The organism is Massilia sp. IC2-278 (assembly GCF_020708045.1).
GTDB lineage: Bacteria > Pseudomonadota > Gammaproteobacteria > Burkholderiales > Burkholderiaceae_D > Telluria.
This window is the reverse complement of record NZ_JAJFES010000008.1, coordinates 1-56318: the sequence shown is the minus strand read 5'-3', so window position 1 is coordinate 56318 and position 56318 is coordinate 1. Positions and strand designations below refer to the sequence as shown.

General features: G+C 63.2%; 53 protein-coding genes, 2 tRNA genes and 1 pseudogene (1 of these 56 running past the window's edge). 21 read left to right on the top strand and 35 right to left on the bottom strand.

Translation table 11 applies throughout. The annotated features are described in order from the left end of the window. Together LK540_RS15940 and LK540_RS15935 are read left to right on the top strand one after the other, a co-directional pair. Positions 1–432, top strand: partial view of an AMP-binding protein gene (locus LK540_RS15940; RefSeq protein WP_229438288.1) — the 3' end only. It extends 2316 nt beyond the left edge of the window; 432 of the gene's 2748 nt are visible here — the last part of the coding sequence; the start codon falls outside the window, past its left edge; its stop codon occupies positions 430–432. 20 nt (positions 433–452) lie between these two features. Further along, positions 453–1868, top strand: a complete 1416-nt coding sequence (locus LK540_RS15935; RefSeq protein ID WP_229438287.1) for an MBOAT family protein — start codon at positions 453–455, stop codon at positions 1866–1868. Here LK540_RS15935 and LK540_RS15930 read toward each other — a convergent pair whose 3' ends face one another. The 3 genes from LK540_RS15930 to LK540_RS15920 form a co-directional block, all read right to left on the bottom strand. Beyond that, a complete protein-coding gene (locus tag LK540_RS15930; RefSeq protein ID WP_229438286.1) occupies positions 1869–2642 on the bottom strand; it encodes a sulfite exporter TauE/SafE family protein in 774 nt (257 codons plus the stop codon). 303 nt (positions 2643–2945) lie between these two features. Further along, positions 2946–3584, bottom strand: a complete 639-nt coding sequence (locus LK540_RS15925; RefSeq protein ID WP_229438285.1) for a peroxiredoxin — start codon at positions 3582–3584, stop codon at positions 2946–2948. A gap of 101 nt (positions 3585–3685) precedes the next feature. Further along, on the bottom strand, positions 3686–4072 hold the full coding sequence (locus LK540_RS15920; RefSeq protein ID WP_229438284.1) for a diacylglycerol kinase: 387 nt from the start codon (positions 4070–4072) through the stop codon (positions 3686–3688). Between the two features lie 123 nt (positions 4073–4195). On the opposite strand from LK540_RS15920, the gene LK540_RS15915 reads away from it, so the two are divergent. After that, on the top strand, positions 4196–4981 hold the full coding sequence (locus LK540_RS15915; protein WP_229438283.1) for an IclR family transcriptional regulator: 786 nt from the start codon (positions 4196–4198) through the stop codon (positions 4979–4981). A 30-nt stretch (positions 4982–5011) separates the two neighbouring features. On the opposite strand, the gene LK540_RS15910 is transcribed toward LK540_RS15915, so the two are convergent. The 3 genes from LK540_RS15910 to LK540_RS15900 form a co-directional block, all read right to left on the bottom strand. Continuing rightward, positions 5012–6199, bottom strand: coding sequence for a serine hydrolase (locus LK540_RS15910; protein ID WP_229438282.1), 1188 nt, complete (start codon positions 6197–6199; stop codon positions 5012–5014). 346 nt (positions 6200–6545) lie between these two features. Further along, positions 6546–7241 carry a nitroreductase gene (locus LK540_RS15905; RefSeq protein ID WP_229438281.1) on the bottom strand — a complete coding sequence of 232 codons (696 nt, stop codon included), beginning with the start codon at positions 7239–7241 and terminating at the stop codon, positions 6546–6548. Then, a complete protein-coding gene (locus LK540_RS15900) occupies positions 7238–8143 on the bottom strand; it encodes a DMT family transporter (RefSeq protein WP_229438280.1) in 906 nt (301 codons plus the stop codon). Before LK540_RS15900 ends, LK540_RS15905 begins: the two co-directional genes overlap by 4 nt. A 28-nt stretch (positions 8144–8171) precedes the next feature. Here LK540_RS15900 and LK540_RS15895 point away from each other — a divergent pair, with 28 nt between their 5' ends. Next, on the top strand, positions 8172–8342 hold the full coding sequence (locus LK540_RS15895) for a hypothetical protein (protein WP_229438279.1): 171 nt from the start codon (positions 8172–8174) through the stop codon (positions 8340–8342). Between the two features lie 149 nt (positions 8343–8491). Then, complete coding sequence (phaP, locus tag LK540_RS15890) at positions 8492–9076, top strand: TIGR01841 family phasin (protein ID WP_229438278.1); 585 nt, start codon at positions 8492–8494, stop codon at positions 9074–9076. Between the two features lie 336 nt (positions 9077–9412). Here the strand turns inward: phaP and LK540_RS15885 are convergent, their stop codons facing one another. The 6 genes from LK540_RS15885 to LK540_RS15860 form a co-directional block, all read right to left on the bottom strand. Next, positions 9413–10135: an ABC transporter ATP-binding protein gene (locus tag LK540_RS15885; RefSeq protein ID WP_229438277.1), complete on the bottom strand. Its 723-nt coding sequence runs from the start codon at positions 10133–10135 to the stop codon at positions 9413–9415. Continuing rightward, entirely contained in the window at positions 10135–10902 is a 768-nt protein-coding gene (locus LK540_RS15880; protein WP_229438276.1) for an ABC transporter ATP-binding protein, read from the bottom strand. The genes LK540_RS15885 and LK540_RS15880 overlap by 1 nt, the downstream gene beginning before the upstream one ends. After that, positions 10899–12110, bottom strand: coding sequence for an ABC transporter ATP-binding protein (locus LK540_RS15875; protein WP_229438275.1), 1212 nt, complete (start codon positions 12108–12110; stop codon positions 10899–10901). Before LK540_RS15875 ends, LK540_RS15880 begins: the two co-directional genes overlap by 4 nt. 9 nt (positions 12111–12119) lie before the next feature. Continuing rightward, a complete protein-coding gene (locus tag LK540_RS15870; RefSeq protein WP_229438274.1) occupies positions 12120–13055 on the bottom strand; it encodes a branched-chain amino acid ABC transporter permease in 936 nt (311 codons plus the stop codon). A gap of 223 nt (positions 13056–13278) precedes the next feature. Next, a complete protein-coding gene (ispH, locus tag LK540_RS15865) occupies positions 13279–14226 on the bottom strand; it encodes a 4-hydroxy-3-methylbut-2-enyl diphosphate reductase (RefSeq protein ID WP_229438273.1) in 948 nt (315 codons plus the stop codon). Positions 14227–14237: 11 nt separating this feature from the next. Beyond that, positions 14238–14693: a peptidylprolyl isomerase gene (locus LK540_RS15860; protein ID WP_229438272.1), complete on the bottom strand. Its 456-nt coding sequence runs from the start codon at positions 14691–14693 to the stop codon at positions 14238–14240. Positions 14694–14954: 261 nt separating this feature from the next. Here LK540_RS15860 and LK540_RS15855 point away from each other — a divergent pair, with 261 nt between their 5' ends. From LK540_RS15855 to radC, 3 genes are all read left to right on the top strand, one after another. Then, positions 14955–15443 (top strand): RDD family protein, encoded by a 489-nt coding sequence (locus LK540_RS15855; protein ID WP_229438271.1) that lies wholly within the window; start codon positions 14955–14957, stop codon positions 15441–15443. 105 nt (positions 15444–15548) lie between these two features. Then, positions 15549–16016 carry an RDD family protein gene (locus LK540_RS15850; RefSeq protein ID WP_229438270.1) on the top strand — a complete coding sequence of 156 codons (468 nt, stop codon included), beginning with the start codon at positions 15549–15551 and terminating at the stop codon, positions 16014–16016. Positions 16017–16163: 147 nt separating this feature from the next. Further along, on the top strand, positions 16164–16835 hold the full coding sequence (gene radC, locus LK540_RS15845) for a DNA repair protein RadC (RefSeq protein WP_229438269.1): 672 nt from the start codon (positions 16164–16166) through the stop codon (positions 16833–16835). Between the two features lie 35 nt (positions 16836–16870). Here radC and LK540_RS15840 read toward each other — a convergent pair whose 3' ends face one another. Then, complete coding sequence (locus tag LK540_RS15840) at positions 16871–17257, bottom strand: hypothetical protein (protein WP_229438268.1); 387 nt, start codon at positions 17255–17257, stop codon at positions 16871–16873. A gap of 348 nt (positions 17258–17605) precedes the next feature. On the opposite strand from LK540_RS15840, the gene rpmB reads away from it, so the two are divergent. Together rpmB and rpmG are read left to right on the top strand one after the other, a co-directional pair. After that, complete coding sequence (gene rpmB / locus LK540_RS15835; protein ID WP_005665737.1) at positions 17606–17842, top strand: 50S ribosomal protein L28; 237 nt, start codon at positions 17606–17608, stop codon at positions 17840–17842. A gap of 10 nt (positions 17843–17852) precedes the next feature. Then, positions 17853–18023, top strand: coding sequence for a 50S ribosomal protein L33 (rpmG, locus tag LK540_RS15830; protein ID WP_182991897.1), 171 nt, complete (start codon positions 17853–17855; stop codon positions 18021–18023). Positions 18024–18165: 142 nt separating this feature from the next. Here rpmG and pepA read toward each other — a convergent pair whose 3' ends face one another. The 6 genes from pepA to LK540_RS15800 all read right to left on the bottom strand — a co-directional run bounded on the left by pepA (position 18166) and on the right by LK540_RS15800 (position 24427). Further along, a complete protein-coding gene (gene pepA, locus LK540_RS15825) occupies positions 18166–19038 on the bottom strand; it encodes a flocculation-associated PEP-CTERM protein PepA (protein ID WP_229438267.1) in 873 nt (290 codons plus the stop codon). Positions 19039–19272: 234 nt separating this feature from the next. Continuing rightward, positions 19273–20481 carry a fatty acid desaturase gene (locus tag LK540_RS15820; RefSeq protein WP_229438266.1) on the bottom strand — a complete coding sequence of 403 codons (1209 nt, stop codon included), beginning with the start codon at positions 20479–20481 and terminating at the stop codon, positions 19273–19275. Positions 20482–20669: 188 nt separating this feature from the next. After that, entirely contained in the window at positions 20670–21950 is a 1281-nt protein-coding gene (locus LK540_RS15815; RefSeq protein WP_229438408.1) for a mechanosensitive ion channel family protein, read from the bottom strand. A gap of 17 nt (positions 21951–21967) precedes the next feature. Next, positions 21968–23272: an RsmB/NOP family class I SAM-dependent RNA methyltransferase gene (locus LK540_RS15810; RefSeq protein ID WP_229438265.1), complete on the bottom strand. Its 1305-nt coding sequence runs from the start codon at positions 23270–23272 to the stop codon at positions 21968–21970. Positions 23273–23302: 30 nt separating this feature from the next. Further along, entirely contained in the window at positions 23303–23914 is a 612-nt protein-coding gene (gene purN / locus LK540_RS15805; RefSeq protein WP_229438264.1) for a phosphoribosylglycinamide formyltransferase, read from the bottom strand. Positions 23915–23986: 72 nt separating this feature from the next. After that, complete coding sequence (locus LK540_RS15800) at positions 23987–24427, bottom strand: barstar family protein (RefSeq protein ID WP_229438263.1); 441 nt, start codon at positions 24425–24427, stop codon at positions 23987–23989. Between the two features lie 378 nt (positions 24428–24805). Here LK540_RS15800 and LK540_RS15795 point away from each other — a divergent pair, with 378 nt between their 5' ends. From LK540_RS15795 to LK540_RS15780, 4 genes are all read left to right on the top strand, one after another. After that, positions 24806–25321 carry a glycine zipper 2TM domain-containing protein gene (locus LK540_RS15795; RefSeq protein ID WP_229438262.1) on the top strand — a complete coding sequence of 172 codons (516 nt, stop codon included), beginning with the start codon at positions 24806–24808 and terminating at the stop codon, positions 25319–25321. Positions 25322–25455: 134 nt separating this feature from the next. Continuing rightward, positions 25456–26250 (top strand): spermidine synthase, encoded by a 795-nt coding sequence (locus LK540_RS15790; RefSeq protein ID WP_229438261.1) that lies wholly within the window; start codon positions 25456–25458, stop codon positions 26248–26250. 23 nt (positions 26251–26273) lie between these two features. Then, a complete protein-coding gene (locus LK540_RS15785; protein ID WP_229438260.1) occupies positions 26274–28097 on the top strand; it encodes a GspE/PulE family protein in 1824 nt (607 codons plus the stop codon). Between the two features lie 54 nt (positions 28098–28151). Beyond that, a tRNA-Lys gene (locus LK540_RS15780) sits at positions 28152–28227 on the top strand. A 70-nt stretch (positions 28228–28297) separates the two neighbouring features. Here the strand turns inward: LK540_RS15780 and LK540_RS15775 are convergent. The 4 genes and pseudogenes from LK540_RS15775 to LK540_RS15760 all read right to left on the bottom strand — a co-directional run bounded on the left by LK540_RS15775 (position 28298) and on the right by LK540_RS15760 (position 34603). Further along, on the bottom strand, positions 28298–30313 hold the full coding sequence (locus LK540_RS15775) for a DUF2235 domain-containing protein (protein WP_229438259.1): 2016 nt from the start codon (positions 30311–30313) through the stop codon (positions 28298–28300). Continuing rightward, positions 30294–30863 (bottom strand): DUF3304 domain-containing protein, encoded by a 570-nt coding sequence (locus LK540_RS15770; RefSeq protein ID WP_229438258.1) that lies wholly within the window; start codon positions 30861–30863, stop codon positions 30294–30296. Before LK540_RS15770 ends, LK540_RS15775 begins: the two co-directional genes overlap by 20 nt. Continuing rightward, on the bottom strand, positions 30860–31789 hold the full coding sequence (locus LK540_RS15765) for a DUF4123 domain-containing protein (protein ID WP_229438257.1): 930 nt from the start codon (positions 31787–31789) through the stop codon (positions 30860–30862). Before LK540_RS15765 ends, LK540_RS15770 begins: the two co-directional genes overlap by 4 nt. Then, positions 31741–34603, bottom strand: a pseudogene (locus LK540_RS15760) (type VI secretion system Vgr family protein). Before LK540_RS15760 ends, LK540_RS15765 begins: the two are co-directional and overlap by 49 nt. 380 nt (positions 34604–34983) lie before the next feature. Here LK540_RS15760 and LK540_RS15755 point away from each other — a divergent pair. From LK540_RS15755 to LK540_RS15735, 5 genes are all read left to right on the top strand, one after another. After that, complete coding sequence (locus tag LK540_RS15755; protein ID WP_229438256.1) at positions 34984–35616, top strand: PEP-CTERM sorting domain-containing protein; 633 nt, start codon at positions 34984–34986, stop codon at positions 35614–35616. A gap of 155 nt (positions 35617–35771) precedes the next feature. Continuing rightward, entirely contained in the window at positions 35772–36287 is a 516-nt protein-coding gene (locus LK540_RS15750; RefSeq protein ID WP_229438255.1) for a hypothetical protein, read from the top strand. Positions 36288–36474: 187 nt separating this feature from the next. After that, positions 36475–36550, top strand: a tRNA-Lys gene (locus LK540_RS15745). 94 nt (positions 36551–36644) lie between these two features. Continuing rightward, positions 36645–37241: a YigZ family protein gene (locus LK540_RS15740; RefSeq protein WP_229438254.1), complete on the top strand. Its 597-nt coding sequence runs from the start codon at positions 36645–36647 to the stop codon at positions 37239–37241. A gap of 147 nt (positions 37242–37388) precedes the next feature. Then, positions 37389–38564: an MFS transporter gene (locus LK540_RS15735; protein ID WP_229438253.1), complete on the top strand. Its 1176-nt coding sequence runs from the start codon at positions 37389–37391 to the stop codon at positions 38562–38564. A 163-nt stretch (positions 38565–38727) separates the two neighbouring features. Here the strand turns inward: LK540_RS15735 and LK540_RS15730 are convergent, their stop codons facing one another. From LK540_RS15730 to LK540_RS15685, 10 genes are all read right to left on the bottom strand, one after another. Continuing rightward, on the bottom strand, positions 38728–39489 hold the full coding sequence (locus LK540_RS15730; protein WP_229438252.1) for a slipin family protein: 762 nt from the start codon (positions 39487–39489) through the stop codon (positions 38728–38730). A 43-nt stretch (positions 39490–39532) separates the two neighbouring features. Then, a complete protein-coding gene (locus LK540_RS15725) occupies positions 39533–41131 on the bottom strand; it encodes a nodulation protein NfeD (protein WP_229438251.1) in 1599 nt (532 codons plus the stop codon). Positions 41132–41224: 93 nt separating this feature from the next. After that, positions 41225–42064: an HDOD domain-containing protein gene (locus LK540_RS15720; protein WP_229438250.1), complete on the bottom strand. Its 840-nt coding sequence runs from the start codon at positions 42062–42064 to the stop codon at positions 41225–41227. A gap of 212 nt (positions 42065–42276) precedes the next feature. After that, positions 42277–43467, bottom strand: coding sequence for a BON domain-containing protein (locus LK540_RS15715; RefSeq protein ID WP_229438249.1), 1191 nt, complete (start codon positions 43465–43467; stop codon positions 42277–42279). Between the two features lie 136 nt (positions 43468–43603). Next, a complete protein-coding gene (locus tag LK540_RS15710; protein WP_229438248.1) occupies positions 43604–44299 on the bottom strand; it encodes a hypothetical protein in 696 nt (231 codons plus the stop codon). Between the two features lie 114 nt (positions 44300–44413). Continuing rightward, positions 44414–46042 (bottom strand): methyl-accepting chemotaxis protein, encoded by a 1629-nt coding sequence (locus LK540_RS15705; protein WP_229438247.1) that lies wholly within the window; start codon positions 46040–46042, stop codon positions 44414–44416. 168 nt (positions 46043–46210) lie between these two features. Further along, entirely contained in the window at positions 46211–47947 is a 1737-nt protein-coding gene (locus LK540_RS15700; protein ID WP_229438246.1) for a hypothetical protein, read from the bottom strand. 340 nt (positions 47948–48287) lie between these two features. Next, on the bottom strand, positions 48288–49757 hold the full coding sequence (locus LK540_RS15695; protein ID WP_229438245.1) for an efflux transporter outer membrane subunit: 1470 nt from the start codon (positions 49755–49757) through the stop codon (positions 48288–48290). A gap of 26 nt (positions 49758–49783) precedes the next feature. After that, complete coding sequence (locus LK540_RS15690; RefSeq protein WP_229438244.1) at positions 49784–51388, bottom strand: DHA2 family efflux MFS transporter permease subunit; 1605 nt, start codon at positions 51386–51388, stop codon at positions 49784–49786. Between the two features lie 30 nt (positions 51389–51418). Then, positions 51419–52594, bottom strand: a complete 1176-nt coding sequence (locus LK540_RS15685) for an HlyD family secretion protein (protein WP_229438243.1) — start codon at positions 52592–52594, stop codon at positions 51419–51421. A 113-nt stretch (positions 52595–52707) separates the two neighbouring features. On the opposite strand from LK540_RS15685, the gene LK540_RS15680 reads away from it, so the two are divergent. Together LK540_RS15680 and LK540_RS15675 are read left to right on the top strand one after the other, a co-directional pair. Continuing rightward, positions 52708–53382: a TetR/AcrR family transcriptional regulator gene (locus LK540_RS15680; protein WP_229438242.1), complete on the top strand. Its 675-nt coding sequence runs from the start codon at positions 52708–52710 to the stop codon at positions 53380–53382. Positions 53383–53527: 145 nt separating this feature from the next. Continuing rightward, complete coding sequence (locus LK540_RS15675) at positions 53528–53713, top strand: hypothetical protein (protein WP_229438241.1); 186 nt, start codon at positions 53528–53530, stop codon at positions 53711–53713. Positions 53714–53896: 183 nt separating this feature from the next. Here LK540_RS15675 and LK540_RS15670 read toward each other — a convergent pair whose 3' ends face one another. Together LK540_RS15670 and LK540_RS15665 are read right to left on the bottom strand one after the other, a co-directional pair. Then, the gene (locus LK540_RS15670; RefSeq protein WP_229438240.1) at positions 53897–55252 is read right to left on the bottom strand and encodes an ATP-binding protein; all 1356 of its coding nucleotides are present in this window, start codon (positions 55250–55252) and stop codon (positions 53897–53899) included. Beyond that, the gene (locus LK540_RS15665) at positions 55249–56010 is read right to left on the bottom strand and encodes a response regulator (RefSeq protein ID WP_229438239.1); all 762 of its coding nucleotides are present in this window, start codon (positions 56008–56010) and stop codon (positions 55249–55251) included. The genes LK540_RS15670 and LK540_RS15665 overlap by 4 nt, the downstream gene beginning before the upstream one ends. Positions 56011–56318 lie beyond the last annotated feature (308 nt).

Genomic DNA, 56318 nt, shown 5'->3' with positions numbered 1-56318 from the left:
GACCCGACCGACCGCATCCCCGACTCCTACCGCCAGGGGCTGGACAGCATCGTCACCAAGCTCGAAGGCGCCGGCATCGCGCCGGTCCTGCTGACCGTGGCGCGTGGCTTCCGGCCTGAGGACGGCGCGGCCGGCCGCAAGCTGGCCACCAGCGCCCTGTACTACAACCATTGCCTCGACTACGAGGGGCTGAACAAGGCGGGCAACCTGTTCAACGGCGTGATCGCCGAGGTTGCCCGCAGCCGCAAGGTGCCGCTGGTCGACCTGGGCCAGGCCATGCCGGGCGGGCCGAAGTATTTCGTCGACGCCGCCCACTTCACCGCCGCCGGCGAAGAAGCGGCCTCGCAGCTGATCTACCAGGCCCTGGTGAACGACACGCAACTGGTCCGCCCCGCCGGCGTCGTTGCCCACAACTCCGCTGCATCACACTGAACCCGGAAACGAACTTCACGATGGACATTACCGGCTTCGGCTACCTGGTCTTTCTCACGGCGGTGCTCGCCGTACACCGCCTGCTGCAGGGGCGGCACGGCGCGCAAAAGCTGCTGCTGACGGCGGCCAGCTATTATTTTTATGCCACCATCGACTGGCGCTTCTGCGGCCTGCTGCTGGCCCTGACCGCCATCAACTACGTGGCCGGCAACGCCGTGGCCCACAACACCGACCGCGGCGCCCAGAAGCGCGCGATCACCGGCGCCGTCGTGCTCAGCCTCAGCCTGCTGGGCTATTTCAAGTACCTGAACTTCTTCGGGACCATGGTCAACTCCCTGTCCGACTGGCTCGGCATGGGCAGCCTGGTGCCCTTCGTGCAGATCCTGCTGCCGGTCGGCATCTCCTTCCTGACCTTCCAGGCGCTCACCTACCCGGTGGCGCTGTACGCGGGCCGCATCGCGCGCCCGAGCAGCCTGCTCGATTTTTCGCTGTTCATGGCCTTCTTCCCGCGCCTGCTGTCGGGCCCCATCGTCACCGCCGAATACTTCCTGCCGCAACTGGCGACGCCGCGCGTGGCGACCCAGGCCCAGCAATTCGAAGGGCTGGCGCTGATCATGCGCGGCATCGTCAAGAAGGTGCTGATCGCCGATACCCTGGGCGCCTGCCTGGTCGACCCCGCCTTTGCGCGGCCGGGCGACTTTTCCACGGGCTTCCTGTGGCTGGCCCTGTTCGGCTACAGCTTCCAGGTCTACCTCGACCTGAGCGGCTACACCGACATGGCGCGCGGCGCCGCGGCCCTGTTCGGCTACCGCCTGCCGGTGAACTTCAACCGGCCCTACCTGGCCACCAGCATCGCGAATTTCTGGCAGCGCTGGCACATCACCATGTCTTCGTTCTTCCGCAACTACCTGTACGAGCCGCTCTCGAAGTGGCACGTGGTGCCCACCTACGTCAACCTGCTGATCGTGTTCGTGGCCATCGGGCTGTGGCATGGCGCCGGCTGGAAGTTCGTGGTGTACGGCCTGCTGCACGGCTCGATGGTGGCGATCGGCCACCACCGCGACATGGCGCGCGCCCGGCGCGGCGCCCCGCTGGTCTACCGCGGCCGGCGCCTGGCGCTGCAGGTCGCCTTCATCTTCGTGGTGGTGGTGCTGACGCGCCTGCTGTTCCGCAGCACCGACCTGGACGCGGCCGGCGACTACATGCTGCGCCTGGTGCAGCCGGCCGCGGGCCAGTTCCCGCTGTCGGTGGCCGGTTTCCTGGCCCTGGCCGCCGCCGCCGGCCTGCACTTCACGCCGGTGCACTGGCGCGACCGCTTCATGGCCTATGTGACGGCGCAGCCGGCCTGGCTGTTCGGCGTGGGCCTGGTCGCCACCCTGTACATGGTGGCCGCCATGACGCGCGGCCAGGGCGGCTTCATTTATTTCCAGTTCTGATCAGTAGACCAGCTTGGCCGCGACGCCGGTCAGCGTGACCGCCAGCAGCGCGCGCAGGAAACGTTCCGACACCTTGCGCGCCAGCATGGAACCAAGGGTGATGCCGGGCAGCGAGCCGACCAGCAGGGTCAGCAGCAGCATCCAGTCGATCGAGCCCAGCCACCAGTGGCCGGCCGCGGCAATCGCCGTCAGCGGCACGGCGTAGGCGATGTCGGTGCCGGCCACCTCGGCCGGCGTCAGCTTCGGATACAGCAGCACCAGCAGCGTCGCGCCGATGGCGCCGGCGCCGATCGAGGACACCGTGACCAGCACGCCGAGGATGGCGCCGGAGACGACGGTGGCGACGGTCAGGCTCCTGCCTTGCAGCTGGCGTTCGGGGTGGGCCGTCATCCAGGCGATCATGCGCCGGCGCAGCAGCAGCGCCACCACCGTCAGCATCACCGAGCCGGCGATCGAGTAGCGGATCACCTGGCCGATGTGGGCGTCGAGCGCGCCGAAGTGGCGCAGCGCCAGCGTCGACACCAGCGCCGCCGGCAGCGCACCCAGGCACAGGCGGCGCACGATGGTCCAGTCGACAGTGTTGTTGAAGCGGTGGGTGATGGTGCCGGCGCCCTTCGTGATCGAGGCAAAGGCCAGGTCGGTGCCCACGGCAACGGTGGGCGAGACGCCGAACAGCAGCGTGAGCAGCGGCGTCATCAGCGAACCGCCGCCGACGCCCGTCATGCCCACCAGCAGGCCGACCGCGAAGCCGGCGGTGATATAGGTGATTAACATGCATGGTCCCTCAGGTGAATCCAAGAGTAAGCCGGGTCAGCCGTGGGACAAACGACAGCTTCCTTATTTGCTTATGCGGAGGCTGAGTTTAGGGGCAAGGCAGGACGTTGAATTTGTAGGGTGGGCACCTGTGCCCACGCTGTCTCATCGAATTATTCCATGCGGCCCAACCGGGACGCCGTGTACGTTCCCCTACCGGGATGCATATCGACACATTACTGGAGCACCGCGTGGACTCGGGAGTCCACCCTACTCCCTCCGACCAGTGTTTGGGTTAATCGGAGGGCGCGGACGCTGACGAAATTACTTGTTCGGCTGCGGCGTCAACCGCAGGTACGGCTTCGGCGACGTAAAGCCCTTCGGATATTTTTCCGCCAGCACAGCCGGATCTTGCACCGTCAGCGGAATGATTACGTCGTCGCCGTCCTTCCAGTTGCCCGGCGTGGCCACGGTGTAGCCGTCGGTCAGCTGCAGGGCGTCGATCACACGCAGGACTTCGTCGAAGTTGCGGCCGGTGCTCATCGGGTAGGTGATGGTCAGGCGCACTTTCTTGTTCGGGTCGATGACGAACAGCGAGCGCACGGTGGCAGTGGCCGATTGTTCTGGGTGGATCATGTCATACAGCGCGGAGACCGATTTGTCGGCATCGGCGATGATCGGGAAACCGACCACGGTCTGCTGGGTTTCCTCGATGTCCTTGATCCAGCTCTTGTGCTGTTCAGCAGCGTCAACCGACAGCGCGATGGCCTTCACGTTGCGCTTGTCGAACTCCGGCTTCAGCTTGGCGGTCAGGCCCAATTCGGTGGTGCAGACCGGGGTGAAGTCGGCAGGGTGCGAGAACAGCACCACCCAGGAGTCGCCTGCCCACTCGTGGAAGCGGATGCGGCCGATGCTGGAATCTTGTTCAAAGTCAGGTGCGGTGTCGCCGAGGCGTAAGCTCATGTTCATCTCCGTGTCAGGACAGTGTTGAGACGGCGCCACCATGACGCCGCCGAAAGACATCGTGCCTATTGTGGAGCATTTTATATAAGCTTGTCGAGTTATCACCCAAACCGGTTATAAAGAATCGTCGCCCAGGTGATCGCCGCCAGGACCACCGTCAGGCCGACGGCTGCGCTGCCGAAGTCCTTGGCGTTCTTCGACAAGGGATGGCGCTCGAGGGAGATGCGGTCGACCACGGCTTCGAAGGCTGAGTTGATGAGTTCGACTATCAGCACCAGCAGCAGCACGCCGATCAGCACCAGCTTCTGGAAGCCCGACACCGGCAGCACGAAGGCGAAGATCACGCCGAGTACGAACACCAGCACTTCCTGGCGGAAGGCGTGCTCGATGCGCCAGGCCGTCATCAAGCCCTGGATCGAATAGTTGGAGGCGTTGACGATGCGCCTGAAGCCGCTCTTGCTCTTGAATTCGCTGACTGGCTCTTCCATTTTATTTCCGGCTAAACATGCAGAACTGTCATTATGCATTAGACGCTGGACACTAGCGAATCCATCGCTGTTTTTCGCATTATGGTATAAAGTGGAACGATACTGCACTGCACCAACCACATCATGAAAATCGACACCCTTGAACCAGCCAAGACCTCGATCCAGGTGATTGAACGCATGGTCGCGCTGCTCGACGCCCTGGCCACCTATCCGGACCCTGTCAGCCTGAAGGAACTCTCGAAGGTCTCGGGCCTGCATCCGTCGACCGCGCACCGCATCCTGAACGACATGGTGGTCACGCGTTTCGTCGACCGCGTCGAGCCGGGCACCTACCGCCTCGGCATGCGCCTGCTGGAACTGGGCAATGTGGTGAAAAGCCGGCTCTCGGTACGCGAAGCGGCGCTCGACTTCATGCGCGCCCTGCACAAGAAGACCCAGCAGACCGTGAATTTGTCGGTGCGCCAGGGCGACGAGATCGTCTACATCGACCGCGCGTTTTCCGAGCGCTCGGGCATGCAGGTAGTGCGCGCGATCGGCGGACGCGGCCCGCTGCACCTGACCTCCACCGGCAAGCTCTTCCTGTCGGTGGACGAAGCGAAAGCCATCCGCGCCTATGCCACCCGCACCGGGCTGGCCGGGCACAACAAGAATTCGATCACCGATCTCTCCAAGCTCGAGCGCGAGCTGGGCCTGGTGCGCGCACGCGGCTATGCGCGCGACAACGAGGAGCTGGAACTGGGCGTGCGCTGCATGGCCGCCGGCATCTACGACGATGGCGGCAAGCTGGTGGCCGGCTTGTCGATCTCGGCGCCGGCCGACCGCTTGCAGGAAGACTGGCTCGACGACCTGGTGCAGACTGCCGGGCAGATTTCCGCTACTTTGGGATTCCGTCCGGCTTCGGCAGCCTGAGCGTCAAACAAGGAAGCGCTGCTTTCTGAATCAGCGCTTTTGCAGCACGGTCGCTGCAGTCACCGTCGAAAACGAGGTATTCACTGCGCTGTTCGCCGCTGGCGCAGCGGCATGCACGGCCGGCACGATGCTGTCCGGCGTCAGCGCTTCCAGCCAGCGGCGCATACGGCCGGCGTCGGCGGTACGCGACATCTTGCCCTTCGAATCCAGGAACACCATGATCACGTTGCGGCCCTGGATCATGGCCTGCATCACCAGGCAGCGCCCCGCTTCGTTGATGAAGCCGGTCTTTTGCAGGCCGATGTTCCAGTCCGGCAGCGCCACCAGGTAATTCGTGTTCGAGTAGCGCATCGGCCGGCCGCTCGCCTCCACCACCCAGTTCGGGTCGGTCGAATACTGGCGCAGCAGCGGCTTCTGGTGGGCAAAGGCCACCAGCTTGGCCAGGTCGCGCGCGCTCGATACGTTCTGGCTCGACAGGCCGCTGGAATCGACGTAGCGCGTGTCGTTCATGCCCAGCTCTTTTGCCTTGGCATTCATCGCCGCGACAAAGGCCTCGATGCCGCCCGGATAGTTACGCCCCAGCGCAGACGCGGCGCGGTTCTCGGAACTCATCAGGGCAATGTGCAGCAGGTTGTTGCGGGTCATGCGCGCGCCGACGGGCAGGCGCGAGCTGCTGTACTTCAGGCGGTCGACGTCGGCGTTGGTGACGGTCAGGGTTTCGTTCAGGTCCTGGCCGGCTTCGACCACGACCAGGCCGGTCATCAGCTTGGTGATCGAGGCGATCGGCAGCGCCACGTTCGCGTTCTTTTCGAACAGCACCTCGGAACTGTTCTGGTCGAGCACGAAGGCCACGTTCGAGCGCAGCGACAGCGGGTCGTCGGTCTTGTGCAAGCCGGCAATGTCGCCAGCGGTGCGCATCGCAGCCACGGCCGGGGTCGCCTTGCGTACGCCCTGGTAGGTCACGCGGCGCTTGCCGTTCACTACCTCGACGCGGCGCACCAGGCGCCCGCGCTTGTTGTCGGCCACCACCGCTTCCTTGCGGGCGCGCTTGGGCTTGGCGGCGGCTTTTTTCTTGACCGGTTTCTTGGCGGCCTGGCGCTTCTGCTTGGCCGAACTGGCCTGCTTTTGGGCTTGCGCTCCCGCACCCGCTCCTGCTGCGGAGACCGGCTCCACCACCAGGAACAGCGACACGAGCATCGCCAATGCAAGCTTGATCATTTCTACCCCTTTAACCTAAAGTACTCACCCAGAAATAAATGTGTTTTTGGCTGCCATAACCGGCGCGTTGCTGCGTTGGCTCGCGCTTGCAGTGCTCGCACTGCGGCGCACTCGCCGCCTTGCACCGCCTCCGGTTCTGTTTGCCAAAATTCACATTTATTTCCGGTCGAGTACTTACCGAACCGCGTGCCGAACTGATGAGTCATGAGCTAAGTGTAGTCCGCTCAGCCGCAGGCACAAGCAGAATTCACGATTTCGTCACCATTTTGCCGCACTTCAATGCTAAATGGCGCACGCACAGTGAACAAAACTGCCTTTTAATTCAAGTATTTACAGGGGTTGTAGTTTATTCGACGAAACGAACGAAGCCGGCCAGCGGTTCTCGCTCAGTGATGAGCGAATTTTCAATCTTGCCCGGGTCGGCCCAGCCCAGCGCCATGCCGCAGACCACGGTCTCGTTCGCCGGCAATTGCAGTTGCCCGGCAATGATGCGGTGGTACTGGGTAAACGCGGCCTGCGGGCAGGTATCGAGCCCGCGCCCGCGCGCCGCCACCATGATGTTTTGCAGGAACATGCCGTAGTCGAGCCAGGAGCCCTGCTCCATGATGCGGTCGATGGTAAAGATCAGGCCGACTGGCGCGTCGAAGAAGGCGAAGTTGCGCGCATGCTGGGCCGCCATGCCGGCCTTGTTGTCGCGCGTCAGTCCCAGCAGGCTGTACAGGTCCCAGCCCACCTTGCGCCGGCGGTCGATGAAGGGCGAGACCCACTCGCGCGGGTAGTAGGCATATTCCTCGGTGTGCTGGCGCGATTGTTCGGGGTCGGTGTGCACGGCCAGGATGGCATCGGACAAGTCCTGGCGCGCCTGGCCGGTCAGCACGTACACCTTCCAGGGCTGGGTATTCGTGCCGGAAGGCGCGCGTGCCGCCACTTCCAGGATCCGTTCCAGGTCTTCGCGCGCCACCGGCTTGTCGAGGAAGGCGCGGATCGAACGGCGCGAGGTGATGGCGGCGTCGACCGCTTCTTGCTGTGGGTTGGAAATCATCGTTTCTCCTTGTTGACGACGAATGCGACGCCCGCGACGGCCACCGCCATGCCGGCCAGTCCGAGCGGGCCGAGGGCCTCGCCGAACAGCAGCCAGGCCATGATGGCGGTGGTGGGCGGGGTCAGGTAGAGCAGGCTCGTGACTTCGGTGGCGGCGCTGCGGCTGATCAGGCGGAACAGCAGGAAGATGGCGCCGATCGACAGCGCGAACACCGACCACAACAAGGCGCCGACGAAGTGGACATTCCACTCCACCGTCGACAGCGCCACGTCGAATTCCTCGAACAGCAGCGCCAGCGGCAACAGGGCCGCCACGGTCGCGCCGAACTGGATCACGGTGCCGGTACGCAAATCGAACTGCGGGCAATAGCGCTTCTGATACATGGTGCCGGCGGTAATCGACAGCAGCGCCAGCACGCAATACACGATCGGCAAGGCCGACAGGTGCGCCAGATCGAGTTTGGCGTACACGACCAGCGCCACGCCGGCCAGGCCCAGCGCCAGCCCGAGCCACTGGCGCGGACGCACCTGCTCGCCGATCAGGGGCGCGGCCACGGCGGTCAGGATCGGCTGCATGCCGACGATCAGGGCCGACAGGCCGGCCGGCATGCCGATCTTGATCGCGCTCCAGACGCCGCCCAGGTAACCCGCCTGCAGCAAGAGGCCGGCCACGGCGACGTGCAGGATGCGTCCGCTCGGCCAGGGCGCGCGCCAGATCAGCACGATGGGAACCAGCACCAGCAGCACGCCCAGGCAGCGCAGGATCAGGAAGGTGAGCGGCGGCGCATACGGCAGGCCGTACTTGGCGGCGATGAAACCGGTACTCCACAGGACCACGAAGAACAGCGGCAGCGGCGCCAGCCAGCGCTGGGCCTGGCGCGAAGGTGTGGTCGTCTGGGACATGGCGGCGGAAGGTGGTGGACGAGATGGCATGAAAGACAAGTCTAGCATGCCTGCCCATCTAAATTTGCGTAGCAGAAAAATCCTCACGCACGATTGGAACGATGGCAGAGGCATCATTTTTATTGTTGAGAAGTATTTCATCCGATGCAAGAACACAACAAAGCCGGCCGGGATGGTGCGTCGCACCAAAAACGCTTGACCTGCTCGCCAAAGTGAGGAAAAATCCGCTCTGTTGCGGTGCACAATCCTTCCGATGCACCGGCCAGCTTCCCGCTTCACCGGTTCCTTGTATTCCTAAGCAGCATTCCAAGTAGCATTCACCCTATAACGTCTTGTTTGGAGAACCCCATGTTTGCAATCCCAGAGCAGTTCTCGAATGCCACCAAAGCAAACCTCGAATCGCAATTCGCCCTGATGTCGTCGCTGACTTCGAAGACCTTCGAAAGCATGGAGAAGCTGGTTGAACTGAACATCAACACGGCGCGCGCCACCCTGTCGGACAGCTCGAGCGCCGCTCGCCAGCTGCTGGCCGCCAAGGACCCGCAGGAATTCTTCCAGCTGTCCGCCGCCCAGGCCCAGCCGAACGCCGAAAAAGCCCTCACCTACAGCCGCCAGCTGGCCTCGATCGCCAGCGGCACCGGCGCCGAGTTCTCGAAAGCCGCCGAAGGCCAGATCGTCGAAGCCAACCGCAAGGTCATCGCCCTGGTCGACGAAGTGAGCAAGAACGCCCCGGCCGGTTCGGAAACCTTCGTTGCCGCCGTCAAGACCGCGATCAGCAACGCCAACGCCGGCTACGAGCAGTTCAGCAAGACCACCAAGCAGGCTGTCGAAGCGATCGAAAGCAACATGAACGCCGCCATTTCGCAGTACTCGAACGTGGCTGCCAAGGCACCGGCTGCTGCTGCCAACACCGCAGCGGCTGCCGCAGCGTAAGCATTCAGCAGTAGTAACAGAACGGGGCCGGTTGACGATGTCAGCCGGCCCCGTTGTCGTTTACAGCCTGATTAGTCGGATCGCGACCGGCGTTGTTTGCCGAAATCGTACGGTGGGCACTCCGTGCCCACGCGGATGTTTGCTCCGCGTTGGCGCCAGAGCGCGGCGTTAGCGTTTGCGGCCTGGAGCAAGGTTCGCGGTATGCCCCGGGAAACGTTTGCGGCACGCGGCCTGACGGGTTTTAACGTTGATAACACAACGCGACGTTCCGCGTGGGCACGGGGTGCCCACCTTACGGTCGCTACCTGTGGCTACAGGAACTACGCCTGACTTTTATTATTCCCCAAGGTACGCCGCCTGCACCCGCGGATCGTGCAGCATGTCCTGCGCATTCCCCGTCATGGTAATCATGCCCGATTCCATCACATACCCCCGGTGCGCCGCCTGCAGCGCCAGCTTGGCATTCTGCTCGACCAGCAAGATCGTGATCCCCTGCGCAGACACGTCGCGGATCACCTCGAAGATCTTCTCGACCATGATCGGCGCCAGCCCCATCGACGGCTCGTCCAGCAGCAACAAGGTCGGATGGCACATCAGCGCGCGCGCCATCGCCAGCATCTGCTGCTCGCCGCCCGACAAGGTCCCGGCCAATTGCGCCGAGCGTTCCTTCAGGCGCGGAAACACCCCATACCACTTCTCGATATCCGCCTCGATCCCCGCCTTGTCGTCGCGCGTATAAGCGCCCATCAACAAATTCTCATGGATCGTCATGCGCGTGAACACGCCCCGCCCTTCCGGCACCATGGCGAGTTTACGTTGCACCAGGCGGAACGACTGGCTGCCCGTCAGCGGCTCGCCGAGATAGGAAATCCGCCCTTCGACCCTGGCCGTCGGCAGCGTGCCGGTGATGGCCTTCAGGGTCGTGGTCTTGCCGGCGCCGTTCGCGCCGATCAGGGTCACCAGCTCGCCTTTACCCACTTCCAGATCGACGCCCTTGACCGCCTTGATGCCGCCATAGGCCACCTGCAGGCCCTCGATTTTCAGGATGCTGCCGCTCATCAGTGCGCCCCTCCCAGGTAGGCCGCGATCACCGCCGGATTTTTTTGGATCTCGGACGGCAGGCCCTCGGCGATGCGCTTGCCGTACTCGAGCACGGTAATGCGGTCGCACAGGCCCATCATCAGTTTCACGTCGTGCTCGATCAGGAGCACGGTCTTGCCTTCGTTCTTGATCTTCACCAGCAGCTCGCGCAGGGCCAGCTTCTCGGTAGCGTTCATGCCGGCCGCCGGTTCGTCCAGCGCCAGCAGCTGCGGATCGGTGGCCAGGGCGCGCGCGATCTCCAGGCGGCGCTGGTCGCCATACGACAGGAACTTCGCCGTGCGATGCGCAAAGCGCCCGATGCCGACGAAATCCAGCAGCTCCTGGGCCCGGGCACGGATCGCCGCTTCTTCCTCGCGCGCGGCCTTGTGGCGGAAGATGGCGCCGAACACGCCCTGCTTCGTACGCACGTGGCGCCCGACCATCACGTTTTCCAGCGCGCTCATCTCGCCGAACAGGCGGATGTTCTGGAAGGTGCGCGCAATCCCCGCCTTGGCCACCGCATGCGGCGCCGACGGCGAATAGGGCTTGCCGGCCAGCTCGAAGGTTCCGCTATCCGGCTGGTACAGCCCGGTGATGACGTTGAAGAAGGTGGTCTTGCCGGCGCCGTTCGGCCCGATCAGGCCATAGACCTGGCCGCGCTCGATGCGGATCGCGACGTCGGTCAGCGCCTGCAGGCCGCCGAAACGCTTGTTCACGCCACTAATGTTCAACAAGACCTCGCTCATGCCGCCGCCTCCTCTTCTTCTTCGCGCGCCAGGGCCGCGTTCGGGCGTTCTTCCTTGTTCGGCGAGGGCCACAGGCCGGCCGGACGGATCAGCATGATCAGCACCAGGGCCAGGCCGTACAGCGCCTGGCGTAGCACCTCGGCTTCGACCAGCTTTTCGCCGAACAGGGCAATCTGCGCCGGCTCGACCACGTGGCGCAGGATTTCCGGCAAGGCCGCCAGCAGCACGCCGCCCAGCACCACGCCCGGGATGTGGCCGATGCCGCCCAGCACCACCATCGCCAACACGGCGATCGACTCGGTCAGCGAGAACGATTCCGGAGAAACGAAACCCTGGAAGGCGCCGAACATGGCCCCGGCCACACCGCCGAACGAGGCGCCCATCGAGAACGCCAGCAGTTTCACGTTGCGGGTATTGATGCCCATCGCCTTGGCCGCGATCTCGTCTTCGCGGATCGCCACCCAGGCCCGGCCCAGGCGCGAATGCTGGAGGCGGCTGGTGATGAAGATGGTAGCGATGCACAGCCCCAAGAACAGGAAATAGTAGGCATTCACCGACGGCATGCCGTAGCCGCCGATGTAGACCGTCGACTGCGAACCCGCCTCCCCCGCCAGCGACACGCCGAAGATGCGGATCGGGTCGACCATGTTGATGCCCTGCGGGCCGTTGGTGAAGTTGATCGGCTCGATCAGGTTGTTCATGAAAATGCGGATGATCTCGCCGAAGCCGAGCGTCACGATGGCGAGATAGTCGCCGCGCAGTTTCAGCGTCGGCGCGCCGAGCAGTGCGCCGAAGAAGGCCGCCACCAGCGCCGCCAGCGGCACGATCGCCCACACCGACAGATGGATGCCGTTCTGCCGGATCTCTTCGCCGAACAGGGTCGTGAGCCATTCGCCCAGCGCCGGGTAGTTATAGACCAGCGATTCGAGCAGGGCCGCGAACTGCGGCGAGGCAAACAGCCCGGTGAGGTAGGCGCCAACGGCAAAGAAGGCGATGTAGCCGAGGTCGAGCAGGCCGGCAAAGCCGACTACGATGTTCAGGCCCAGGGCCAGCATGATGTACAGCAGCGCCAGGTCGATGATGCGGACCCAGGAATTGCCGTACTGCGAAGCGAAGAAGGGAAAGGCGATCATCAGGGCCAGCAGCAGGGCCATGTTGATGCGCGCCCGGCGCGGCTGGTGCTGGAGGTCGAAAGTCAGCAGGGACATGGTTCCTCCTTATGCGCGGTCGGCAACGCGCTCGCCCATGATCCCGGACGGACGCACGGTGAGCACCAGGATCAGCACCACGAAGGCGAAGATGTCCTGGTAATGGCTGCCGAGGAAGCCGCCGGTCAGGTCGCCGATGTAGCCGGCGCCCAGCGCTTCGATAATGCCCAGCAGCAGGCCGCCGATCATGGCGCCGTAGATGTTGCCGATCCCGCCCAGCACGGCGGCGCAGAAGGCCTTCAGGCCCGGCAGCACGCCCATGGTGAAGGAAATCGTGGCGTAGTTCGCGCCCCACATCACGCCGGCCACGGCCGCCAGCGCGGCGCCAATGGCAAAGGTGGCGACGATCACGCGGTTCGAATCCACGCCCATCAGCCCGGCGACGCGCGGGTTTTCCGCCACCGCGCGCATCGCACGCCCCATCTTGGTGCGTTCGACCAGCAGCACGAGTGCAAACATGGAGATGGCCGCCAGGGCCAGCAGCAGCACCTGGGTTTGCGAAATCATGGCGCCGCCGATCATGATCGGGTCAGAGGACAGCACTTGCGGGAAAGGCAGCGGATTGCGGCCCCAGAACGGCGTGGCCATGACAAACGTCTGGAGCAGGATCGAGACGCCGATGGCGGTAATCAAGGGCGCCAGGCGCGGCGCATTGCGCAGGCGGCGGTAAGCCACGCGCTCGATCAGCACGTTGACCAGTATCGCCACCGGAATCGCACCGAGGATGGCGATGGCCAGCTGCAAGTAGCCGGGCAAGCCGGGGAAATGACTTTCCAGGGCATGCAGGATCGAGAGGCCGACCATGGCGCCGATCATCAGCACGTCGCCGTGGGCGAAGTTAATCAGGTTCAGTACCCCGTAGACCATCGTGTACCCAAGCGCGACCAGTGCATACATGCTGCCTAGCACCAGCCCGTTGAGTATCTGCTGGACAAAAGTCTCCATCGTTTCGCTGCCTCTTTCTTTTGATAACAAAAACGGCACGTCGGGAATCCCGAAGTGCCGCTCTTTGGCTTGACGTCGTTTTACCTGGCAAAGACACTGCAATCTTTATGCCAGCAGGGTCAAATAGTTGCCACGACAAAAATTCCGAGCGTCGTCATCATAGCCAGCTTTTTGAAAAACGAACAACGGAAATCGTCTCAGCCACCGGTGTTATCGCAAGAATTTACGCTACCTCGGCGCGCACGCCGTCCAGGCCCTTCGGCAGCGGGAAGGTCACGTTCTCTTCCACGCCCTCGAGCGCGCGTACGCTGGCCGCACCGAGCGCCTTCAGGCGGTCAATGACGGCCTGCACCAGCACCTCGGGCGCCGAGGCGCCGGCTGTGACGCCGATGCGCTTCTTGCCTTCGATCCAGGATGCCTCGATCTTGGTGGCGTCGTCGACCATGTAGGCCGGCGTGCCCATCTTTTCCGCCACTTCGCGCAGGCGATTCGAGTTCGAGCTGTTCGGGCTGCCGACCACGACCACGACCTCCACCTGGGGCGCCATGAACTTCACGGCTTCCTGGCGGTTGGTCGTGGCGTAGCAGATGTCGCCCTTCTTCGGCTCGATGATGTTCGGGAAGCGGCGCTTCAGGGCGGCGATGATTTCCAGGGTGTCGTCCACCGACAGCGTGGTCTGCGAGACATAGGCCAGTGCTTCCGGATTGGCCACCTGCAGCGTTTCCACGTCCTCGACGGTTTCGACCAGGTGCATGCCCTCTTCGGCCTGGCCCATGGTGCCCTCGACTTCCGGGTGGCCGTCGTGGCCGATCATGATGATCTCGGCGCCCTGCTTGCGCATCTTCGACACTTCCACGTGCACCTTGGTCACCAGCGGACAGGTGGCATCGAAGATCTTCAGGCCGCGCGACTCGGCTTCGGCACGCACCGCTTTCGACACGCCGTGGGCCGAGAATACCAGGGTGTTGCCGGCCGGGACGTCGTCGAGCTCCTCGATGAAGATGGCGCCCTTGTTGCGCAGATCGGCCACCACGTAAGCGTTGTGGACGATTTCGTGGCGCACGTAGATGGGCGCGCCGAACTGCGCCAGGGCGCGTTCGACGATCTCGATGGCACGGTCGACGCCGGCGCAAAAGCCGCGCGGCTGGGCAAGCAGAATCTCGTTTTCCATAACTTTTCCTTTTACAGGACCGACAGCAGTTTTACTTCGAATTGCAGGGACTGGCCAGCCAGCGGATGGTTGAAGTCGAACAGCGCGGCATCCTCACCCATTTCGCGCAGCATGCCGGCAAAGCGGCCGCCGCCGGGCGCGGCGAAGTCGACCAGGTCGCCCGCCTTGTAGTCGGCGTCCGGCACCGAGTTTTCGTCCAGCGTGGCTTTCGACACCCACTGGATCAGTTCCGGGTTGCGCTCGCCGAAGGCGTCTGCGGCGCTCAGGGTAAAGGTCTTGTGTTCGCCTTCCGCCATGCCGAGCAGGCGTTCTTCGAGGAAAGGCGCCAGCTGGTTCTGGCCCAGCATCAGGGTCGCGGGGTTGGTGCCGAAGGTGGTGACGATGTCGGTACCATCGGCGCTGGAAAGACGGTAATGCAGGGTCAGGTAAGCCGATTCGGTAACGACGGCCGGGGAAGCGTTGGACATGTTCTTGGAAGTGACGGACACGGTGACGGACAAGGCGCTATTGTAAGGCACTGCCGCCCTTCCCGCCGCCGGGCGCTGCTTTTTTCGGCAGCAAATGCGCCGCGCGAGGTCCCCGGCTGCCGTTTGTCGTACCCATGCATCGGCATGATGACAAGCAAACATTTGATTTCCCATGCGTTTCAGCAGGGAGGCCCGGGTACACCAGCTGCTATTGTCCAGTTCGTTTCTACCAAGCAATTTACTCACTTCGGAGGATGAACCATGACACCGGCTGACTCGGATTTGGTGTATGCGGGATTTTGGCAGCGCTTCGGCGCTTCGTTTCTTGACGGCGTGCTGATCTACCTGGTGCTGATCATATTTTTACTGGTTGTCTATGGCACCGGCGGCATTGGCGACCCGGAAGCCTACCCGGGAATCGCCAGCATGCTGGTGTTGTACGCCTTGCCGCCGGCCCTGATCATGACGTTCTGGATAAAGAAATCGGCAACGCCCGGAAAAATGGCCATTGCGGCCATCATTGTCGACGCCAGGACAGGCGGGAAGCCCACCACCAAACAGTTCCTGATTCGCTATCTCGGCTACGGATTATCGACCTTGCCCTGTTTTCTCGGCTACCTCTGGGTCGTATTCGATGCCCGCAAGCAGAGCTGGCACGACAAGCTTGCCGATACCGTGGTCGTGCGGCGCAAAGCGGGGATGTCGGAGCAGGTGCGTTTCGAGAAGCCCTTGAACGAACCCGCCGGCTGAGGACATAGTTCCATTGGCAGGGCGCAGTACGCATATTGCGTCCTGCCATGCCTGATGCTACCGTTGCTCCGCGCGGCCGCCTGGCCGCCTTTCCGGAGCTGGGTAATGGTCGATGAAACGCAGTATGAATATGCAGGCTTCTGGATTCGCGTCGCCGCGGCAGTGATCGATTCCATCCTGGTCATGTTCATCACCCTCCCCTTGTTGCTGGCCGTGTATGGCCGCGATTACTGGGTGAGCGAACGCTTTATCCAGGGTCCGGCCGACGTCCTCATTTCCTACGTATTGCCTGCGATTGCGGTCATCGCCTTCTGGATCGCGCGCGGCGCCACCCCGGGCAAGATGCTGCTCTCCACGCAGGTGGTGGATGCCAGGACTGGCGCGAAGCCCACGACCGGCCAGTCGATCGGACGGTATTTCGGCTATTACGTCTCGACCATCCCGCTTGGCCTGGGCCTGCTGTGGGTGGCCATCGACCCGAAAAAACAGGGATGGCACGACAAGCTGGCTGGTACGGTCGTGATCCGGCGCAAGCAAACGACGCAGCCCGTGTCGTTCACACGCCAGCCCTGAATCGCGCTGCACGCCGCCGACATCAGCGCCAGATCAGCACCGCCTTTTGCACGCTGCCCATAATGCGTGGCAGCGAGCCGTGCCGCCCCGCGCCCTGCCGCGGCGGGCGCCGGCCGCTCCCCCTTCCTTCACGGTACAAGGAGCAACATGGGTATCAACGACTGGCCGGAACAGGACCGGCCGCGCGAACGGCTGGCGCGCGAAGGCGCGGTGGCGCTGTCGAATGCGGAACTGCTGGCGATCTTCCTGCGCGTGGGCGTGCGTGGGCGCAATGCCGTGGAACTCGGCCAGCACATGCTCGAACACTTCGGCTCGCTGCAGCGCCTGCTGCATGCCACGCCGCAGGAGTTTTCAGAAGTAAATGGCCTGGGCATGGCCAAGTATGCCCAGCTGCAGGCAGTGATGGAACTGTCGCGCCGGGCGATCGCCGAACAGTTCTTCCGCCAGGCCTTGTGTTCGCCGGATGTAGTGAAGAACTACCTGCGCGGCAAGTTCGGATTGCAGGCCTACGAATCCTTCGTGGTGCTGTTCGTCGACGTCAAGAACCGCCTCATCGATGCGCAGGAAATGTTTCGCGGTACGCTGACGCATACCAGCGTCTACCCGCGCGAAGTGGTCAAGGCGGCGCTGCGCCGGAATGCCGCCAGCGTGATGCTGGCGCATAACCACCCGTCCGGCGAATGCGCGCCCAGCGAGGCCGACCTCAGCCTGACCCATGCCCTGGTCCAGGCACTGGCCCTGATCGATGTGCGTGTGCTCGACCATTTCGTGGTGGCCGGGACCCAGGTGCATTCGTTTGCCGAACACGGGCAGCTGTGACGGCTGCGCACTGCTGCCGTCACTTCACATCCGCGTTACTTGCGCAGCAGCGCCTCGAACTTGCTTTGGTCGAGGAATTTCGTGTAGCCGCTGATCGTGGCGGACACCTCGGCATTCGACATCAATTCCATCATCGCCACTTCGCCAAGCGAGCGGAATGCGGACAGCATGCCCTGGCCGCCTTCGGCCTGCATGACTGCGCGCGTTTGTTCGGCGCAATTCTCGGTCAGCAGGCGGGTCACCAGTTGGGCCATGCCCCTATCGGCATCGTTACGGATGGCCGGGGTGATCGTGGTGAGCTTGTTCATTTCCGGGTGGGCCGACATCGAGATAAAGATCCAGCGCGCCAGTTCCGTACGATCCTTGCCGTTGGTACTACTCTTCAGGCATTCGCCGAGCTGGTTGGGGACAGGATTGGCCATGGCGGTCTGGGAAGTGAAAAGTGCCAGACCCAGGAACAGACTCGGAAGGATGCGCATATGCCGCTTTCTTTATCAAAAAGGAATTTAAAAGTGGCATTACTTTAGCATCTTGCGTTTTGGAAACACAAGCCGTGTTGTCGGGAATCGACAGCGAGCATCGTCGGCAGCTGCCGCTTTACTGTTCAGTTAACCGCGTGAAAACAAGGCGCTAGCCCTGTTTTTACAATTGTTAAATCAACGAATCCAATCAAGACACCATTGTTTTTCGCAAGTGATTGATTCCGCGATAGTTTTCACGCTATACTCTCGTTTTTCCGAATTCGGAAGTTTATTCTTAAGGAGTGCGCTATGGCACGTGTCTGCCAAGTTACTGGCAAGGGAGTTATGGTTGGCAACAACGTCTCCCACGCAAACAACAAAACGAAACGCCGTTTCCTGCCTAACCTGCAGAACCGTCGCATCTACGTCGAATCCGAAAACCGTTGGGTCTCGCTGCGTTTGTCGAACGCCGGCCTGCGCGTTATCGACAAGCTGGGCATCGACGCCGTTCTGGCCGACATGCGCGCTCGTGGCGAAAAAGTCTAATTAGGGAGCTATCATGGCAAAAACTGGCCGCGACAAAATCAAGCTGGAATCGACCGCAGGTACTGGTCACTTCTACACCACCACCAAGAACAAGCGCACGATGCCGGCGAAGATGGAAATCATCAAGTTCGACCCGAAAGCACGCAAGCACGTTCCGTACAAGGAAACCAAGATCAAGTAATCGATCCTGGTTCAGTACAAGAAAAGCCGCCCACGCAAGTGTGCGGCTTTTTTGTTGCCCGTTGCGCCCGCTGCAGGTAACGCTACGGGCGAAAAAAAAGAGCGGGCAAGCCCGCTCTTCTTCCTGAACGCCTGTGCGGCGTTTATGCCTTGTTGGCGCGCTTGCGTGCCACGACGCCGGCGCCCAGCATGGCGATGCCGAACAGGGCCAGCGAACCCGGCTCCGGCACTTCGGTCGCCAGCTTGAACTGGCCATTGTTCGAGAACAGGAAGTATTCGCCTGGCTTGTTGGCGTAGGTCGTACCCTTGGTGCAGCCCTTGCCCTTGAAGCCGGAGAATTCGCAGACCAGCTCGCTCACCAGGACCTTGTCCGGCTTGGCCACATTGTTAGCATTGGTGAAAGCGAACGACAGGATGGACTCGGTCGACAGGTCTTTGCCTTTGCTGTCGAAGAAATACCCGGCCTTGATGGCACCGGCGTCGGCCGCTGCCATCACACTGACCTGGCCATTCCCGGTCGGTTTGCCGGTTGCATCCACCAGGCCGCCACCGCCGGCCAGCACATTGAACTTGGCGATCTCGCTGCCCAGGTTGGCGCCATAGACGCCCGCGGCCGAGCCATATTCGCCGTCGACCGGGTTCTGGTACATCGTGATGGTACCGCCGGTGAATTCAAACGCGCCATTGAAGGTGCCAGTGCCCGAGGCCTGGAAGACGGCGCTGATATTGCCGCCTGCATACTTCACCGGGAACAGTGCCGCTTTGCTGTCGGCTTGCGTAATGTTGAAAACGGCGTGCTCGACGAACGTGAAGGAACCCGCACCGTTCGGGGTCAGCTGGATGAAGGCATTGCCGTTCACATCCAGGTATTCGTTGATCTTCTGGCCACTGGCAAAACCGCCGCCGTTCGGATTGAAGACCCAGTTGTTCATGACTGCGCTGTTGACGGCAGCATTGGCATTGGCAAACGACAGGGCCAGGGCAGCGGCGCAGGCCAGCTTGTTCAGAAATTTCATAGTCAGCTCTTTATCGGTGGAAATCGGTTTTGCGAATACGAAATGAGAAGCAAGTCCTGTGCCACAAATATATTTACGATTGGAATCAATTACTTGTAGGAATCCCGGCTATCCCGATTACAACAGTTGTAAAGAAACTCGACAGTATGCATGCAGGCTGCATACCCATCGCGCCTGCGCCACAAACAACAACGGCTCCCGCAGGAGCCGTTGTCGATCAACGCAGGAAGGCGTTTATGCGTAGCTACGCAGGCGCAGCGAGAACTCCTGCAGCGACTTGATGCCCGAGGCTTCGGCGCGCGTGCACCAGTCTTGCAGCTGCTGCAGCAGCTGGTCGCGGGTCGAATGCGAACGCTCCCAGATGGCGCCGAGTTCCACACGCATCTGGTGCATGGTCTCCAGCGCCTTGCTGTGCTTGAACAGCTCGATCAGCTGGGCCTTTTGCGACAGTTCCAGCTTGCCCGGCTCGCGCTGCAGCAGCTTGCGCGACGATTTCAGGAAGCGCGCTTCCAGCTCGGCCTTGTGCTTCAGGTGCTCGAATTCCTCATGGAAGGCGTGCTTGACCGACTTGGCATATTTAGCCATCACATCGTAGCGATTGGTGATCACCGACTGCAGGGTTTCCAGGTCGGCGACAACCTTGTCCTTGGCCAGCTTCGGCTTCGGTGCGACTTTCTTCACCTTTGCCAGTCCAACCATTTCCATGGCGCGGATATACGCCCAGCCGAGGTCGATTTCATACCACTTGCTCGACAGCTTGGCCGAGGTGGCATAGGTATGGTGGTTGTTGTGCAGCTCTTCGCCACCGATCAGGATGCCCCACGGGAAGATGTTGGTGGCCGCATCGTTGCAATCGTAGTTGCGGTAGCCCCACCAGTGGCCCAGGCCATTGATGATGCCGGCTGCGGTAATCGGAATCCACAGCATCTGGATGGCCCAGATGGTGATGCCGATCACGCCGAACAGCACGAAATTAATGACCAGCAGCGCCGAGACGCCGGCCCAGCTGTAGCGGGTGTACAGATTGCGCTCGATCCAGTCGTCCGGCGTGCCGTGGCCGTACTTTTCCAGCGTTTCCTTGTTCTTGCTTTCGACGCGATACAGCTCCGCGCCTTCCAGCAGCACTTTCTTGATGCCGCGGGTTTGCGGGCTGTGCGGATCTTCCTCGGTATCGCACTTGGCGTGGTGCTTGCGGTGGATGGCGGCCCATTCCTTGGTCACCTGGCCCGTGGTCATCCACAGCCAGAAGCGGAAGAAGTGGCTCGGGATCGCATGCAATTCCAGGGCGCGGTGCGCCTGGTGACGGTGCAGGTAGATAGTGACGCCGGCAATGGTGATGTGCGTCACCACCAGCGTGTAGATCACGACTTCCCAGGGGCTCAGGCCGATGAGGCCGGTGGTCATGAATTCCAGCACAGAATGCAGGATATTGCTAAAGGTCATTACTGCTCCAAGTTAAGGTCAGACTGTACTGCGCGCCGATCTTTCTGTGAGGCAGTCGCGCGAGGCAGCGCGTACGCGCCGGCCAAACAATCCCGCATTCTACGCACTTTCTCATGACGCACAGCACGAACGACGCATATAAATGCGCTTCTTTACCTAACGTGCGCCATCCTGTTAGTGAATATGCATTAGGACTGTTGCGCTGGAGGCGGATTCTGCGGTGGCAGGCCGAGACGGATGGCGCCGGCATGCACCAGCGCGTAGATGTTCCGGTTCACGGCCGAGATCACGCCCCCGCTGCCCTTCTCCGGATCGACGATCGAGAAGCCGAGTTCGAGCTCGTAGCCATGCGGCCCGAAAGCGTTCAGCTGCACCGAGGGCGCAGGCTCGGCCACCACGCGCTCGACCTCGTCGGCCTGGCGCGCCAGCAGCGCCATCACCTCGTTCAGGTCGCTGTCGTAGGCGACCGTGATCTTCGTGTTCAGGCGCACCGCTCGGTTCGTGCCCGACTGGTTTGTTACGACACCGGTGATCAGCATTTCGTTCGGCAGCAGGGTCTGCGTACCGTCAAGCGCCTGCAGCACGGTATAGCGGGTATTGATGCGCGCCACGCGGCCGGAATACTTATCCACGGCAATCGGATCGCCGATCGACAAACTGCGCTCGAACAGGATGATGAAGCCGGACACATAGTTACTGGCAATACGCTGCATGCCGAGACCGAGGCCGACACCGAGCGCGCCGCCGAAGACCGACAAGACCGTCAGGTCGAGCCCGACCAGGCCCAGGCTGACCAGCACCGACACCAGGATCAAGATTGCCCGCCCCATGCGCGCCAGCACCACGCGCAGCGAGGTGTGCATGCCCTCGAGGCGCATCAGGCGCTCTTCCAGCGCGGCGCCGGCCCACAGGGCCAGCATCATCAGCACGACAACCGATGTGACCGCCTGCAGAATCGCCAGCAGCGACGCTTCGTTTTTTCCGAGCGGAATCTTGCGATGCTCAAGGAAATGGAGAATATCGGGCCATTGCCCGGTGAGATAGAGCGCCACTCCGACCCATACCAGCAGGGCCAGGATCTTCTCGAAAGTCTGCAAGGCCGTGCCCAGCGGACCGCGCCGCGCAAACACCCGCCGCAACAGGTAGAACACGATGCGGATCAGGGCCATCGACGCGAACAGCGGCAAGGCCACCGCCAGCAGGTGCACGTTCTGGTATTGGGCCAGGATGCCCTTGGCCAGCCACACGCCCCCGGTGATCAGGAGCGGAGCCAGCACGCGGCCGAAGCCTTCGACACCGAGGCGGCGAATCGCCCCGGCGTTGTCGTCCTCGTGCAGCCAGCTGCGCCGGATCAGGCGCGCCAGCAGCAGGCCGACCAGCACCGCGGCCACGATCGCCAGCGCCTGCCACAGGATGCGCGGGTTACTGATGTCCTCGAGCAGGTCCTGCAGCAGGTCGGTCAGCGGCATCGTTTGCACGTTGTGATTTACTCCGCGTCGGCTTCAGGCGAGGCCGCCTTCGGCGCTTTCGCGGCCATCGGCTTGCGTTCCAGCACGGCGGCAAAGAAGCCGTCGGTCTGGTGCTTGTGCGGCAGCAGCTTCAGGTAATCGCCCATTTCCAGGTCGATCTTCTGCTCGGCCAGCACCTTGTTCATCGGCACCAGCTCGAAGTCCGGGTGCGAAGCCAGGAATTGCTCGACGATGACGTCGTTCTCTTCGTTCAGCAGCGAGCAGGTGGCGTACACCAGGCGGCCACCGCCCTTCAGCAGGCGCGCGGCGCCGTCCAGGATCGAAGCTTGTTTCTCTTGCATCTCGGCCACGGCGCCTTCCGGCTGGCGCCATTTCACGTCCGGGTTGCGGCGCAGGGTGCCCAGGCCCGAGCACGGGGCGTCGACCAGCACGCGGTCGATCTTGCCGGCCAGGCGCTTGATCTTGGCGTCGCGCTCGTGCGCGATCAGCACCGGATGCACGTTCGACAGGCCGCTGCGTGCCAGGCGCGGCTTCAGCTTCGACAGGCGCTTTTCCGACACGTCGAAGGCGTACAGGCGGCCGGTATTGCGCATGGTCGCGCCCAGGGCCAGGGTCTTGCCGCCGGCGCCGGCGCAGAAGTCAACCACCATCTCGCCGCGGCGCGCGGCCAGGATCTGGGCCAGCACCTGGCTGCCCTCGTCCTGCACCTCGATCGCGCCTTCCTTGAACAACGGCAGGCCTTGCAGGTTCGGCTTTTTCTTGACGCGCAGGCCGAGCGGCGAATACGGGGTCGGCTCGGCCACGATCGGCGCTTCGGCCAGCTTGGCGATGACTTCGTCGCGATTCGCCTTGATGGCGTTCACGCGCAGGTCGAGCGGGGCCGGCGTATTCAGCACGGCGGCCAGTTCCTGGGCATCGCTTTCGCCGAACTGGGCGACGAGCTTGTCGTACAGCCACTGCGGCATGTTGGCGCGCGCCAGCGGCGGCAGCAGGCTGCGGTCGATTTCCTTGATACGGGTCAGGAACGCGGTTTCGTCTTCGCTCAAGCCGCCGAGGGCGTCGATGCCGACGGTTTCCGACAGGCCCAGCAGGGCCAGACGGCGCATCGACGGCGTGCCGCCGGTGCCGCCGAAATCGGTAAAGAAGGTCTTGTTGCGCAGCACGGCGTACACCGCTTCGGCAACCACGCCGCGTTCGCGCGGACCGAGACGCTGGTGGTCCTTGAAGTAGCGCGACAGGGTGACGTCGGCCGGGGCCGTAAAGCGCAAGATCTCGCGCAGCACCTCTTCGGTGTTGCCGAGAATTGCTGGTGGCAATCTCATGGAATTCCTTGAATCAGATACGTATAAAAATCAGGCGGGCTGCGCGATGCGCACGCCGCCTTGTTCGATGCTTAGCCTGTCCTCGATGAACAGGCGAACGGCGTAGGGATACAGCTTGTGTTCTTCGGCCAGCACGCGCGCTGCCAGGCTGTCTTCGGTATCGCCGGGGAGCACGGGTACGCGCGCCTGGGCCACCATCGGGCCGTGATCGAGCTCGGCGGTGACGAAATGCACCGTCGCCCCATGCTCGCGCTCGCCCGCTTCCAGTGCCTTGCGGTGCGTGTCCAGTCCGGGATAGGCCGGCAGCAGCGAAGGATGGATGTTCAGCATGCGCCCTTCGTAATGGGCCACGAAGGGCGCCGTCAGGATGCGCATGAAGCCGGCCAGCACCACCAGGTCAGGGGCAAAGCGGTCGATTTCGCGCTGCAAGGCGGCATCGAAACTGGCGCGGTCCGGGTAGTTCTTGCTTGGCACCACGGCGGTCGAGATACCGTGCGCCGCGGCAAATGCGAGGCCACCCGCGTCGGCCCGGTTGCTGATCACTGCCGCCACCCGCGCCGCCCAGCCTTCCAACCGGGCCGCCCGCACGACCGCTTCCATGTTGCTGCCGCGGCCGGAGATGAGGATGACGATGTTTTTCATAGCGCGCATTGTACCGTATGCGCGTGGCGCAACTGTGGTATGGAAAAGCAGGAATCAGCCTTGACCGGCTGACTACAGACTGGATGAAGGGCCGGATTCCAGGCCGGCCGCGTCGATCTCAAAGGAATAGAAAACGCGGAAGGGAACACGCTTCTCGGCCCAGAATTCGGCCGCGTCGCGGAACACGTCGAGCAGGGTTTCGCGCGCTTCCTTGTCAAACTTTTGCGTATTGGGCAATTGCTCCAGCACGACGAGGAAGCCAGGCTGGGGACCGGCGCCGTGGATGGTTTCAGTCAGCGTGGCACGCAGGGCGTCGAAATTCTTGCTGGAGGGTTTAGGGAAGTGAAATTGTTCGCCGATGCGGGCGCACACTTGCTGCTTGGTCAACGCGTTGGCGCAGTGCGCATACAGGAAATGGTGGCCCATGCGCGCCGCCTCTTCCTGCAGTTCCGGCACCCGATAGGCCCGAATGGACTGCACAAGATTGGACGGCACTCTCATCAACAAACTCATTTTTCCCTCAAGTCGACCTGGTGTAGTGGTTCGAATCGCCGGGGACTGCTCACCATGCACGCCCGGGCGGCAACGCTGCTCTCCTAAATCGTTTCCACGCGCCAATAAACCCTAATTTGTGTAAGGGTAACGTTTTGTAGTTACCGAAGCAACCCGAATGTGACTTTGCGGCCCAAAATTGAAAAAATCTGGCGCATTTCAATCCGAATCCGCACGATTTGACGTGTTTTGTCATTCTGGCGCGGCAAGGCTGCTCTGCCGTTCGCTGTTACATTTTGTTGCCACGTAGATTGGTTTTACGCGGCCAGCAGGATTAACATACATCTGTGGATGAAAAAATCCGCTCTTACCAACAGCACCGGACGAACGAGGTTCAGCATGAACATGAAAACCAAATTGATGATTTCCGCCCTGGGCCTGTGCGCGCTGCCGCTCGCCCAGGCTGCCGACTTCGAGGATTTCGGCCGCGTGGTGCGGGTACAGCCGCGCGTCGAACAAATCCGCCAGCCGCGCCAGGAATGCCGCACCGAATACGTGCAGGTGCCGGTCCAGCAGCAGCGCGGCGCCGGTGGCTCGGTGGTCGGCGGCATTGCCGGCGCCCTGCTGGGCAGCCAGGTCGGCAGCGGAAGCGGTAAAGTCGCCGCCGCCGCCGCCGGTGCGATCGCCGGCGCCGTGGTTGGCGACCGTGTGGAAAACAACGGCCGCAACTACGACCAGGGCGTGCAGGAACAGGCCGTGCGCCAGTGCCGCACCGTCGATTCCTTCGAATCGCGCACCACCGGCTACGACGTGACCTACGAATACCGCGGCCAGAACCACACCGCCTTCATGAGCCGCGACCCGGGCAACCGCATCCGCCTGCGCGTGTCGGTCGAGCCGGACCAGCAGTATTAATCAGTCATCGTTGTAGCTTAGTTGTATCGGCTCGGAGGACGCCCCCTCCTTCTCCGCGCCGCCTCTCCAATCCCGTTGCGCTTGCGCAGCGGGAACCCCTCCCCCGATAATAGGCCGATTCAACAGGTCGCCCTATGCTCATCAAACGTAAATCCATCGAACTCGCCGAATCCTCGCGCCGGCCCGCACGCAAACCGAAATTCGCGCCCGTGACGTTGTCCGAACAGGACGGCGTACGCTATCTCCACTTCGGCACCGAATGGGTGCAGGGCGCCATGCGCATCCGTAAACCCGATTGGCCGGAACTCGAATACGCGCAGCAGATGATGGCCTGGATGCTGTTCATCGAATCGCCACGCCGTATCGCCCAACTGGGCCTGGGCGCCGCCACGCTGACCAAATTCTGCTACCGCCAATTTCCGGACGCATTGGTGACCGCCGTCGAACTCAATCCTTCGGTGATCGCCATTTGTAACACCATGTTCAAACTGCCGCCCGAGGATGAGCGCTTCAATGTGCTGGAAATGGATGCGCTGGACTTCGTCGAAGACCCGGAAAACCACGGCGCCTTCGACGTGCTGCAATGCGATTTATATGACGCCACCGCCAAGGGCCCGGTACTCGACACGCCCGAGTTCTACCGCGCCTGCAGCGATTGCCTGGCGCCGGGCGGCATCATGACGGTGAACCTGTTCGGCGACCATCCAAGCTACAACAAGAACCTGAAGGCGATGAAATTCGCTTTCGACAGGGTGATTTGCCTGCCCGAAGTCCACGACGGCAATGTGGTGGCGCTATGCTTCAAGAACGCGCCGCAACTCGACGGCGCGGCACTGGCAGCACGCGCGGCGCAGATCGTGGCCGCCACCAAATTGCCGGCCAAATCCTGGGTCAAAGGACTTCAAGCAGGCATCGAGGCATCGCGCTAACAGCGTATTGAACAGAGGGATCGATGAACGCCAACGCACCGCAAACCGCTTCCCTCCCCCGCCCGTCCCAGCGGCCGCGGCGCCTGGACTTGCAGGCGATCTTTTCCTGGCTGCTGGCCGACGGCATCGTCGAAAAAGACAAGGTCAAGGCCCATTTCGCCCAGGCCCAGGGCATTCTGAAAAACGCCGCCGGCTCGATGCATCCGCTCACCGCCGTCGCGCAATGCAAGCTGCTGTCGAACCAGCCGCCGCACCGCCTGCTGACGCTCGACATTCTCACCGAATGGTGCGCCGCCAAGGTCGGCCTGCCCTTCATTCGCATCGACCCGTTGAAAATCGACTTCACCCGCGTGGCGGACGTGATGTCGGCCAGTTACGCGGCGCGTTTCAATATCCTGCCGGTCGACATGAACGCCACGACGCTGACGGTGGCCACGGCCGATCCCTTCGCCATCGAATGGGAAAACGAGATCGCCAGGATTTCGCGCCGGCGCATCGAACTGGTGCTGGCCAATCCCCTGGATATTGCCCAGTACATTTCCCAGTTCTTCAGCCTGGCGAAATCGATCCGGGACGCCAGCAAGACGAATGCGCAGGATGTCGCGCTGCGCAACAACTTCGAGCAACTGGTCGAGATGGGCAAGGCGAACAAACAGTTCGACGCCAACGACCAGCACATCGTCAACATCGTCGACTGGCTATGGGGCTATGCCTTCGAACAGCGCGCATCCGATATTCACCTGGAGCCGAAACGCGAATTCGCCGCGGTTCGTTTTCGCATCGACGGCGTACTGCACCAGGTGTACCAAGTGCCAGCTGCCGTCATGCTGGCCATGACTGCGCGCATCAAACTGCTGGGACGCATGGACGTGATCGAAAAGCGCCGCCCGCAGGATGGCCGCATCAAGACCCGCACGCATAGCGGCCAGGAAGTCGAGTTGCGTTTGTCGACCATGCCGACCGCGTTCGGCGAAAAGCTGGTGATGCGGATTTTCGATCCGGAAGTCGTGGTAAAAACCTTGCCGGAACTGGGATTTCCGCCCGTCGATGCCCAGCGCTGGGATGCGCTGACGAATCAGCCGCACGGCATCATCCTGGTGACCGGCCCCACCGGCTCGGGCAAGACCACGACGCTGTACACGACCCTGAAAGCGCTGGCGACCAACGAGGTCAACGTGTGCACGGTGGAAGACCCGATCGAGATGGTCGAGGCTTCGTTCAACCAGATGCAGGTGCAGCCCGGTATCGATTTGTCGTTTGCCGATGGCGTGCGTGCGCTGATGCGGCAAGACCCGGATATCATCATGGTCGGCGAGATCCGCGACCTGGCCACGGCCGAGATGGCGATCCAGGCGGCGCTGACCGGTCACCTGGTGCTGTCGACCCTGCATACAAACGATGCGCCGTCGGCCATCATGCGCCTGCTGGAACTGGGCGTGCCGGATTACTTGCTGGAAGCGACCATGATCGGGGTGATGGCACAGCGCCTGGTGCGTACGCTCTGCTCGGAGTGCAAGGCGCCGGATGGCGAACTGAGCAACGATGTCTGGCAAAGTATCGGCGGCACGTGGAACTTGCCGAAGCCGGAGACGGTCTATCGGCCTATAGGATGCCCGGAATGCCGGCAGACGGGGTATCGCGGACGGACCGGCTTGTACGAACTGCTGACGGTGTCGGAAGAATTCACGCAGCTGATCGGCGCGTCGGCAGACCTGCAGGCGCTGCGCCAGCAAAGCGTGGCCGACGGCATGAAGCCGCTGCGCATTGCCGGGGCGATGAAGATCATGGAGGGTGTGACCACGGCGGAGGAAGTGCTGAAGGTGACCTCGGCCCTGTCTGGCGGGTGATGCAACTTACCTCTGGCGCAAATCAAAATCGCCGGCTATAATACTGCCTCTTTCGGGTCGTTAGCTCAGCTGGTAGAGCAGCGGACTTTTAATCCGTTGGTCGCAGGTTCGAATCCCGCACGGCCTACCACGAATTTAGCAGCAGCATTGAAGGCGTCATGAGTGATCATGACGCCTTTTTTGTTTTTCTGCACTCGCCGTTATGCAAGGTCGGATTCGCTGTCCATAATTGATCCATCCGAATCCAGTTTTGCGTATAGGAGTTTGGTATCGCCGCCTACGAAGACAGCTCGCGGGTCGGACGGAAGCGTCGCGTCTTTTGCAAACCCTGCCAGGGAGTTATGCACGTAGTTATCAAAAAAGCGAATAATTTCCTCGTCTTTCAATCCTTGCTTGTGTTCGAATTCATCTTCCCATGCCTCGATCAAGGCCTTGTATTGAGGACGCAAGTCTCTCCTATGCTTCAGCCATTCCGCTCTTCTTCCAATCGGCTGCATTTCCTTTTGAATCGCCGCAACATCTGCCATTAATTGATTATCATACAGATCAACGAATGTTTGGAGCCTTGTCATGTCTGGAATGGTGTCCTGTTTTGCCTCGGCCTTGATTCGCTCCCAACGTGCAGCATTATATTTTTGGCGTGCAAGGCCTATATCGCGATCACTCACGCCTCCAACTCTCCTGTTCAGTTCATCCAGAGGTAGTGGAATTTCCCCTCGATCCTCTTTCTCGCGGGTATTAAGCAAGTTATTTAAAGACAAGTCCTCTTGGATTTCTTTTCTTCGGGCTTCCTTCACCTCGGACGACATGGCATTCTTACGCTGCACAAAGCGAGCATTATGATGCCGAATCGCTTCCGCCTCAGCTGTATCGCCTGCCAGCTTCTTTTTAATTGCCCTGAATCGCCATGCGAAATACAGCCGCCGATGATGGTTCATTAAGTCGCCAATGCTACTCGCACCCGCGATGGATTTCATGTAATGATTGTACGACTTTACTAGCTCCGGATGTATGCGGAAGTCTTCGACATTCGCTTCCTTGAACTCTGCAAGCATAGGAACGCCACTACGGACAGCGCATTTATACATGAAGTTCAGTGGAATCAGGCAAAAGTTTTGCGATGGAAGTAATGCACGTCCACCTTCCCCTGGCGTATATCCACCACCTACATCGGAGTGCACACCCGGGTAAATGGTTTCGTGGAAGTGAGATGGCTTAACAAATCTTCCCTTGTCAAAAAAGCTGATGCTATCAACTGGAAACGAATTTCGAATTTCATGCCCAGCAATAAAATGTCGAACGTCCTCGACTGTTTCATGGATTCTCATTTTTGCTCCCCAGCTATCGTGTCCAGCATGGCTTCCTGAGGCTGGGTCTGCGCCTGGGGCACCGCTTCTAGAAAAGGCCAGTTCTATCGGGCGAGTACGAGGATAGTCCCTATGTCTTTCGTTAATCATTCCTTTAACATCCGAGATTGCAGGATTATAATAGTCCATATTATTTCTGCTCATGGTATTACCGACAGAAGCAACGGTGTCAAACAATCCCATAAACCTGAACCGGACATGTGAGCCACCGCTTTTCAATTTCCATTTCCCTTCGCGCAATTCACAGCGCTCACGCATGAGGTCATTACTGAACGCACGCGCCAGCGCCGCGCCACGACTGAAACCGAAAATTGCTATATTTATTTCGACTACGGCATTTGTTTGTGCTGTTCCGTTTGCCAAAGGCTTCGCAAGAAGCCGGTCGAATTCTTGCAGTGCAAATGCAAGCCGTGCATCTCCGCCAGCCCCGGAAATGAGACCCAGCTTCTTCCCCTCATCCCCAATTGCGGGGAAGTTTGTTCCCAAACCAAGGATATAGACCGGCCAAATTCCAGCAGTCGGATCTGCTTCTACATGCGCACGATAAAGCCGTGCCACGCTGCTGTGCTTGCCCAGACCAAGATCCGCTTCCATATTATTGCCGGTACCGTCGAAAAAGTAGGATATCCAAAGATTTCTCCTACAGCTTCCCATCACGCCTTTTTGAAGGCTGGCATTCTTGAACGCCGATGCCGTCGCAGAAGAACCCACGGGCAGGCATTTTCGCGGAGCCTCATCGACCGGGACGCTTTCAGACTGGATGACGGCGGCTCGCAGCGCGTTTTCGGTAGGTTTAAGCGAAGTTGAGATCGAATCTCCTACGCCCTTATTATTCTGGCTGCTGGTCATCTTTACACCTCGGAAAGAGTGAACGATCCGGTCGTTTCTTGTCCAGCGCGAATGCAGGCAGCGATGAATATTCCGTCAGCCGAACCTGAGGCCGACCATTCGGATAAAAATGCGTTTCCAAATACGCAACATTTTTGCCGGACGGTATAGTGACGCTTACTTTCTCTTCTCGATAGAAAAAGTGCCTCGCCGCCTCAGATCTGCCATCAAGGTCCTTGATCAGATATCGACATCCATCGACTTGCCAACGCACCTTGACCTGAACCGTTCCGTTGAGTTCTTTTAGCAAGCGCACGCAACATGTGGTTCCACTTCCTCCACTAGTAGGTGAGCTCTTGCGTATATATCCCCCGCTAACACCATCAACACTATAGTCTTCAATTTCACGATCGGTATAGTTGTATCCGACTAGACCTAACAGCCACTCGCCATTTTGCTGGCTTTCTGGATTTCTTTCAGCGCCCAGCACTGACGATATCCAACACCCAAAAATCAGAACGCAGAGTTTGCTGAGCAGAAATGGCTTGCGATGATGAATATGATTTTTCATACGCACCTCAAAAATAGATCCTCAATCAAATCATCGAGTCTCGTCATATCTCTTGCTCCACTTTTCAGTTCTTTCATGATGTCGATCCATAATGGAGAATCCAATACTTTGGAGCCACCTCGTAATAAAATGCTGCAAAAAATCGAACAGCCCAAAACGGACTCAATGCCCTCGAATTTTGCTTTGGACACCAAGTCCTTTACTCGGAAAAATTGCTCAGGTACGGAACACTCCTTCATTTTTCGTGGAATGACTGTACGGAGCAAGTCCAAGACTTGATCTACCTCAGAAGCCTCTACGAACGCGAATTCTTGATTCGCGTGAAGTTTTAACGGCGCCACGAATGCATCATCAAGATTGAACTTTATTCTGGTTGTTTTCAGCTGACCCGATCGTTCTGGGTAGACCCAGGTGCTTGCCACGCCAAGGAACGCTTCTCGTTCGACCTCGTCTAAAATACTGATGAGAGCCGTTAGAATCCTCGAGTCGTAAAAACGAAATATCGCACTTGCCTCCTCCGACAACTCAGCCTCAAGGCGCAAGCTCAGCCTCATCCTCATTACCTCTACAGGAAGGGGTGATACCAAGAAAATAGCTGAAGAGGTGTCGCTGGCATGTCGGGAAAGCCAGTGTAAAAGGCGTTTTTTTGCGATTAGCACGCCGCGCTCTGCAGCCAGAATCAAAACCGGCGCAACGGCCAAAGCAGACTTTTCTGTTGTGTCATCAAACAACGTGACCCGAGGTACAGAATGTTTTTGCAGTTCTTGATAAACGCCGGGCAAGCCTGCCTGATCAAGCAGCAGATAAACGTTCTGGTCCGGGCTATCGACTGCAGCACTCTGAATAGCATTGCAGAAATCTATAGAAGATATATTGTTCATCGGAGAATAAATGGTGACCCTGCCGCTTGCGCCTTTAATAGACATTCTACACAGATACTTTTCGGCAAAGCCGGAAGTGGATAATCCAATTTAACTGGTCCGGCAAAACTCTTCTTCCCCGCATGCACCACAAGCTTCCCCGGGCATTGCACCGTAATATTCCCGCCCTCGATCGTGATATTTGCCCCGCCCGCCGTCGATAAGCTGATCTTCTTCGCCGCCGCCCAGTCGATATGCCCATGCGCGCTGATTACGTTCACTTCATCGCGCGCCTGTACCTTCAATTCATCGCCCTGCGCCTGGATATCGATATCGTCCTTCGCTGCGATCAGCTGCAATCCAACGCCGCCCTTCCCCGCCTTAACCGCCCCGCCCAGCACGCCGATTGCCTGGCCGGTATGCACGCGCATCTGGCCGCCGCTCACAAACTGTGTGTCCAGCCCACTCATCAACGAAACGGTCTCGCCATTCGACAGTTGCAGGCTCTGTCCGGCACTTGCCCCGAACCCATCCTTGGCAGCAATCGCGATGACGGCCCCAGTCGTATGCGGCACCTTGCCTGTACCCGCCGCCGTATTCCGCGCGCCGACGTCGGCCAGCGCTTCCGATAACGACGCCGTGCCCACCATCCCCGACATCGCCGCCAACAAGGCTTTCAAGGGCGCCGACTGCGCGTCCAGCAAGCTCGCATTCGCCTTGTCGGCGCCAAGATGCGCTGCCAGCCCGACCGTTTGATGTGTCAGCGCAGCAGAATTGAAGCTCTCCGCCAGCCTGGCCGCCTGCCGCAGCAGCCCAACCGCGGCAGCGTTCTCGCCTGCCGGATCGCGTGATGTACCCGCATGCGCGATCCTGTAGCTCGATACAAACAAGCCCGCCCCCGCCCGCACCGCGCCATACGCATCGGTTCGCAATTCCGCCCCCATCCCGCGGAAGCTGCCCCGGTAATTGTCTGCGGTATGGATCAGGTGTCCGAGATTCAGCTCGGTGGTGCCATGCGTGCATTTCAGCTGCACCCGCCCCTGGCCATCGGTATCGTCGAACAGCAACTGGTTGTAGCCGCTGCCGCCGAATTCCTTGCTGCGGATGCCCCATTGCGCGGCGCCGTTGCGGTGGCCGGCGTCGTCGCCCGATGCGCCGTGCCATACCGGACTATTGCCGCCGGCCGAATTGCCCTGTGCCGAAGGATTGTGGTCGTGTGCAAAGGTAAAGACCTTCGAGCGGTCGCCGGTATCGTGCCGTCCGCCCGGCGTCGGTGCAATCCCCCCTTCACCCTGGCCGTTGTAGAGCGCCGACGATGATCGGGCGGTCGATGTCGTTCTCCAGGAACTGCACCAGCACTTCCTGGCCGATGCGCGGCAGGAACTGGCTACCCATGCCGCCGCCGGCCAGGCGCTGGGCCACGCGCACCCAGCAGCTGGCGTTGCGCTCGTCCTGCCAGTGGAAGCGGACGCACACCCGCACGAGCCGGTCGCAATACAGTTCATTGGCGCCGTTCGGCCGGTCGCTGCCATCGGCGCCAATCACGATGGCGCTCTGGGAACCGTGCGCGGTCGGCCTGGCCTTGCTGCGGCCGTCGCTGCCCGGCAGTTGCGGCCGCCATGGCAGCTCGGCCGGAATCGCCTCGAAACAGTTGGCATAGCCGGTCTCGCGTGCCTGCGCGATGGCCAGCGCGACGTCCTGGGGCCAGTCGCGCCCTACGCTTTCTTCGAGCAGCTCGGGAATCGGCCCGAACAGTTCAGCCAGGGCATGCTGTGCGGGCGGCGGCATGTTGTTGACGCCCACGCTGAGCACACGTGTCAGGACAAACGCCGCATCGTTGCCACGTGCGCGCACAGGCAGTCCGGCAAGCTTCAGCCGCGTTCCTGCCCGCAAGGTACGCACCGTCGATCGGCCCGCCCACACTTCGGCACGCGCCTCCTTTCCCTCCATCTGCAGGTCCGCGTAATGCCGTGCCTGCGCCAGATTCGCGAACGTGTCCGCCCCCGGCACGTCGAAGGCCTCGATCGGGGGAAGATTGCGTGACTGTGCGAGGCGGGTTGGCGATCCGATGGCGACGATCTGCTTGGCCTTGTAGTCGTAGCTCGACACCGTGGTCAGTGAGGCTTGCAGGCGGCGCCGGGCGGTCAGTGCCTGCACCGTATCGTCCTGCTCGACGGCGCGCGCCGCGTGGTAACGAATGCCGCCGGCGGCAGCACTCGACAGGTCCTCGGGCAAGGCGCGCGGATGGCTGCTGTCTCCGAACAGCACCAGCATCGGGCCGTCCGCATCCTGCTCGATGCGCCAGCCCAGTCCTTCCTCGGCCAGGATACGACGCACGAAATCGAGGTCGGATTCGCGGTACTGGCAGCAATAACTGCGTGGCAGCGTATCGCGCAGGAAGGGTCCGGTGTCGATGCTCCAGCGCCAGCGCGCCAGCGGCGGGTAGCTGGCAAACACGGCGTCGACGATGTCGGTGACGCGCTTGTCTTGCCAGACGCGGCTATTGCGCACCTGGCCCAGGCGCCAGATCCAGGGCGACAGGCGGATCCGGTAGCGCGCCAGGCCGCCGTCGCTGCCGAGCATGGCCACCTCGGAGATCTCACCGCCGTAGCGTTCACGCTTGCCATCGGCCAGGCAGACTTCCAGCGTGGCCGGTTCGCCGAGCAAGGCATCGAGATCGATGTGCATGCTGGTCGACAGCACGATGATGTCGCGCACACCCACTTCCTGCAGGCCATCGGACGCGACAAAGGCCTCTACCAGAAGGCTGCCTGCCGGCGGGCCGGAACGTCCGTTGCCGATGACGAGTTCGTAGAGGCGGCGCGTGCTCGAAAATTCTGACAGTGCGGCAGCGATCCGCTGGGTCAGTGCCATGCTCATGACCAGATGCACTCCTCGGTAATTGGTACAGACAAAATGACGTCGTGCAAAATGCAGAAAAGCATCTGTCATCATGCCGCTCGATCCCGGCATTACCTTGAGTCAAGTCATTGTTGAGCAAGATCACGATTTGTTGTGACAGCAAACCGACACGCCGCCCCGCTCTTCAATACAGAGGGGGAAGTCCTGGCGCCAGGTTCGCGCCAAGCATCATTTACTTGTCGAAACTTCTTACAATTAAGCAAAAAGAATTCGACCCCGTACATACAAGCTTTTGATTTGATTGAGAAACATTTACCTGGTTCGATTTTTGCTGATTGACAATTAAGCGCTTGCTGAAGAGCTGCGTGAGTCAATCCAAACCTAAACTAGGAAAATCCATGAAAACCTCCAAGATCGCACGCAGCCTGCTCGCTGGCGCTGTTGCCATGCTCTTCCTCGCACCCGCAGCGCACGCCGCCGTCATCTCCGTCAACTTTGGCGATGCGCCAGTCAATGTTCCTAGCAACATCGATGGCGTGTATTTCAATTTCCTCACCGGCGCCTACGGCCCGTCCGAAATGGTCGGCTACGACTTCAATCCTTACAACAACAACAGCGGCCTGACCTTCTATGGCGCTGCCGCACCGTCGGGCATCCTTGCCACTGGCACGCCGGGTCCCCTGGCGCAAGCGCGCGTACTGCAGTTCGGCGACCTGATCTCCTCGACCGGCCAGTTCAACCCGTACCAGACCCGGGGCGATAACTTCCAGGCCGGCCGCCAGGAATATGTCGGCTTGCGCTTCCTCAACGAAACCACGGGCATCCTCAACTACGGTTGGGCACTGATCAACACGACCGCAGGCAATGGTTTCCCTGCATCCGTAGCGGCTTACGGCTACGAAAACACAGGCCTGTCGATCACGGCTGGTGAGACCGCAGTTGCCGCAGACGTTCCTGAACCTACCTCGATCGCCCTGGTCGGCCTTGCCCTGGGTGCATTGGGCCTGTCGCGCCGCCGCAAATCCGCCTGATTGACTTGCCAGGCAGGGAGCAAAAGAACGCCAACCCGCGGGTTGGCGTCGTCGTTTTTGCTGCGAAAGCGCTCTTGTAACAATGGCGCGTAGCGGAACGCGTGCTGGGTTGCAATGATGCTAAAGTGTTCACAAAACTGAATACAAGGCATCCCATGAAAGCTCTCCATAAACTCAGCACCGTTGGCTACGTTCTTGCCGCCCTGCTCTTCTTTACCTGCGGCTTCGCACTGATCGTGCTGGCCGGAATCGAGATCTGGACCGCCATCGCGCCCGGCGAAGATCACCCGGTCAAGGAACGCTTCCAGGTGATCCTCGAATGCGTCGGCCTCGTCACCATTGCGGTTGCCGCACTCGAGCTGGGCCAGACCGTGCTCGAAGAGGAAGTCCAGCGCACCGTGCATACCAGCGCGCCCACCCGCGTGCGGCGTTTCCTGTCGCGCTTCCTGATCGTGGTGGTGGTGTCGCTGGCGGTCGAGTGCCTGATCGGCGTGTTCCAGTTCCTGCACACCAAGCCGGACCAGTTGCCCGAGGTCGCTTCAATCGGTGTGGCGGCCGGGGTCTTGCTGGCAAGCTGGGGCCTGTTCATCCGCCTGAACGTCGATGCCGAGAAGCTGGAACCGGAAGCAATGCACGAAGCCCAGGAAGAAGACAAGGAAGTCGAAACCTGAGCAACCGGCCGGTGCCGGCGCGAAGCGAGTTCGACATGGGGCGTCATCAGGCGCCCGCATCGCTGGGCCGGCCCGCGGGTCTGCACGCTGCCTGCCACCAAAAACCGGCCTTGGTATTGCGATTTCGCATGATTTGCACGAAACCCTTGGCGTCTTGCCAGAGTCCGGCTATAATCTTGCCTTCTTCGGGTCGTTAGCTCAGCTGGTAGAGCAGCGGACTTTTAATCCGTTGGTCGCAGGTTCGAATCCCGCACGGCCTACCAAAGAATTTCAGTAGTAAAGCATCGTCAAAAACGCCAACCAGCACGGTTGGCGTTTTTGTTTCTGCTTTCCGTTTTGCTTCCGGCACAAGGCACCATGCCCCAGACCATCCTCGCCCCCGTCCACCACGAACTGCTCATCAAGAAGAGCCGCTTCATCGCCTGCGTGCAGCCGATGGCGGACCGGGCCGGCGCGCAGCAGGTCGTCGCCGGCCTGCGTGCCCAGCATCCGGGTGCGGCCCACGTGTGCTGGGCGCTGCTGGCCGGCGGCCAGTCGGCGGCCGTGGACGACGGCGAGCCGAGCGGCACTGCAGGCCGCCCCATGCTCGACGTGCTGCGCCACCAGGACCTGGAAGGCGTACTCGCCACCGTGGTGCGCTACTTCGGCGGCGTGAAGCTGGGCGCCGGCGGCCTGGTGCGTGCCTACACCGACAGCGTGGCTCAGGCGCTGCTGCACGCCGACAAGATCGCCATCATCCGCAAGACGGTCCTGCGCTGCAGCGCGCCCTACCCTTTGGAGGGCCTGGTGCGGCGCGAGATCGACGGCGCCGGCGCGACGCTGCTGGACGTTATGCACGGCAATGACGTCGTGTTTGCCTTCAGCCTGCCCGAGGCAGCGGCGGGCGCCTTTGCCGCGCGCCTGAACGAGGCCGGGCATGGCCGCATTGCCTGGCTGCGCGACGAAGAAGCGTGAGTGTACGCCGGCACTATCAGTGCACGGAATACCAGACATCACGACACGAAAGCTGACTGCTCACCCGCCAGCCGCTATAGTGGCCGACCACCTTCGACCGTATCTGGCGTGTCGCGGGCAACCTACAAGAAAAGATTCCGTATTTTGATGAAGAAAAGCCTGTTTCCCCTGGCCCTGGGCGGGTTCGGCATTGGCATGACCGAATTCGTGATGATGGGCATCCTTCCCGACATCGCCACCGGCCTCGATATCACCATTCCCCAGGCCGGCTATCTGATTTCCGCCTACGCGCTGGGCGTGGTGGTCGGCGCGCCGACCCTGGTGGCGCTGGTGGCCGGCCGTCCGCCGCGCAGCGTGCTGATCTGGTTCATGCTGATGTTCGCGGTGTTCAACGGCCTGTCCGCGCTGGCGCCGAACTTCGGGCTGATGATGGCGTCGCGCTTCCTGGCCGGCCTGCCGCACGGCGCCTTCTTCGGCGTCGGCGCCGTGGTGGCCAGCCGCCTGGCCGATCCGGGCAAGGTGGCCGCCGCGCTGGCAACCATGTTCACCGGCCTGACCCTGGCCAACGTGCTCGGCGTGCCCTTCGGCACCTGGCTCGGGCATAACGTCAGCTGGCGCCTGGTGTTCCTGGTCGTGGCCGCCATCGGCCTGGCCACCGCTCTCAGCCTGAAGCAATGGGTGCCCTTCTTCGAGGCCACACCCAGCGCCGGCCTGAGGAAGGACCTGAAGATCTTCCGTAAGCCGGGCCTGTGGCTGGCGCTGGCGATCACCTCGATCGGCACCGGCGGCTTCTTTGCCTGGTTCAGCTATATCGCGCCGCTGCTGACCGACATGGCCCGGTTTGCTCCAGGCCAGATCCCGCTGATCATGACGGTGGTCGGCGTCGGCATGACCGTGGGCGTGACCCTGGGCGGACGCCTGGCCGACCGCTTCGCGCCCCTGCGCGCCGTGGCCCTGCTGCTCACCAGCATGACGGTTTTGCTGCTGCTGAACGGCTTGCTGGCCACCTCGCAGCCGGCGATGCTGGTGCTGGCCTTTGCTACCGGCGCGAACGCGCTGGCGCTCGGCCCGCCGATCCAGATGCTCTTGATCGGCCATTCGCGCGAAGCCGAGATGCTCGGTTCGTCGCTGGGGCAGTCAGGCTTCAATATCGGTAACGCCACCGGCGCCTTCCTCGGCGGGATTCCACTGACGCTGGGCTATTCCTATGCGTCGCCGCAGTGGGTGGCGGCCGGCATGGCCGTGGCCGGCGTGGGGCTGGCGCTGTGGATGCTGGCCATGGAACGCAAGCCTGTTCCTCAGGCCGCCTTGCGCCAGCAATAAGCAGGCCTGCCGCGTACAGGCCGGCGCAGGGCTGGCACCTTCGCCTCCTGGAACAATACGTGCAGGGCGCCGGCGGTTCGCAGCGGATATCGTCTTCGGAAGGCTGCGAAATACCCCATGCTCGTGCAGTTATGCATTGACGAGCATGGAAGGCCGTCCTGGCTCAGCGCCCGCGCTTTTCCATCAGGCTGCCCAGCATGTCGACCGGCAGCGGAAACACGATGGTCGCCGTCTTGTCTCCCGCAATCGTGGACAGGGTCTGCAAATAGCGCAGCTGCATCGCTCCTCCTTCGCGCGCCAGTACCTCGGCCGCCTGCATCAGCTTTTCCGACGCCTGCAATTCGCCCTCGGCGTGGATCACCTTGGCGCGCCGCTCGCGTTCGGCCTCGGCCTGGCGGGCGATCGCGCGCACCATCGATTCGTCGAGATCGACATGCTTGATCTCGACGTTCGCCACCTTGATGCCCCAGGCGTCGGTCTGGGCGTCGAGTACTTGCTGGATGTCGATGTTGAGGCGCTCGCGCTCGGCCAGCATGTCGTCGAGCTCGTGCTTGCCGAGCACCGAGCGCAGCGTGGTCTGGGCCAGCTGGCTGGTCGCTTCCATGAAGTTGGCCACCTGGATGATGGCGCGCTCGGGGTCGATCACGCGGAAGTACAGCACCGCGTTCACCTTCACCGAGACGTTATCGCGCGAGATGACATCCTGTTTCGGCACGTCGAGCACCACGGTGCGCAAATCGACCCGCACCATCTGCTGCAGCACCGGAATCAGAAGGATCAGCCCCGGCCCCTTGACCGACCAGAAGCGCCCCAGCTGGAACACCACGCCGCGCTCGTACTCGCGCAGGATGCGCACCGAGAGCGCGAACAGCAGCGCCAGCAGGATCAGCAGGAAGCCGACGCCGAAACCCAGTTCGAACAGCATGGCAGTCTCCTCGATGGGCGCGCCGGATGCCTGCGGCGCGCCGTTAGTTGGCAGGCGGCGCACGGGCGCTCGCCGATGCATCGGCAGGCACGACCCGCAGCACGCGCCCGCTGCGCCCGATCACGCGCACGCGCTGGCGCTTGCGCAGCGGCGTGTCGCTGACCACGCGCCAGGTCTCGCCGCCGACGTTCGCCCAGCCCTCGCGCACGGCGTCGCCCAGCATCTCGGCCATCTCTCCTTCCAGCCCCGCGGTGATGCCGGGCGCGGGCCGGCGCCGCGTGCGCAGCGCCACCTGGGCCGTGGCGCCAACCAGCAGCGCCGCCGTGATGCCGACACTCGCCACGAAGCCGAGCGGCATGCCGAAGCCCGGCGCCTCGCTGTCCATCAGCAGCAGCGCGCCGATCACGAAGGCGACCACGCCACCCAGGCCGATCACGCCGAAGCTGGGCAGGAAAGCCTCGGCCACCATGCAGGCCAGGCCGAAGCAGATCAGCGCCAGGCCCGAGTAATTGATGGGCAGCAGCTGCATGCCGTAGAGCCCGAGCAGCAGGCAGATCGCACCCATCACGCCGGGCAGCACCGCGCCCGGACTCATGAATTCGAACAGCAGGCCGTACATGCCGACGGTGAGCAGGATCAGCGCCACGCTCGGGTTGGCGATCACGGCGAGGAAGCGCGTGCGCCAGTCGGGCGCGGCGTCCAGCACGCCGGCGCCGGCCACGGCCACGCGCCAGTCGGCGTTTTGCACGCGCACCACGCGGCCGTCGGCCAGCGCCAGCAACTGCGCCAGGTCGCGCGCCACGATGTCGATCACGCCAGCGGCGAGCGCGTCGCCGGCCGACAGACTGAGCGACTGGCGCACCGATTTTTCGGCCCAGTCCGCATTGCGCCCACGCAGCTGGGCCAGGCCGCGGATGTAGGCGGCGGCATCGTTGACAGCCTTGGCCTCCATGGCCGACGGCGCCTTGTCCTTGCCGGCTGCGGGCAGGCCGGGACCCGTGGGCCCGGGACTGGCCGTACTTGGACCGGCCGTAGCTGGACCGCCCGTGCCTGGACTGGCCGTGCCTGGACTGGCCGTGCTCGAACTGGCCATGCCTTGACCGCCCGTGCCTTGACTGGCCGTGCCTGGACCGCCCGTGCCAACCTGCACCGGCGTGGCCGCGCCCAGGTTGGTGCCGGGCGCCATGGCGGCGATGTGGCAGGCGTAGAGGATGTAGGTGCCGGCGCTGGCCGCGCGGGCGCCGCTGGGAGCGACGTAGCAGGCCACCGGCAGCGGCGCGGCCAGGATGGCGCGGACGGTGCTGCGCATGGCGGTGTCGAGCCCGCCGGGCGTGTCGAGCTGGAGCACGACAAGGGCGCGCCGCTCTTGCGCGGCGCGGGCAATGCCGCGTTCGACGTAGTCGGCGTAGGCCGGGCCGATCGGGCCGTCGATGGTGAGCAAGGAAACCGAAACGGCAGCGGAGGCGGCGACCGGGGCAGAAGCAGCGGCAGGAGCGGCGGCAGGAGCAGCGCCATGGGCGCCGCCCGCTGCGGACGCGCGTGACTGCGCGCAGGCCGGCGCCACCGCCAGCAGGCAGGCCAGGCACAGCAGCCGCAGGAATGACGACGCCGTTTTCGGACAGACCAGGACCACGCGACGCACCACGCTTCCTCCGCACGAGATGGACTCTCATGCGTTAGAACGGCTGGCCTCGTCCTTGGTTCCTGTAAAAATCCGCCGCCAGGCTGGCCCGGATCAGACCAGCAGCGGCCCGCCCATGATTGCCTGGGTCTCGGCCGCCTCGGCGCGGATCTCGGCCAGCATCTCTTCGTCGAGCACGAAGTCGAGCGCGCTGTCGCCGTGGGCCGGCAGCTCGGCCGGCGCCGCGCCCAGCGGCGACGGCACCGGCGCGTACTGGTTCGCCAGCAGCAGGGTGTCGAGCAGGGTCGAGGGCGGCATGTTGATCCAGCCGCGGCGCAGTTCGCCGATGGCGTCGGCCACCGGCGCCGGCACCGACAGCTTCTTCAGCACCTCGAGGCTGACCACGTCTTCGCACAGCTCGCCCCACTTCTCGGTGTCGTCGTCGAGCAGGCCGGGGAATTCGTCGGCGCGCGAGAGCAGGTAGAAGCCGCCGACCTCGTGGATGATGCCGGCGAACAGGGCCGTGTCGGGATTGACGAAGGTGACGCGCCGCGCCAGCGCCTGGGCCAGCGCCGCCACGTGCACCGTGTGCTCCCACAGCTGCTCGGCCTTGATGCGCAGGCCGGGGTCCTTGATGCGGCTGCCGAACTGGCGCACCACCAGGCTGGCCACCAGGGCCTGCAGGCGGCGGTAGCCGATGCGGATCACGGCCGCGCGCACGTTGGTCACGGGCGGACCGCCGCCGCCGGAAAACGCGGCCGAATTGGCCAGCGCCACGGTGCGCGCGGCCAGTTGCGGCTCGGCCAGCACGAGGCGGATGGCGTCGTCGAGCGGACAGTCGGGATCGTCGAGCGCCTGCTGCAGGCGCAGCACGGCGTTCACGCTGGTAGGAAAGGTAATGTCACCGCGGGCCGCCTGGGCCACGATGAATCCAAAGGCTTCGAGTTTATTCACCCGAAAATTATACCGCGCCATCCCGGGTGGGTAGGCGCCAGGGCTGCCGCCGCCGTCCGGTTTGCCTCCGGGCGACGGTAAAAAAACGACAGCGATGGACACGCGGCCGCCTTCAAGGACGGCCGCATCGGGAAAACCGCGCCGGGAACAAGCGGCCACGCAGCGCGGCACGGCACATGGGCAAGCGCTTACTTGGCCTCTTGCTTGGCCTCTTACTTGACCTTGATTGCGCTCTTCACGCTGGTCACGCCATCGACTTCCTTGGCCACCTTCACGGCCTTGTCGGCCTCGGCCTTCGATTCGACGAAGCCGCTCAGCATCACCACGCCCTTCTCGGTTTCGACGTGGATCGCCATCGATTTCAGCTCGGGCTCCTTGAAGATGTTCGCCTTGACCTTGGTGGTGATCGCCGTGTCGGAAGCGGCCACGGCCGTGCCGCGGGTGGCGTCGCGGGTTGCCTCGCGCGTGTTGTCGGCCGCCTTGTCGGTGGCACGGTCGGTGCGGTCGGCTACAGTGGCGGCGGTGTCGCGCGTCTTCTCGCCGGCGGTCTGCATCGCCTCCTGCGTGTTTTCCTTGGCGCTGGCCGCGGCCTGGCGGGTTTTGTCGCCGAGGTTGTCGACCGCGCTCTCGGTTTTCTGGGCGATGGTCGAACCGGCGGCGCGCAGGCGTTCGCCGGCGCCGTCCAGGCCGGTCTTCTCGGCCACGGTGGAGGCGGCGGCCTTGGTCTTGTCGACGGCGGTGGAGGCGACTTCCTTGGTCTTGTCGACGGCGGTCGAGGCGGCGGCGCGGGTCTTGTCGGCGGCGCGGTCGGTGGCGTTCTCGGCGCGGTTGGCCATGGTGGTCACGTTGCCCTTGCTGTCGACCAGGCAGCCGGCGCTGCTCCCGCCGGTCGCCTGTTCGCACTTGGCAACGGCTGCGGCCTTGGCCGGGTCCTTGGTGTCGGTGCTGGCGATCAGGCCGGCGCTGCCGCTGGAACCGAGCGCCGTGGAGCCGTCGCGTCCGGCCTTGGCATCGGCCAGGGCGGCAGTGTGCACCGACTTGGCATTGTCCATGCAGCTGTCCTTGTCGGCGCCGCTGCGGGCATCGCATTTTTCCTTGGCGAGGTCGTAGTCGGCGTCCGCGACTTTTTCGCGGGCGTGCGAGCGGGCCGATTCGCTGTTCTCGTACTTGGCCACGGCCTGCGATTCGCCGCGTGCACGGGCCACCTTGGCCTCGGCCATGCAGACGTCCTTGTCGTTGCCCTTCATGGCATCGCACTTGGCGCTGGCCGTCTTGTAGTCGGCCGACACTTTTTGGACGGCATCGCGGTAGCCCGCCGCGTCCTGGGTCTGGGCCTGGGCAGGAGCGACGGCGAAGCTGGCGCCGGCTGCGGTGGCAAGCAGGGTTGCAAGCAAGGAGTTCATGGCAGTGTCCCTCATGTCGGTTGTTGTGATGGCGTCATTAAACGCCGCACCCCCACCAACTTCTGTGCGACAGCGTACCGTTGCCGGAAAAACCATGAACGCGCTGCGGCAGCGCATGCGGCCGCCATCGAAGGATTTACTCGGCCTTCAGCAAGCCCTCGCGCCAGAGCGGCGCCGCATCGTCGAACGGGGCGCCGGTATTGCCGAGACGGCTGGCGTCGCGCGCCAGTTCCACCCAGAGGCGGGTGTCGTGCCCGCTGCGCGCTACCGGCTGCTCCCTGCGCACCGCCTCGAACCAGGCATGCACGCGGCCGTAGGCATCGGGATTGCGCTGGCGGGTCCAGGCCAGGGCGGCCAGGTCGGCATAGGCTTCCTCGCGCCGCGCTTCGCGCATCGCTTTAGAAGCGGCCAGCAGTTCGCTGCTGGCGGCGCGCTCCTCGCCCACCTCGACGAAGCCGGCCGGCAAGGCCTTCCAGGCGCCGCGCACGTGGCGCCAGCAATGCGCCACTTCGTGGGCCGTCATCGCCTCGATCAGTTCGCCGCGCTGGGCATCGGGCACGCCGTCGAGTATGGTCTCCGCCTGGGGGTTGCCGCGCAGGGTCAGCACCAGCTTGCAGCGCCCCTTGTCGAAGCCCATGGCCAGCGGTACGTCGTTGGCGCGCGGCTGGGGCTGGACCACGATGTCGATCGGCAGCGCCAGCTTCTGGGAATAGGACAGGACCGGCGCCGCCGCCTGCAGCCAGCGCCCCTCGAGGGCGGTCAGTTCGGCGGACCGGGCGCCGGCGCCGGCGAACAGGGTGGCGAAGGCGGCAGCTGCAAGATACTTGGACATGGAAGACTTCCGGTTGTACTGGATGTACTGCGCTAAAACGCATCGAGCTCAAATGCTCTCAAGCAATTCTAGAACCGAGAATATCTTCCCAATCAGAAATATTTTTGTCCGTGTTCAAACCGGCAACGCCAGCGCCCTCTTCTGCGGCGCGAACGCGACAGTTTGCTTTCCCGGCTGTGCCATTTTGAACACACTGACCAGTTTCGCCAGCGCGGCCGCCTCATCCTGCATCGCATCCGCCGCCGCTTCGGCCTGCTCGACCAGGGTGGCGTTCTGGCGCGTTGCCTCGTCCATGCGGCCGATGGCAAGGTTCACCTGGCCGATGCCTGCGCTCTGCTCGGCGCTGGCCGCGCTGATCTCGGCCATGATGTCGGTCACGCGCTTCACGCTGCTGACAATCTCGTCCATCGTGCTGCCGGCCGCGTCGACCAGGCGCGCGCCGGCATCGACCCGTTCGACCGAACTGCCGATCAGCGCCTTGATCTCCTTGGCGGCGGCGGCCGAACGCTGGGCCAGGTTGCGCACCTCGGTGGCCACGACCGCGAAACCACGCCCCTGTTCGCCCGCGCGCGCCGCTTCCACGGCGGCATTCAGGGCCAGGATATTCGTCTGGAAGGCAATCGTGTCGATGACGCCGATGATGTCCACAATCTGTTTCGACGAATCGTTGATCGAGGCCATGGTCTCGACCACCTGCGACACCACGGCGCCGCCGCGCACCGCCACCTGCGAAGCGGACTCGGCCAATACATTCGCCTGGCGCGCATTGTCGGCATTCTGGCGCACGGTGCCGGTCAGTTCTTCCATCGAGGCGGCGGTATCCATCAGGGTGCGCGCCTGGCGCTCGGTGCGCTGCGCCAGGTCGTGGTTGCCGGCGGCGATCTCGGTGGAGGCGTTGGCGATGGCCAGGGTGCCGGCGCGTACCTGGGACACGATGCCGACCAGGCTGTCGCGCATGCCCTGCATCGCGTACAGCAGGCTGGAGCGGTCGCCGGGCGCGGTGCGGATGCGCACGTCCAGCTCGCCGGCGGCGATGCGGCCGACGATGTGGGCGGCATAACCGGGCTGTCCACCGAGCTGGCGCAGCAGGCTGCGGCTGATGTACCAGGCCGCCAGCGCCCCGGCCGCCACGGCAATCGCGCACAGGACCAGCATCCAGGCAAAGAAGCTGCCAGTCAGCGCACGCGCCTCGGCGGCCGACTCCTTGTTCAGCCTTTCCTCGAGGTCGATCAGGCGGTTCACGCCGGCCAGCCAGGCGACGAACGCCGGCGCGGCCTGCTGCGCCAGCAGCGTGTGGGCGGCATCGCTGTCGCCGGCCATGCGCAGGGCGATCACCTGGGCGATCAGCGGCTGGGCCTGGCGTTCGTTGTCCTTGATCGCGGCCAGCGCCGCGCGTTCTTCCGGCAGGATGTCGGTGCGCGCGCCGAACATGGCGTCGAGCGCCACGCCGGCCTGCGCGTAATTGGCGGCCAGCTGCTCGATCTGGGCCAGGGCCGGGCGGGCGGCGGCGGCATCGCCGGCCAGCACCACGTCGCGCAAGGCGATCGCGCGGTCGTGCACGCTGCCGCGGAAGTTGATGGCATGGCGCTGCTTGACGTTGTTGACGTCGTTGATGCGGTTGAGGGTGGCATCGATGGTGCCGACGCGGCTGACCGCAAGCGCGGTCAGCAGCATCATGAGGGCCAGCACGGCGCCGAACCCGAGCGCCAGGCGGGTGCCGATCGTCATTCTTGAAGAAAACATTGGAGTCTCGCTAGTCGTCCTGCGCAGCGCCGGAGAAGCGCGAGGCGTTATTGCCCGCAGGAAATGCGGGCGCGACTATAGCAAAACGGTCTTCAAAAAATCGGCTGCGTTTCAATCGTGTGCAGCTTTTTGACAACAAAGCGTGTCAAAAGCTGCACATCGGGCGTTTTACTTGCTTGCGCCGGTCAACGAGGCAGCCGTGACAAAGGCTGGACGGATATCGTTCGGCACCGCCTTCATCTTGTCGAGCGCCTTTTGCACGTCCGGACGGATGACCACATAGTGCGCCATCATCGCCTTGGCGCGTGCATAGTCGCCGGTCGCCTCGATGGTGAGGAACTCGCGGTCCAGGTCGATCACCGCCTGCTTGATCTTCTTGAAGTCGACCGAGAAGGTGCCGTCGCCGTGCGAGACGAAAGCGCCCTTATCGAGCAGGTAGTTCACCTGGATCGCCATGCCGCGCGCGTGCGAATCGGTCAGGCCGAAGTGCAGCGTGCGGAAGCACGAAGCCAGGAAGGTGTTGTACAGCTTGCGCTCGGCCGCCTCGCCCTGCCCCAGCGTGTCCTTCAACTGCCCCTTGTCCATCATGTAGGCCAGGGCCCAGAGGCCAGTGACGTCGGCCTTCGCTTCCTCGATGGTCGAGTAGGTCTCTTTCAAATCCTGGCGCGGCGTCGATTCCTTGCCGCCCTGCTTGGTCACATGCGGGCCCAGGCCGTGGGTGATTTCGTGGGCCAGGATGTGGGTGAAGAAGGAATTGAAGTCGAGGTCATTCTGGTCTTGCGGACGCAGGACCAGTTTCGTGATCGGCTTCAGGGTCGATTCGAACTTCGCTTCCTGGATGTTCTTCAGCATCACGCGCTTGGAGCCGCGCTCGCGGATGATGCGCTCGTCGTTCGGCAAATTGTAGGCGGCGGTCTGCACGCCCATGTTGCCGTCGCCGGCGCCGTAGACCTGGTTCACCACCACCATGGGCGCCATCGCCCCGACCTTCGGGTTGCGGTATTGCTTGTCGATCGGCAGGTTGTCTTCCAGCTCCTGCATGTGCTTGCCGAAGAAGTCCAGCTTCCGGGTTTCCTCGGGATCGCGCACGCTGACGTAGGCTTCGAAGGCGGCCTTGTAGCCGAACAGTTCGTCGTTATAGGTCTCGTAGGGTCCGATCGTGATGTCGACCGGGCTGTCGAGGTCCATCCAGGCGAAGTCCGAGGCCAGGTAGTCGTTCGACAGGAAGGCGTCGGCGCGCAGGCTCAGGAATTTCTTCAGCGAGGCGTTGTCGGTGTGGCTGGCGGCTTCGCGCAGCAGCTTGGCCAGTTTCTCCAGCTCCGGCTTGTATTCCTCGGAATACTTCACGGTGCGGAACTTGCCGGCCTTGTCGTTGCGGATGACGGTGAAGTACCACTGGGCGGCTTCCTTGTCTTTCGCCGGCAGTGCGTTCATCCAGGCTTCCAGGGCTTCCTTGGTGGCGCCGGCCGGATAGAAGTTGGCGGCGTCGGGCTTGCGTGCGGGGATGGCGATGCCGGCGTACTCGGCGGGCATGAAGGAGCGGTTGCCGTCGATGATCGACCACGGGCCCTTGTTCAGCCAGAAGTAATCCTGGCGCGCCTTGCCGAGCGGGGAGTTGTCCTTTTGCAGGGCGGCCCACAGGGCTTCGTTGCTGGCCCAGCGCTGGCGCAGTTGCAGGGTGTCGACGATCTTCGCGGCCTCGACCAGCTTGGCGATGGCGGCGCGGTCGCCTTGCGAGAGCTTGGAGGTGTCGGCGCGCAGTTCAATGGGGGCGAAGCGTTTCGCCATGGTGGTCAGTTCGGCGACGCTGGCGGGGCCGGGTTTGGTGGCGGGTGCTTCGGCGGCAGCTGTAGCGGCGGCGCCGGCGGCCAAGGCCAGCACGAGTGGAGCGAGAAGGTATTTCATGTGTCCCCTGTTTGGTTTCGAATGCAAGCGGGGGATTGTAATACCGTTAGGTGGGATGGGATCGGCGCGATGATCTTGCCGCTAACATTGACCGTACGGTGGGCACTCCGTGCCCACGCGGTTACGTGCGTGTGATTGCACTACTGGCGGTGAATCATCGCTCGCGATATCGACAATGATCGGAGCGGTATGCATGGGTTTCGTTCGCCTCACCTTTCGCGAGCGAGTCGGACCCGCTAACGGTGCAAGGATGCGCACGTAACCGCGTGGGCACGGGGTGCCCACCGTACGGGAGACGACACGGGCCGATGATACGGCCCGGGTAGAAATTGGCCCGCGCTTACCGCACCGTCGCCAGCGCCGGCGCCTGCTCCCAACCACCACCCAGCGCACGCGCCACGGCCACCGACGCCAGCAAGCGCTGGGTCCGGATCTGCGCCGCCGCGCGGTCGGCCGCCAGCGTGCTGCGCTGGGCATCGATCACGTCGAGGTAGGTCGACACGCCACGCTCATAGCGCGCCTGCGCCACCAGCAGCGCACGCGCCGCCGCCTCTTGTGCCTGGGCCTGCACGTCGCCCTGCTTCTGGCGCCCCTGCACGTCGGACAGCGCGTCTTCCACTTCGCGCAGCGCCGTCAGCAAACGGTTCTCGTGATTCGCCACCGCCTCCTCGTAGCGCGCCTTGTACAGCGCCAGGTTGGCGCGGTTGCGGCCGCCGTCGAAGACCGGCAGCGACAGGGCCAGCGGCCCCACCGAGAACTGGCGCGCGCTGCCGCCGGCCAGGTCGCGCAGCGACTCCGACGCATAGCCGAAGTTGCCGGTCAGCGTCAGCGAAGGATAGAACATGCCTTCGGCCACACCCACCTGTGCATTCGCCGCCTTCAGATTCGCCACGCTGGCGGCCAGGTCCGGCCGCTGGCTCAGCAGACTGGCTGGCAGGCCGACCGGAATGGCGGGCGGCAGCGGCAGCGCGGTCTTGGCGGCGCTGGCCACCAGCGGCGTGCTCGGCGAGACGCCGACCAGGGCCGCCAGCGCGTGCTCGACCGCGTTGCGCTGGCGCTGCACCTCATGCAGATCGGCTTCGGCATTCGCACGCTCGATGCGGGCGCGCGACACGTCCAGTTCGTTCGACAAACCGGCATTGAAGCGCGCCTCGATCAGCTCCTGCGCTTCGCGGCGGGCAGCCAGGGCATCGACCAGGATCGCCTGTTCCGCATCCAGCCCGCGCAGCTGCCAGTAGCTCTGCGCTACCTGGCCGGTCAGCATCAAGAGCACGGCGTCGCGGTCGTCCTGGGCGGCCAGGGCCTGGGCATCGGCCGCTTCAACGATGCGGCGCACGCGGCCCCAGATATCGAGCTCGTACGACAGCGAGGCGCCGACCGAATAGTTGTTACCTTCGATCGAACGCCCGCCCAGGGCCAGGCCCTGTGCCGTCTCGGCCGAGGTGCGCGAGTTCGAGACGCCGGCGTTCACCGACACGTTCGGCGCCTGGCCGGCGCGCACCACGCCCAGTTGGGCTTGGGCCTGCAGCAGGCGCTGGCCCGCGGCTTTCGCGCCCGGGCTGTCGCGCAGGGCACGCGCTTCCAGTTCGCTCAGTGTGGCGTCGTTGAAGACGGTCCACCAGTTGGCCGGCAGGCGCGCCATGTCATTGGCAACGACAGGTGCCTCGGAAGCGTGGCGGAAGGCCGGCTCCTGCGCGCCTTTCGGCGCCACGAAATCGGGACCGATCGTCGAGCAGCCGGACACCAGCACGGCAGCGGCCATCGCAAGCGCCGCGCGGCGCGGGAGGTTCTTGGCAAGGGAATCGAACATCGTTTTTCTCTTCAATCGAATGGGGTTCAATGGCCACCGCCGCCGGCGCCGCCGGGGGACTTGACCTTGTCGGCGAGCCAGACCACGGCGATGCACGAGATCAGGATCAGGCCGACGATCCAGAAGCCGTCGTTGTAGGCCATCACATACGATTCGCGCCGCACGATGCGGTCGAGCGCGGCGAGCGCCTGGTTGGCCGCCGTGGCCGGGTCGATGCCGCCCGCCATGAAGGCTTGCGTCATCTGGTCCAGGCGTTCCTGGGTCGCCGGTGCATAACTCGAAATAGATTCGCCCAGGCGCGCCGAATGGAAATGCTCGCGGTTGGTCAGCGAGGTCGCCAGCAGCGCGATGCCGACCGAGCCGCCCAGGTTACGCGTCATATTGAACAGGCTCGAGGCCGACGGCATGTCCTTCGGCGCGATGCCCTGCATCGCGAAGTTCGACAGCGTCAGCATCACGAAGGGCTGGCCGATGGCGCGGATGATCTGCGTGACCATCAGCTGGTCGTAGCCGGTGGTGGCGTCCATGAAGGCGTTCATCAGGCAGGAGCCGCCGAACAGCAGCAAGCCGAAGCTGCACATGATGCGGTTATCGACTTTCGACGACAGCGCAGCCGCGAACGGCATCACGATCAGCTGCGGCAACCCGACCCAGGCGATGACTTCGCCGATCTGCATCGGCGTGTAGCCGGCGATCTGGCCCAGGTACAGCGGCAGCAGGTAGGACGAACCGTATAAACCCATGCCGGTTACCGCCGACAGCACGGTCGCGACCAGGAAGTTACGCTGCCCGTACAGGCGCAAATTCACGAACGACTGCTGGCGGACAAAACTGTTCGCTACCCAGCCGAGGATGCCGATCAGCGCCAGCGCGGCAAAGCTGATGATGAAGCTCGAATCGAACCAGTCCTTCGAGTTGCCCTCTTCCAGGAAGATGGTTAAACAACCCAGGCCCATCGCCATCAGGAAGATGCCGAGCCAGTCGGCGTGCACCAGCTGGCCGATCTGCGCCTTCTCTTTGTCCAGGCCCCACATGATGCCGGCGATCAGCAGCACGCCCGGCACCCAGTTGATGTAGAAGATCGAGGGCCAGTTGTACAGCTCGGACAGGTAGCCGCCCAGGGTCGGGCCCATGGCCGGCGCCAGCGTGGCGGTGAGGCCGAAGATGGCCATGCCGACCGCGCGCTTCGACGACGGCAGGCGCGTCATCACCAGGGTCATCGCCATCGGGATCAGGGCGCCGCCGGTGAAGCCTTGCATCATGCGGAAAGCGATCATGCTTTCCAGGTTCCAGGCCGCGCCGCACAGGGTCGAGAAGACCAGGAACAGCGCGGTGGTGCCGATCATGTAGTTGCGCACCCCGAAGGCGCGCGCGAACAGCGCCGTCATCGGGATCACGACGATCTCGGCGCACAGGTAGGCGGTGGAAATCCAGGACCCCTCTTCCTGGGTCGCCGACAGCGTGCCCAGGATGTCGCGCAGCGACGAGTTGGTGATCTGGATGTCGAGCACCGCCATGAAGGCGCCGAGCATGCCGGCGGCGACCGCGATCCAGGTGCGCAGCCCGATGGCGGCGCCGGCAGCCGGCGCGCCCGGGAAGGCGCCGGGGGCGGCCTTGGTCGTAGTGCTCATGGGTGGTCCTTGGCGTGTTGGCTCAAGCGATTACTTAGCGGCGGCCCGCATTGGCTCGGCCTGGGTGGCTTCGGCCTTCTGGCGCAGGTCGATCTCGGCCACCACCGACATGCCCGGCACCAGGCGGCCGGACAGGCGCTGCACGTCCTTCTGGTCGAACACGATCTTCACCGGCACGCGCTGCACGATCTTGGTGAAGTTGCCGGTCGCGTTATCGGCCGGCAGCAGCGCGAACTGGTTGCCCGAGGCTGGCGAGAAGCTGTCCACGCGGCCAACCAGGTGCTCGTCCGGCAGTGCGTCGACGGCCAGCTCCACTTCCTGGCCCGGCTTCAGGCCGGCCAGCTGGGTTTCCTTGAAGTTGGCGGTGACCCAGACCTTGTCCTCGACCACGGCGACGAGTTGCTGGCCCGGCTGCACGCGCGCGCCCACTTCCACGCTGCGGCGGCCGATGCGGCCGTCGACCGGCGCCACGATGCGGCTGTAGCCGACCTGCTGCTGCGCGTCCTTCAATTGCGCCTGCAACACCTTGATCTGCGCGTTCAGCACGTCGCGCGCCGAGCTGGCGGCGGCGATGTTGGCCTTGGCGGCGTTCGCGGTGTCGCGGCGAGCGGCGACATCGGCGGTGGCGGCGGCACGCACGGCATTCGCGGCGTCGACTTCGGCCTTCGAGACGGCCTTCATGGTGGTGTTGTACAGCTGGCCGAAACGCTCGGCGTCCTGGCGCGCACGCACCAGCAGGGCCTGCGACTGGCCGACCTGGGCGGATGCCGCTTCGGCCTGGGCCTTGACCTGCGCCACTTGGGCGTCGGCCTGGATCACCTGCTGTTTCGCGCTGGCGATCTGCGCCTCGATCTGCTCGACGCGCACGTGCTGGTCGGCCGGGTCGAGCTCGGCGATCGGGTCGCCTGCCTTCACATGCTGGTTGTCTTCGACCAGCACGCGCGTGACCACGCCGGCGATGCGCGACGAGACCGGGTGCACGTGACCGGCCACGTAGGCGTTTTCGGTCTCGACGAAGTTATGGCTGCGGTACCACATGCGGCCGCCGGCAACGGCGGCAGCCAGGGCGATCAGGCCGACCACGACCAGCACGCGCTTGTTGGGCGGGGTCTTGCCCGGTGCGGCAGCGCCGGCAGGTGCGGCGGGTGTGGCAGATGCGTTGGCGCCGAGCGGGGCTTGCGGGCCCGAAGTCTGCGGTTGGGACATGAAGGCAACTCCGAAAAGGGAATAAGTGTTGTCCTACATTATTCGGCATTCGCCTGGGTTCGTCAAGAAATGAAACGGTTGCATTTCATTTGTTGGTGAATTACAGTGACGGCATGAGCAAACCATCGCAAGCAATCGCAGTGTCAGAAGCGCAGGCGCCCGCCTGCCCGCGCAGCGCCGGCCGTCCCAAGGCAGGCGACGTCGAGGCACGCACCCAGGACCTGATCGACGCCGCCGCCCGCCTGTTCCTGGCCAACGGCTATACCCGCACCAGCCTGGAAGCCATCGCTCGCGCCGCACGCGTTGCGGTGCGCACCATCTATGTGAAGTTCGGCGGCAAGGCCGGCCTGCTGAATGCGGTGCTGATGGCGCGCCGCGACCAGTTCTTCCGCATGCGCGACATGGACAAGGACACGCGGCCATTGCGCGAGGTGGTCGGCGACTTCGCCCACCAGTTCTTCGATTTGCTATGCAAGGATCAATTGATTGCGATGCAACGCGTGGTGATTGCCGAAGCGCCCGGCAACCCGGAGCTGGCCGACACCTTCTACGGCGCCGGCCCGCGCCTGACGCGCGAAATGATCGACCGCTACTTCGCCCGCGCCGACGTGCGCGCCCAGCTGCGCGACGATTTGCCCTTCGGCCAGCTGGCGGCCTATTTGATCAGCACCATTGCCGGCGACAGCGTGCAGCGCTTCGTGTTTCCCGATGCCCAGCCCTCGAGCGCCGAGGCCCACCGCCTGCTCGATGAACGGCTGACCATGTTCTATCGCGCAGTCTTGCGATAGCGCCATTTCCTGCCGATACTGCTGAGCAAATGTGCGTCAGCGCACCGAACCCGGGCATGGTTTTGTGAGAACCTGACTCCCTTATCAAGGAGGATGTCATGGATCTCAACAAGAACATCACAGTGTTCATTTGCAAGGGGGCAGTATGAGCAAGACTTCCCGTTATGAATGGCGCGACCAGCAAGCCGCGCTGCACGAACGCATGAAGGGGTTCCTGCAAAACCCGGGCAACGAACAGCTGGAAGCCGTCGTCGCCGAAATGCGCGCCTATGCAAACGCGGCCAAGACCGGCCAGATCGATATTCCCCAGACCTGGACCAGTTACAGTTGACCATGACCAACTAGCGCATACGCGCATGCCGCTCTACGCAAGTCGGGCGGCATTTTTTTTACTTCAACAGCGCGGGTCAGGTCTGACATTCGGACACGGGCTCTGCCGTAGCCCCAGCATCCAGGCGGCTTCTTTCGAATAACGCTTGAGTTCGTGTCCGGATGTCAGACCTGACCCCGGCTTTCACACAGGCAGCGTTACCAGCGCCCGCAAGCCCTGCCCTTCGCGGTTCTCCAGCACCAGCTTGCCGCCATGCGCCTCGACGCAGGAGCGCGCGATCGCCAGTCCCAGCCCCACGCCGCCGGTTTCCGGATGGCGGGCCGCATCGAGCCGGTAGAAGGGCTTGAACACGTTCTCCAGCTGTTCGGGCGCGATGCCCGGGCCGTCATCCTCGATCGCAATCGTCAGGTGCGGATGGCGCCCGGCCTGGCGCGTGCGCGCGTAGCGGATGCGCGCGCCGCCGCCGTAGCGCACCGCGTTCTCGACCAGGTTGGTCAGGGCGCGCTTCAGGGCCAGCGGGCGGCAGCGGCAGGCCAGGGCCGGCTCCTTTGGCTCGCACAGTGTCACGTCGCGGCCCTGCGCACCCTGGTCCGCCACCAGTTCGCGCAGCAGCAAACCGATATCCATGTCCACGCTCGGCTCGTCGATGGCGTCGTCGCGCGCGAAGCGCAGGCTTTCTTCGATCATCGCCGCCATGTCGCGCAGGGTACGCTGCATCGCCGTGCGCAGCGGCTCGTCGTCGACCAGTTCGGCGCGCAGGCGCAGGGTCGTTACCAGCGAGCGCAGGTCGTGGTTGATCGAGGCAAGCATGCGGCGCTGGTCGTCGAGATAGCGCGCCAGGCGCGATTGCATGATGTTGAACGATGCCGTGACCTCGCGCGCCTCGCGCGGGCCGGCCAAGGCGAGCGGCGCGCCGTATTCGCCGCGGCTGACGCGGTCGGCCGCCTGCGCCAGCGCCTGTACCGGGCGCAGGATGCGGCGCACGAAAACGATCACGATCACCAGCACCGGCAAGGTGCTGACCGGGACCGAGAAGCGCAGCGGGCGCCACCACTGGCGGTCGACCGTGGGCCGCTGCATGCCTTCCAGCCAGGCGCCGTCGGGCAGGCGCAATGCCAGCGCCAGCTCGGGGTCGAGCGCCTCGAGATGGGTGCTGTGCCAGCCGATGCGCACGTCCTGCGGCGCCAGCTTCAGCTGCGCGCGCAAGGCCTCGTCGATGATGGCCGCTTCGCGCTGCGCGACCGCGTCGCTGCTGGCCGGCGGCATGGCCGGCTGCGCGGGCGTGCGCCGAAAGCGCACCGTCGGCGAATCGAAGGCGGCCAGCGCGGCATTCGCTGCCGTATGCTGGGCCAGGCGCCAGGCGACGACGGTGTCGTCGACCACCTGCTTGCGCGAGAGCGTATGGATGCCGCCGTCCCCTTTCGAACTGACCAGCACCGCGAGCAGGTGGGCGCCGAGCAGGCCGCACAGCAGCAGGCCGATCAGCTGGCCGGCCATGGTGTCGGGCCACAGGCGATGCAGGATGCGCCCAGGCCTCATGCCGGCGCCAGCGAGGCGCTGACGGCCGGAGCGAACAGGTAGCCGTTGCCCCACACGGTTTTCAGCAGGCCGGGACGGCGCGGATCGGGTTCCAGTTTCTTGCGCAGGCGGCTGACCTGGCTGTCGATGCTGCGGTCGAAATTGCTCGCCTCGCCGTCGCCGACCAGGTCGAGCAAACGGTCGCGGCTGAGCACCACGCCGGGATGCTCGACCAGTACCTGCAGCAGGCGGAACTCGGCGCCGCTCAGCGCCACCGGCTTGCCGTCGCGGTCGAACAATTCGCGCCGGCCAAGGTCGAGCGTCCAGCCGTCGAAGCGGTAGCGCGGACGGGCCTCCGGTGCGGCGGGCGTGCCTGCGCCGCCGCCCCTGCGCCAGCGCCGCAGCACCGTGCGGATGCGCGCCACCAGCTCGGGCGGATCGAAAGGCTTGACCACGTAATCGTCGGCGCCGCTGTCGAAGCCGGCCAGCTTGTCGCGGGAGCTGTCCATCGCGGTGAGCAGGATCACGGGAGCCGCCTGCGCGCCGGCGATGCGGCGGCACAGCGACAGGCCGTCCTCGCCCGGCATCATCACGTCCAGCACCACCAGGTCGATGCGCTCGCGCGCCAGCAGCGCATCGGCTTCGCGCGCATCGGCCGCGGCCAGCACGCGCCAGCCCTGGCGCTGCAGGTAAAGGGTGAGCGACTGGCGGATGTCCGGATGGTCGTCGACCACCAGCAGATGGGCGCCGGCCGTGTCAGGAGATTGTTCGCAGCGCATGAATAACAATGATTCTCATTCGTATTGATGAGGCATTCTAACAGCGTTGCAGGATGAAGACATCAGCAATGGTACGTATGCCAACGCCGCAGCCAGGATGAAGGCGGCGCGCAATTGAGAATGATATGCATTTGCGCGCCGGAAAGTTTGTCAAGATGTGGCAAGGAACAGCCGGGGTCAAGTTGAGAGGGTCCGGGATTCATGGACATCCAAATAGTGGACAATATGTCCCTGGAGGATTTACATGACAAATAAGCAGTTGCCATCGAAGCGGGAGATCGTTCCCGCTTCATCGGACTCGACACCTA

What these genes read in the sequence shown, in the direction of transcription:
- LK540_RS15880 (WP_229438276.1), bottom strand. Translation starts at nt 10,902, where the DNA reads ATGAGCGAGGTCTTGTTGAACATTAGTGGCGTGAACAAGCGTTTCGGC.
- LK540_RS15875 (WP_229438275.1), bottom strand. Translation starts at nt 12,110, where the DNA reads ATGTCCCTGCTGACTTTCGACCTCCAGCACCAGCCGCGCCGGGCGCGC.
- LK540_RS15925 (WP_229438285.1), bottom strand. Translation starts at nt 3,584, where the DNA reads ATGAGCTTACGCCTCGGCGACACCGCACCTGACTTTGAACAAGATTCC.
- LK540_RS15675 (WP_229438241.1), top strand. Translation starts at nt 53,528, where the DNA reads ATGAGCAAGACTTCCCGTTATGAATGGCGCGACCAGCAAGCCGCGCTG.
- purN (WP_229438264.1), bottom strand. Translation starts at nt 23,914, where the DNA reads ATGAAAAACATCGTCATCCTCATCTCCGGCCGCGGCAGCAACATGGAA.
- LK540_RS15920 (WP_229438284.1), bottom strand. Translation starts at nt 4,072, where the DNA reads ATGGAAGAGCCAGTCAGCGAATTCAAGAGCAAGAGCGGCTTCAGGCGC.
- LK540_RS15700 (WP_229438246.1), bottom strand. Translation starts at nt 47,947, where the DNA reads ATGAAATACCTTCTCGCTCCACTCGTGCTGGCCTTGGCCGCCGGCGCC.
- LK540_RS15670 (WP_229438240.1), bottom strand. Translation starts at nt 55,252, where the DNA reads ATGAGGCCTGGGCGCATCCTGCATCGCCTGTGGCCCGACACCATGGCC.
- pepA (WP_229438267.1), bottom strand. Translation starts at nt 19,038, where the DNA reads ATGAAATTTCTGAACAAGCTGGCCTGCGCCGCTGCCCTGGCCCTGTCG.
- radC (WP_229438269.1), top strand. Translation starts at nt 16,164, where the DNA reads ATGGGTATCAACGACTGGCCGGAACAGGACCGGCCGCGCGAACGGCTG.
- LK540_RS15870 (WP_229438274.1), bottom strand. Translation starts at nt 13,055, where the DNA reads ATGGAGACTTTTGTCCAGCAGATACTCAACGGGCTGGTGCTAGGCAGC.
- LK540_RS15930 (WP_229438286.1), bottom strand. Translation starts at nt 2,642, where the DNA reads ATGTTAATCACCTATATCACCGCCGGCTTCGCGGTCGGCCTGCTGGTG.
- LK540_RS15905 (WP_229438281.1), bottom strand. Translation starts at nt 7,241, where the DNA reads ATGATTTCCAACCCACAGCAAGAAGCGGTCGACGCCGCCATCACCTCG.
- LK540_RS15900 (WP_229438280.1), bottom strand. Translation starts at nt 8,143, where the DNA reads ATGTCCCAGACGACCACACCTTCGCGCCAGGCCCAGCGCTGGCTGGCG.
- LK540_RS15730 (WP_229438252.1), bottom strand. Translation starts at nt 39,489, where the DNA reads ATGCTGTTCGAACTGGGTTTCGGCGTCGGCTTCCTGCTGATCCTGCTG.
- LK540_RS15715 (WP_229438249.1), bottom strand. Translation starts at nt 43,467, where the DNA reads ATGAACTCCTTGCTTGCAACCCTGCTTGCCACCGCAGCCGGCGCCAGC.
- LK540_RS15860 (WP_229438272.1), bottom strand. Translation starts at nt 14,693, where the DNA reads ATGTCCAACGCTTCCCCGGCCGTCGTTACCGAATCGGCTTACCTGACC.
- LK540_RS15840 (WP_229438268.1), bottom strand. Translation starts at nt 17,257, where the DNA reads ATGGCCAATCCTGTCCCCAACCAGCTCGGCGAATGCCTGAAGAGTAGT.
- rpmB (WP_005665737.1), top strand. Translation starts at nt 17,606, where the DNA reads ATGGCACGTGTCTGCCAAGTTACTGGCAAGGGAGTTATGGTTGGCAAC.
- LK540_RS15915 (WP_229438283.1), top strand. Translation starts at nt 4,196, where the DNA reads ATGAAAATCGACACCCTTGAACCAGCCAAGACCTCGATCCAGGTGATT.
- LK540_RS15690 (WP_229438244.1), bottom strand. Translation starts at nt 51,388, where the DNA reads ATGAGCACTACGACCAAGGCCGCCCCCGGCGCCTTCCCGGGCGCGCCG.
- LK540_RS15895 (WP_229438279.1), top strand. Translation starts at nt 8,172, where the DNA reads ATGAAAGACAAGTCTAGCATGCCTGCCCATCTAAATTTGCGTAGCAGA.
- LK540_RS15820 (WP_229438266.1), bottom strand. Translation starts at nt 20,481, where the DNA reads ATGACCTTTAGCAATATCCTGCATTCTGTGCTGGAATTCATGACCACC.
- LK540_RS15790 (WP_229438261.1), top strand. Translation starts at nt 25,456, where the DNA reads ATGCTCATCAAACGTAAATCCATCGAACTCGCCGAATCCTCGCGCCGG.
- LK540_RS15750 (WP_229438255.1), top strand. Translation starts at nt 35,772, where the DNA reads ATGAAAGCTCTCCATAAACTCAGCACCGTTGGCTACGTTCTTGCCGCC.
- LK540_RS15735 (WP_229438253.1), top strand. Translation starts at nt 37,389, where the DNA reads ATGAAGAAAAGCCTGTTTCCCCTGGCCCTGGGCGGGTTCGGCATTGGC.
- LK540_RS15770 (WP_229438258.1), bottom strand. Translation starts at nt 30,863, where the DNA reads ATGAAAAATCATATTCATCATCGCAAGCCATTTCTGCTCAGCAAACTC.
- LK540_RS15685 (WP_229438243.1), bottom strand. Translation starts at nt 52,594, where the DNA reads ATGTCCCAACCGCAGACTTCGGGCCCGCAAGCCCCGCTCGGCGCCAAC.
- LK540_RS15850 (WP_229438270.1), top strand. Translation starts at nt 15,549, where the DNA reads ATGGTCGATGAAACGCAGTATGAATATGCAGGCTTCTGGATTCGCGTC.
- LK540_RS15800 (WP_229438263.1), bottom strand. Translation starts at nt 24,427, where the DNA reads ATGAGTTTGTTGATGAGAGTGCCGTCCAATCTTGTGCAGTCCATTCGG.
- LK540_RS15935 (WP_229438287.1), top strand. Translation starts at nt 453, where the DNA reads ATGGACATTACCGGCTTCGGCTACCTGGTCTTTCTCACGGCGGTGCTC.
- LK540_RS15910 (WP_229438282.1), bottom strand. Translation starts at nt 6,199, where the DNA reads ATGATCAAGCTTGCATTGGCGATGCTCGTGTCGCTGTTCCTGGTGGTG.
- LK540_RS15765 (WP_229438257.1), bottom strand. Translation starts at nt 31,789, where the DNA reads ATGTCTATTAAAGGCGCAAGCGGCAGGGTCACCATTTATTCTCCGATG.
- LK540_RS15885 (WP_229438277.1), bottom strand. Translation starts at nt 10,135, where the DNA reads ATGAGCGGCAGCATCCTGAAAATCGAGGGCCTGCAGGTGGCCTATGGC.
- LK540_RS15855 (WP_229438271.1), top strand. Translation starts at nt 14,955, where the DNA reads ATGACACCGGCTGACTCGGATTTGGTGTATGCGGGATTTTGGCAGCGC.
- LK540_RS15795 (WP_229438262.1), top strand. Translation starts at nt 24,806, where the DNA reads ATGAACATGAAAACCAAATTGATGATTTCCGCCCTGGGCCTGTGCGCG.
- LK540_RS15710 (WP_229438248.1), bottom strand. Translation starts at nt 44,299, where the DNA reads ATGTCCAAGTATCTTGCAGCTGCCGCCTTCGCCACCCTGTTCGCCGGC.
- LK540_RS15705 (WP_229438247.1), bottom strand. Translation starts at nt 46,042, where the DNA reads ATGTTTTCTTCAAGAATGACGATCGGCACCCGCCTGGCGCTCGGGTTC.
- LK540_RS15665 (WP_229438239.1), bottom strand. Translation starts at nt 56,010, where the DNA reads ATGCGCTGCGAACAATCTCCTGACACGGCCGGCGCCCATCTGCTGGTG.
- ispH (WP_229438273.1), bottom strand. Translation starts at nt 14,226, where the DNA reads ATGGAAAACGAGATTCTGCTTGCCCAGCCGCGCGGCTTTTGCGCCGGC.
- LK540_RS15785 (WP_229438260.1), top strand. Translation starts at nt 26,274, where the DNA reads ATGAACGCCAACGCACCGCAAACCGCTTCCCTCCCCCGCCCGTCCCAG.
- phaP (WP_229438278.1), top strand. Translation starts at nt 8,492, where the DNA reads ATGTTTGCAATCCCAGAGCAGTTCTCGAATGCCACCAAAGCAAACCTC.
- LK540_RS15755 (WP_229438256.1), top strand. Translation starts at nt 34,984, where the DNA reads ATGAAAACCTCCAAGATCGCACGCAGCCTGCTCGCTGGCGCTGTTGCC.
- LK540_RS15815 (WP_229438408.1), bottom strand. Translation starts at nt 21,950, where the DNA reads ATGCCGCTGACCGACCTGCTGCAGGACCTGCTCGAGGACATCAGTAAC.
- LK540_RS15810 (WP_229438265.1), bottom strand. Translation starts at nt 23,272, where the DNA reads ATGAGATTGCCACCAGCAATTCTCGGCAACACCGAAGAGGTGCTGCGC.
- LK540_RS15775 (WP_229438259.1), bottom strand. Translation starts at nt 30,313, where the DNA reads ATGACCAGCAGCCAGAATAATAAGGGCGTAGGAGATTCGATCTCAACT.
- LK540_RS15740 (WP_229438254.1), top strand. Translation starts at nt 36,645, where the DNA reads ATGCCCCAGACCATCCTCGCCCCCGTCCACCACGAACTGCTCATCAAG.
- LK540_RS15695 (WP_229438245.1), bottom strand. Translation starts at nt 49,757, where the DNA reads ATGTTCGATTCCCTTGCCAAGAACCTCCCGCGCCGCGCGGCGCTTGCG.
- LK540_RS15680 (WP_229438242.1), top strand. Translation starts at nt 52,708, where the DNA reads ATGAGCAAACCATCGCAAGCAATCGCAGTGTCAGAAGCGCAGGCGCCC.